Origin of the sequence: Shimia gijangensis (assembly GCF_900142085.1) — a bacterium.
Lineage (GTDB): Bacteria > Pseudomonadota > Alphaproteobacteria > Rhodobacterales > Rhodobacteraceae > Shimia > Shimia gijangensis.
This window is the reverse complement of sequence record NZ_FQZQ01000010.1, coordinates 1-57,149: the sequence shown is the minus strand read 5'-3', so window position 1 is coordinate 57,149 and position 57,149 is coordinate 1. Positions and strand designations below refer to the sequence as shown.

At 56.1% G+C, this 57,149-nt stretch carries 56 protein-coding genes and 1 pseudogene (1 of these 57 running past the window's edge); 38 read left to right on the top strand and 19 right to left on the bottom strand.

All coding sequences use genetic code 11. From position 1 onward, the window contains the following. The 14 genes from BUC32_RS10185 to BUC32_RS10120 all read left to right on the top strand — a co-directional run. Positions 1-511: the 3' portion of a dihydrofolate reductase family protein gene (locus BUC32_RS10185; protein WP_175556921.1), read on the top strand. 26 nt of this gene lie to the left of the window's left edge; the window shows 511 of its 537 coding nt (coding positions 27-537); its start codon lies off the left edge, out of view; the stop codon is at positions 509-511. A 4-nt stretch (positions 512-515) separates the two neighbouring features. Continuing rightward, entirely contained in the window at positions 516-1,466 is a 951-nt protein-coding gene (locus BUC32_RS10180; RefSeq protein WP_073252224.1) for an MBL fold metallo-hydrolase, read from the top strand. Between the two features lie 153 nt (positions 1,467-1,619). After that, a complete protein-coding gene (locus BUC32_RS10175; RefSeq protein ID WP_073252222.1) occupies positions 1,620-3,230 on the top strand; it encodes an FAD-dependent oxidoreductase in 1,611 nt (536 codons plus the stop codon). 5 nt (positions 3,231-3,235) lie between these two features. After that, positions 3,236-3,439, top strand: a complete 204-nt coding sequence (locus BUC32_RS10170) for a DUF2783 domain-containing protein (RefSeq protein WP_073252220.1) — start codon at positions 3,236-3,238, stop codon at positions 3,437-3,439. A 5-nt stretch (positions 3,440-3,444) separates the two neighbouring features. Continuing rightward, on the top strand, positions 3,445-3,984 hold the full coding sequence (locus BUC32_RS10165) for a VOC family protein (RefSeq protein ID WP_073252218.1): 540 nt from the start codon (positions 3,445-3,447) through the stop codon (positions 3,982-3,984). Between the two features lie 80 nt (positions 3,985-4,064). Continuing rightward, positions 4,065-4,703 carry a maleylacetoacetate isomerase gene (gene maiA / locus BUC32_RS10160; protein ID WP_073252217.1) on the top strand — a complete coding sequence of 213 codons (639 nt, stop codon included), beginning with the start codon at positions 4,065-4,067 and terminating at the stop codon, positions 4,701-4,703. Between the two features lie 255 nt (positions 4,704-4,958). Further along, positions 4,959-6,161 carry a 3-oxoadipyl-CoA thiolase gene (gene pcaF / locus BUC32_RS10155; protein WP_073252215.1) on the top strand — a complete coding sequence of 401 codons (1,203 nt, stop codon included), beginning with the start codon at positions 4,959-4,961 and terminating at the stop codon, positions 6,159-6,161. Between the two features lie 16 nt (positions 6,162-6,177). After that, positions 6,178-7,170 (top strand): 1,2-phenylacetyl-CoA epoxidase subunit PaaA, encoded by a 993-nt coding sequence (gene paaA, locus BUC32_RS10150; RefSeq protein WP_073252213.1) that lies wholly within the window; start codon positions 6,178-6,180, stop codon positions 7,168-7,170. A gap of 23 nt (positions 7,171-7,193) precedes the next feature. Next, positions 7,194-7,478, top strand: a complete 285-nt coding sequence (paaB, locus tag BUC32_RS10145) for a 1,2-phenylacetyl-CoA epoxidase subunit PaaB (RefSeq protein WP_073252212.1) — start codon at positions 7,194-7,196, stop codon at positions 7,476-7,478. Beyond that, positions 7,478-8,242 (top strand): 1,2-phenylacetyl-CoA epoxidase subunit PaaC, encoded by a 765-nt coding sequence (gene paaC, locus BUC32_RS10140; protein ID WP_073252210.1) that lies wholly within the window; start codon positions 7,478-7,480, stop codon positions 8,240-8,242. Before paaB ends, paaC begins: the two co-directional genes overlap by 1 nt. Before the next feature lie 6 nt (positions 8,243-8,248). Continuing rightward, positions 8,249-8,710, top strand: coding sequence for a 1,2-phenylacetyl-CoA epoxidase subunit PaaD (gene paaD / locus BUC32_RS10135; protein ID WP_073252208.1), 462 nt, complete (start codon positions 8,249-8,251; stop codon positions 8,708-8,710). 22 nt (positions 8,711-8,732) lie between these two features. Then, positions 8,733-9,809 carry a 2Fe-2S iron-sulfur cluster-binding protein gene (locus tag BUC32_RS10130; RefSeq protein ID WP_073252207.1) on the top strand — a complete coding sequence of 359 codons (1,077 nt, stop codon included), beginning with the start codon at positions 8,733-8,735 and terminating at the stop codon, positions 9,807-9,809. Positions 9,810-9,821: 12 nt separating this feature from the next. Continuing rightward, positions 9,822-10,580, top strand: coding sequence for a Phenylacetic acid catabolic protein (locus BUC32_RS10125; protein ID WP_073252205.1), 759 nt, complete (start codon positions 9,822-9,824; stop codon positions 10,578-10,580). 404 nt (positions 10,581-10,984) lie between these two features. Continuing rightward, a complete protein-coding gene (locus BUC32_RS10120) occupies positions 10,985-11,608 on the top strand; it encodes a glycine zipper domain-containing protein (RefSeq protein ID WP_175556920.1) in 624 nt (207 codons plus the stop codon). 210 nt (positions 11,609-11,818) lie between these two features. On the opposite strand, the gene BUC32_RS10115 is transcribed toward BUC32_RS10120, so the two are convergent. After that, positions 11,819-12,349, bottom strand: a complete 531-nt coding sequence (locus BUC32_RS10115) for a MarR family winged helix-turn-helix transcriptional regulator (RefSeq protein WP_073252404.1) — start codon at positions 12,347-12,349, stop codon at positions 11,819-11,821. A 79-nt stretch (positions 12,350-12,428) separates the two neighbouring features. On the opposite strand from BUC32_RS10115, the gene BUC32_RS10110 reads away from it, so the two are divergent. After that, positions 12,429-12,866: a PACE efflux transporter gene (locus BUC32_RS10110; protein WP_073252201.1), complete on the top strand. Its 438-nt coding sequence runs from the start codon at positions 12,429-12,431 to the stop codon at positions 12,864-12,866. Between the two features lies 1 nt (position 12,867). Here BUC32_RS10110 and BUC32_RS10105 read toward each other — a convergent pair whose 3' ends face one another. From BUC32_RS10105 to paaG, 4 genes are read right to left on the bottom strand one after another with little or no spacing between them, the layout of a single operon-like run. Then, positions 12,868-13,464 carry a TetR/AcrR family transcriptional regulator gene (locus tag BUC32_RS10105; protein ID WP_073252199.1) on the bottom strand — a complete coding sequence of 199 codons (597 nt, stop codon included), beginning with the start codon at positions 13,462-13,464 and terminating at the stop codon, positions 12,868-12,870. A gap of 3 nt (positions 13,465-13,467) precedes the next feature. After that, entirely contained in the window at positions 13,468-14,778 is a 1,311-nt protein-coding gene (gene paaK / locus BUC32_RS10100) for a phenylacetate--CoA ligase PaaK (RefSeq protein ID WP_073252197.1), read from the bottom strand. 17 nt (positions 14,779-14,795) lie between these two features. Further along, positions 14,796-15,221 (bottom strand): hydroxyphenylacetyl-CoA thioesterase PaaI, encoded by a 426-nt coding sequence (paaI, locus tag BUC32_RS10095; RefSeq protein ID WP_073252195.1) that lies wholly within the window; start codon positions 15,219-15,221, stop codon positions 14,796-14,798. Between the two features lie 2 nt (positions 15,222-15,223). Continuing rightward, positions 15,224-16,009, bottom strand: coding sequence for a 2-(1,2-epoxy-1,2-dihydrophenyl)acetyl-CoA isomerase PaaG (paaG, locus tag BUC32_RS10090; RefSeq protein WP_073252193.1), 786 nt, complete (start codon positions 16,007-16,009; stop codon positions 15,224-15,226). Between the two features lie 104 nt (positions 16,010-16,113). Between paaG and BUC32_RS10085 the strand changes: the two genes are divergently transcribed. The 7 genes from BUC32_RS10085 to BUC32_RS10055 all read left to right on the top strand — a co-directional run bounded on the left by BUC32_RS10085 (position 16,114) and on the right by BUC32_RS10055 (position 25,415). After that, complete coding sequence (locus BUC32_RS10085; protein WP_073252191.1) at positions 16,114-18,147, top strand: FAD-dependent oxidoreductase; 2,034 nt, start codon at positions 16,114-16,116, stop codon at positions 18,145-18,147. A gap of 77 nt (positions 18,148-18,224) precedes the next feature. Further along, positions 18,225-19,247 (top strand): TRAP transporter substrate-binding protein, encoded by a 1,023-nt coding sequence (locus BUC32_RS10080; RefSeq protein ID WP_073252189.1) that lies wholly within the window; start codon positions 18,225-18,227, stop codon positions 19,245-19,247. Between the two features lie 88 nt (positions 19,248-19,335). After that, entirely contained in the window at positions 19,336-19,842 is a 507-nt protein-coding gene (locus tag BUC32_RS10075) for a TRAP transporter small permease (protein WP_073252187.1), read from the top strand. Continuing rightward, on the top strand, positions 19,839-21,191 hold the full coding sequence (locus tag BUC32_RS10070; protein WP_073252185.1) for a TRAP transporter large permease: 1,353 nt from the start codon (positions 19,839-19,841) through the stop codon (positions 21,189-21,191). Before BUC32_RS10075 ends, BUC32_RS10070 begins: the two co-directional genes overlap by 4 nt. Next, on the top strand, positions 21,143-22,378 hold the full coding sequence (locus tag BUC32_RS10065) for a cytochrome P450 (RefSeq protein WP_073252183.1): 1,236 nt from the start codon (positions 21,143-21,145) through the stop codon (positions 22,376-22,378). Before BUC32_RS10070 ends, BUC32_RS10065 begins: the two co-directional genes overlap by 49 nt. Positions 22,379-22,502: 124 nt before the next feature. Beyond that, a complete protein-coding gene (gene paaZ, locus BUC32_RS10060) occupies positions 22,503-24,533 on the top strand; it encodes a phenylacetic acid degradation bifunctional protein PaaZ (protein WP_073252402.1) in 2,031 nt (676 codons plus the stop codon). Between the two features lie 78 nt (positions 24,534-24,611). Beyond that, positions 24,612-25,415, top strand: coding sequence for a PaaX family transcriptional regulator C-terminal domain-containing protein (locus tag BUC32_RS10055; protein WP_073252182.1), 804 nt, complete (start codon positions 24,612-24,614; stop codon positions 25,413-25,415). A 13-nt stretch (positions 25,416-25,428) separates the two neighbouring features. On the opposite strand, the gene hpaR is transcribed toward BUC32_RS10055, so the two are convergent. After that, on the bottom strand, positions 25,429-25,869 hold the full coding sequence (gene hpaR / locus BUC32_RS10050) for a homoprotocatechuate degradation operon regulator HpaR (RefSeq protein ID WP_073252180.1): 441 nt from the start codon (positions 25,867-25,869) through the stop codon (positions 25,429-25,431). Positions 25,870-25,970: 101 nt separating this feature from the next. On the opposite strand from hpaR, the gene BUC32_RS10045 reads away from it, so the two are divergent. From BUC32_RS10045 to BUC32_RS21130, 5 genes are all read left to right on the top strand, one after another. Beyond that, entirely contained in the window at positions 25,971-27,383 is a 1,413-nt protein-coding gene (locus BUC32_RS10045) for a pyridoxal phosphate-dependent decarboxylase family protein (protein WP_073252400.1), read from the top strand. Between the two features lie 88 nt (positions 27,384-27,471). Beyond that, positions 27,472-28,644 carry an MFS transporter gene (locus BUC32_RS10040; RefSeq protein ID WP_073252399.1) on the top strand — a complete coding sequence of 391 codons (1,173 nt, stop codon included), beginning with the start codon at positions 27,472-27,474 and terminating at the stop codon, positions 28,642-28,644. A 7-nt stretch (positions 28,645-28,651) separates the two neighbouring features. Continuing rightward, positions 28,652-29,665, top strand: a complete 1,014-nt coding sequence (locus BUC32_RS10035; protein WP_073252178.1) for a glycosyltransferase family 4 protein — start codon at positions 28,652-28,654, stop codon at positions 29,663-29,665. 121 nt (positions 29,666-29,786) lie between these two features. Beyond that, entirely contained in the window at positions 29,787-30,809 is a 1,023-nt protein-coding gene (locus BUC32_RS10030; RefSeq protein ID WP_073252177.1) for an aspartate-semialdehyde dehydrogenase, read from the top strand. A 528-nt stretch (positions 30,810-31,337) separates the two neighbouring features. Further along, positions 31,338-31,472: a hypothetical protein gene (locus BUC32_RS21130; protein WP_281248974.1), complete on the top strand. Its 135-nt coding sequence runs from the start codon at positions 31,338-31,340 to the stop codon at positions 31,470-31,472. A 103-nt stretch (positions 31,473-31,575) separates the two neighbouring features. Here BUC32_RS21130 and BUC32_RS10025 read toward each other — a convergent pair whose 3' ends face one another. Then, on the bottom strand, positions 31,576-32,226 hold the full coding sequence (locus BUC32_RS10025; RefSeq protein ID WP_073252176.1) for a carbonic anhydrase: 651 nt from the start codon (positions 32,224-32,226) through the stop codon (positions 31,576-31,578). Between the two features lie 148 nt (positions 32,227-32,374). On the opposite strand from BUC32_RS10025, the gene BUC32_RS10020 reads away from it, so the two are divergent. The 4 genes from BUC32_RS10020 to speB all read left to right on the top strand — a co-directional run bounded on the left by BUC32_RS10020 (position 32,375) and on the right by speB (position 36,110). Then, positions 32,375-32,755, top strand: coding sequence for a hypothetical protein (locus BUC32_RS10020; RefSeq protein WP_073252174.1), 381 nt, complete (start codon positions 32,375-32,377; stop codon positions 32,753-32,755). Positions 32,756-32,932: 177 nt separating this feature from the next. Next, positions 32,933-34,315, top strand: a complete 1,383-nt coding sequence (locus BUC32_RS10015) for a leucyl aminopeptidase family protein (protein ID WP_073252172.1) — start codon at positions 32,933-32,935, stop codon at positions 34,313-34,315. Then, positions 34,315-35,151, top strand: a complete 837-nt coding sequence (locus BUC32_RS10010) for a C40 family peptidase (RefSeq protein ID WP_073252170.1) — start codon at positions 34,315-34,317, stop codon at positions 35,149-35,151. The genes BUC32_RS10015 and BUC32_RS10010 overlap by 1 nt, the downstream gene beginning before the upstream one ends. Continuing rightward, entirely contained in the window at positions 35,148-36,110 is a 963-nt protein-coding gene (gene speB / locus BUC32_RS10005; RefSeq protein ID WP_073252169.1) for an agmatinase, read from the top strand. The genes BUC32_RS10010 and speB overlap by 4 nt, the downstream gene beginning before the upstream one ends. 83 nt (positions 36,111-36,193) lie before the next feature. On the opposite strand, the gene BUC32_RS10000 is transcribed toward speB, so the two are convergent. Together BUC32_RS10000 and BUC32_RS09995 are read right to left on the bottom strand one after the other, a co-directional pair. Then, complete coding sequence (locus tag BUC32_RS10000) at positions 36,194-36,541, bottom strand: DUF2794 domain-containing protein (protein WP_073252397.1); 348 nt, start codon at positions 36,539-36,541, stop codon at positions 36,194-36,196. A gap of 218 nt (positions 36,542-36,759) precedes the next feature. Continuing rightward, positions 36,760-38,421: a Y-family DNA polymerase gene (locus BUC32_RS09995; RefSeq protein WP_073252167.1), complete on the bottom strand. Its 1,662-nt coding sequence runs from the start codon at positions 38,419-38,421 to the stop codon at positions 36,760-36,762. A 96-nt stretch (positions 38,422-38,517) separates the two neighbouring features. Here BUC32_RS09995 and BUC32_RS09990 point away from each other — a divergent pair, with 96 nt between their 5' ends. The 3 genes from BUC32_RS09990 to BUC32_RS09980 all read left to right on the top strand — a co-directional run bounded on the left by BUC32_RS09990 (position 38,518) and on the right by BUC32_RS09980 (position 42,181). Continuing rightward, positions 38,518-41,451, top strand: coding sequence for an error-prone DNA polymerase (locus tag BUC32_RS09990; RefSeq protein ID WP_073252166.1), 2,934 nt, complete (start codon positions 38,518-38,520; stop codon positions 41,449-41,451). A 27-nt stretch (positions 41,452-41,478) separates the two neighbouring features. After that, positions 41,479-41,781, top strand: coding sequence for a DUF1294 domain-containing protein (locus tag BUC32_RS09985; RefSeq protein ID WP_073252164.1), 303 nt, complete (start codon positions 41,479-41,481; stop codon positions 41,779-41,781). A 91-nt stretch (positions 41,782-41,872) separates the two neighbouring features. Next, positions 41,873-42,181: a DUF4389 domain-containing protein gene (locus BUC32_RS09980; protein ID WP_073252163.1), complete on the top strand. Its 309-nt coding sequence runs from the start codon at positions 41,873-41,875 to the stop codon at positions 42,179-42,181. Positions 42,182-42,448: 267 nt separating this feature from the next. Here BUC32_RS09980 and BUC32_RS09975 read toward each other — a convergent pair whose 3' ends face one another. Further along, positions 42,449-43,981: a tetratricopeptide repeat protein gene (locus BUC32_RS09975; RefSeq protein WP_139280694.1), complete on the bottom strand. Its 1,533-nt coding sequence runs from the start codon at positions 43,979-43,981 to the stop codon at positions 42,449-42,451. Between BUC32_RS09975 and BUC32_RS09970 the strand changes: the two genes are divergently transcribed. The 4 genes from BUC32_RS09970 (at position 43,971) to BUC32_RS09955 (ending at position 47,611) form a co-directional block, all read left to right on the top strand. Next, on the top strand, positions 43,971-44,198 hold the full coding sequence (locus BUC32_RS09970; protein WP_139280693.1) for a hypothetical protein: 228 nt from the start codon (positions 43,971-43,973) through the stop codon (positions 44,196-44,198). The genes BUC32_RS09975 and BUC32_RS09970 overlap by 11 nt on opposite strands. 106 nt (positions 44,199-44,304) lie before the next feature. Then, positions 44,305-45,999: a sulfatase-like hydrolase/transferase gene (locus tag BUC32_RS09965; protein ID WP_073252157.1), complete on the top strand. Its 1,695-nt coding sequence runs from the start codon at positions 44,305-44,307 to the stop codon at positions 45,997-45,999. Between the two features lie 40 nt (positions 46,000-46,039). Further along, positions 46,040-46,879, top strand: a complete 840-nt coding sequence (locus BUC32_RS09960; RefSeq protein WP_083599299.1) for a hypothetical protein — start codon at positions 46,040-46,042, stop codon at positions 46,877-46,879. 237 nt (positions 46,880-47,116) lie between these two features. Further along, the gene (locus BUC32_RS09955; protein ID WP_073252155.1) at positions 47,117-47,611 is read left to right on the top strand and encodes a DUF992 domain-containing protein; all 495 of its coding nucleotides are present in this window, start codon (positions 47,117-47,119) and stop codon (positions 47,609-47,611) included. A gap of 128 nt (positions 47,612-47,739) precedes the next feature. On the opposite strand, the pseudogene BUC32_RS09950 reads toward BUC32_RS09955, so the two are convergent. From BUC32_RS09950 to BUC32_RS09905, 9 genes and pseudogenes are all read right to left on the bottom strand, one after another. Continuing rightward, positions 47,740-48,409: pseudogene (locus tag BUC32_RS09950) on the bottom strand (IS6 family transposase). Between the two features lie 490 nt (positions 48,410-48,899). Continuing rightward, a complete protein-coding gene (locus tag BUC32_RS09940) occupies positions 48,900-49,694 on the bottom strand; it encodes an FAD binding domain-containing protein (RefSeq protein WP_073252151.1) in 795 nt (264 codons plus the stop codon). 12 nt (positions 49,695-49,706) lie between these two features. Continuing rightward, positions 49,707-52,067 (bottom strand): xanthine dehydrogenase family protein molybdopterin-binding subunit, encoded by a 2,361-nt coding sequence (locus tag BUC32_RS09935; protein WP_073252149.1) that lies wholly within the window; start codon positions 52,065-52,067, stop codon positions 49,707-49,709. 22 nt (positions 52,068-52,089) lie between these two features. Next, positions 52,090-52,560, bottom strand: coding sequence for a (2Fe-2S)-binding protein (locus BUC32_RS09930; protein ID WP_073252147.1), 471 nt, complete (start codon positions 52,558-52,560; stop codon positions 52,090-52,092). Between the two features lie 60 nt (positions 52,561-52,620). Beyond that, positions 52,621-53,076 (bottom strand): SRPBCC family protein, encoded by a 456-nt coding sequence (locus BUC32_RS09925; RefSeq protein WP_073252145.1) that lies wholly within the window; start codon positions 53,074-53,076, stop codon positions 52,621-52,623. A 66-nt stretch (positions 53,077-53,142) separates the two neighbouring features. Further along, positions 53,143-54,393 (bottom strand): vWA domain-containing protein, encoded by a 1,251-nt coding sequence (locus tag BUC32_RS09920; protein WP_073252143.1) that lies wholly within the window; start codon positions 54,391-54,393, stop codon positions 53,143-53,145. After that, entirely contained in the window at positions 54,393-55,307 is a 915-nt protein-coding gene (locus tag BUC32_RS09915) for an AAA family ATPase (protein ID WP_073252141.1), read from the bottom strand. The genes BUC32_RS09920 and BUC32_RS09915 overlap by 1 nt, the downstream gene beginning before the upstream one ends. A gap of 640 nt (positions 55,308-55,947) precedes the next feature. After that, positions 55,948-56,148 (bottom strand): 30S ribosomal protein S21, encoded by a 201-nt coding sequence (gene rpsU, locus BUC32_RS09910; protein WP_040700433.1) that lies wholly within the window; start codon positions 56,146-56,148, stop codon positions 55,948-55,950. 138 nt (positions 56,149-56,286) lie between these two features. Continuing rightward, positions 56,287-56,889, bottom strand: a complete 603-nt coding sequence (locus BUC32_RS09905) for a class I SAM-dependent methyltransferase (protein WP_073252139.1) — start codon at positions 56,887-56,889, stop codon at positions 56,287-56,289. Positions 56,890-57,149 lie beyond the last annotated feature (260 nt).

Sequence of the window (57,149 nt, the reverse complement as noted above, 5' to 3'; positions counted from 1 at the left end):
CTATATCGCCATGAGCCTTGATGGGTTCATTGCCGATGCCAATGGCAGCGTTGAATGGCTTGATCCGTTCAATGCCGCCCTTGGTGAGGCTGGCGATGACGGCGGCTATGGCGATTTCATCGGCCCGATCGATGCACTTGTCATGGGGCGGGCCACTTACGAACAGGTTATGGGGTGGGGTTGGCCCTATGAGGCCCGCGCGGGCTATGTGCTGACTCGTCAAATGGATTTTACCGGCGACAACGTGACTGCTGCCGGTGACATCACCGCCCTTCGCACAGCGATTGAGGCAAACGGGCATCGCCACATCTGGATCATGGGTGGCGGCGAAACCCAACGCGCGGCGCTGGACAACGGTATGTTCGACAACCTGCAAGTGTTTGTCATGCCCACATTGCTTGGTGACGGGCTGCCTTGCTTCGCCCCCGGCAAACAACACAACCTCTCTCTCACCGCCAGTACAGAAATGCCTGGCGGCATTATGAAACTCGACTACGCGATCAAGGAATAAACACATGGCAAAAGCATTTGCGTCCCAAGGGGACATGTCTGAAAAGAAAATCACGTTCGACGAAATCGGCGAAGGTCTCTATGCCTTTACCGCCGAGGGCGACCCGAACTCGGGCGTCATCATTGGCGACGACAGTGTAATGATCATCGAGGCGCAAGCCACACCACGGCTGGCCAACAAAGTCATCGAATGTGTTCGCACAGTCACCGACAAGCCGATCAGCCACGTGGTTCTGACCCACTATCACGCCGTGCGCGTGCTGGGGGCCTCGGCCTTTGGCGCCAGCCAGATCATCATGGGCGATACTGCGCGCTCGATGGTTGTGGAGCGCGGTCAGGAAGACTGGGACAGTGAATTCCAACGCTTCCCACGTCTGTTCGAAGGCCATGAGTCGATCCCCGGCCTGACTTGGCCCACCACCACCTTCAGCGACGACATGACAGTCTATCTGGGCAACCGTCGCGTTGACCTGATGCATCTGGGCCGCGCCCACACTGCCGGTGACATCGTCATCCACGTGCCGGACCAGAACGTCATGTTCACCGGTGACATCGTCGAAGACCACTCGGCCTGCTATTGTGGCGACGGCCACTTTGGTGACTGGGGTAACACGCTCGACAACATCGCCGCCTTTGACGTCGACGCCATCGCGCCCGGACGTGGCGGCGCACTGGTTGGTAAAGACGCCGTGGAACGCGCCATCGAAAGCACCCGCGATTTCGTGGAAAGCACCTATCTGCCCGCCGCCAAAGTGGCCGCGCGCGGTGGGTCTTTGAAAGAAGCATGGGACGCCGTCCGCGAAAGCTGTGATCCTAAGTTCAAAGATTACGCCATCTACGAACACTGCCTGCCGTTCAACGTTGCCCGCGCCTATGACGAAGCGCGTGGCATCGACACCCCCCGCATCTGGACCGCGCAACGCGATCTGGACATGTGGGCGGCTTTGCAGGGCTAAACACCACTCCCGTCGGCGGGGGCTAGGGAAGCTTCATCGTTCCCAAATACGCCCGCCGGAGGCACCCGCAAGAAGACACCCGCGCACCGCCCTTGTTCGGCGCGCGGACAGGAAAGATACGCGCAAAAAACTTTTCATTCGGGAGGAGACCCAATGAACAAAATTTTCGAAATCCCGCTATATGCTTACGAGCGTAGCCCGGATCAGGACGCCGACACACCCGTCCGCCGCAAGGTGGTCGTGGTGGGCGCTGGCCCGATTGGCCTTGGGGCCGCCATCGACTTTGCCCAGCAGGGCATCGAAGTTGTCATTCTTGACGACAACGACAAAGTCAGCTTTGGCAGCCGCGCCGTGTGCTACGCCAAGCGCCCGTTGGAAATTCTGGATCGTCTGGGCTGTGGCAAACCCATGGTCGATAAGGGCGTTGAATGGAACATCGGCAAGGTATTCTTTGACGAACGTCAGGTTTATCAGTTCGATCTGCTGCCCGAGGGCGGCCACGAATTCCCCGCCTTTATCAACCTGCAGCAATACTATTTCGAAGAGTACATGGTGAACCGTGTCCGCGAGTTGCAAGCTGAAGGCGCGCCAATCGAAATCCGCGGTCGCAACAAGGTTCTGAAGGTCGAAGAGCACGGTGATCATGCCAGCGTTCTGGTCGACACGCCTGAAGGCCAATACACGCTGGAAGCCGACTGGCTGGTAGCCTGTGATGGCGCGACCTCGCCGATCCGCGCGATGATGGGGCTCGACTTTGTTGGTCGTATCTTTGAGGACAACTTCCTGATTGCTGATGTGATCATGGACGCAGAATTCCCAACCGAACGTTGGTTCTGGTTCGATCCGCCCTTTAACAAAGGCCAGTCGGCATTGCTGCACAAACAGCCCGACGGCGTTTGGCGCATCGACCTGCAACTGGGTTGGGACATCGACAAAGAAGAAGAAAAGAAACCCGAAAATGTCATCCCGCGCCTCAAGGCGATGCTGGGCGACGATGTTCAGTTCGAACTGGAATGGGTTTCGATCTACACCTTCCAATGCCGCCGCATGGAAACCTTCCGCCAAGGCCGCGTGATCTTTGCCGGCGACGCAGCCCACCAGGTCTCTCCGTTTGGTGCACGTGGGGCAAACTCGGGTCTGCAAGATACCGACAACCTGTGCTGGAAACTGAAACTGATCATGGATGGCACAGCGCCGGAATCGCTGTTGGACAGCTATGACTACGAACGTATCCACGGCGCGGATGAGAACATCATGAACTCGTCGCGCTCGACCGACTTCATCACGCCAAAATCCGAGATGAGCCGGGTGCTGCGCGATGCGGTTCTGGACCTTAGCGAAGTACATGCATTTGCCCGTCCTTTGGTGAATTCTGGCCGTTTGTCAGTACCTTGCACCTATGATGGCTCTCCACTGAACTCGGCTGATGCATTGGATGGGCCGGCGCGTACACGGCCCGGATCGCCTTGTCCGGACGTGCCTCTTGGTGACGATTTCTTGCTGCCCAAGCTGGGTGACAAGTTCACGTTGCTGACCATCGATGCAGATGCGCCTGACGAAATCGAGGAGAGCGGCATCACCGTGACCCGGTTGGCTTTGTCGACCAAAAACGATCCGTCGCAAATGCTGAAAGAGCGGTTCCTTGGGGGCGCCGAAGCCGGTGTTTATCTGATCCGTCCTGACCAGCACGTGGCGGCACGTCGCCCGAGCTATGACGACAATCTCATCCGCGCAGCGATCCGCCGCGCCATTGGTAAGGAGTGATCCAGATGTCTGATCAACTAACCCTGACCCCAAACATCGCTGGCGCAGATGATTTCTACGCTGAACTGCTGACCGCCCACGAAGGTCTGTCCAAAGCCGACAGTGACGCGCTAAACGCGCGCCTTGTTCTGGTGTTGGCAAATCACATTGGGGATCGCGTGATCCTGTCTCAGGCGCTGGCAGCTGCCGCGTTGAAATCCGAGGAGTAAGACCCATGAAAATCGAACAAATTCACCACGTCGCTTATCGCTGTAAAGACGCCAAAGAGACCGTTGAATGGTACAACAAGATGCTGAACATGGACTTTGTTCTGGCCATCGCAGAAGATCACGTGCCTTCAACCCACGAGCCGGATCCCTACATGCATATCTTTATGGATGCGGGTAACGGCAACGTTCTGGCGTTCTTTGAACTGCCTACAAAAGCTGAAATGGGTCGTGATCCAAACACCCCAATCTGGGTGCAACATATTGCTTTCAAAGTAAAAGATCGCGACACACTGATCGAATTCCGTGATCATCTGGTTGCCAATGGCGTTGACGTTCTTGGTGTCACAGACCACTCGATCTTCCACTCGATTTACTTCTTTGATCCCAATGGTCACCGCGTGGAACTGGCCTGTCCGGACCCCGAGGAAGAAGCCATGTTGAAGCGCATGGACTCGGTTAAGTGGGACATGCTGGAAGAATGGTCACAGACCAAGAAAGCCCCCAAGCACGCTGATTGGCTGCACGCCAAAGAGTTGAAGAAATAAGTTAACTTCGCAACTAAATTGCGATAAGATCAAGCAACCGGCCTTTCGGGGCCGGTTGTTTTGTAAGGCAGGGTAAGCTGATGACTGACACGATCCTTTATGACTATTGGCGCTCGTCGGCGAGCTATCGTTTGCGCATCGCGATGAACCTTGCCGGGATCGAATATCAGGCCATTTCGGTGGATCTTGTCAAAGGTGATCACAGGTCGGCAGAGCATCTGGCGCGCAATCCGCAAGGGTTGGTACCGGTTCTTGAAATCGACGGCCACAGCTTTACGCAATCTCTGGCCATTCTGGATTACCTGAATGAAACCAGAGGATTAGGCCTTTCTCCCAAGGATCCCGCCGAGGCCACCAAAGTCAAAGCGCTGGCCCATTCTGTCGCCGTAGACGTGCATCCGGTGTGCAATCTGGGCGTCGTTGGCCATGTCTCGCGGCTGTTGCCTGAGGTCCCCGAGGCCAAGGTCGACTGGATGAAGCATTTCATCCCAACCGGGCTGCGGGCTTTTGAAACTCTGTTGGCGGAATTTGAGCAAACGCCGTTCTGCTGCGGGGATACACCGTCGCTGGCAGATGTCTGTTTGATGCCGCAACTGTATAATGCCCATCGCTGGGGTGTGGATTTCTCGGATTGCCCGCGCATTCAGAAAGTCGAGGCCGCTTGTGGTGAACATCCGGCCTTTGCCGCAGCCTATCCGGACGCCGTCAAACCGGCCTAAACATCAAGTTTGTTTCAAATTGTAATGAACTGCGCCAAGGGTGCGGTTTGTCCGTTTTGTACAAATTTTTTTGGCAGACTCTCCGGTTTGCACAAAACCCCAAAAGTGATTTTTTACGCCATTGAGTTACCAGTTTTTCAGATTTAGTGAATTTGTGTAACATTTTTCTTGCAACGAATCGCAATCCACCCTATCCCGACCATGCGGTCGGCTAATTTTGCCGATGAACAGGATACTAACCAAAGGCAGACACCCATGGATGCATTCATCTGCGACGCAACCCGGACCCCGATTGGGCGATACGGCGGCGCGCTTTCTTCGATCCGAACTGACGACCTCGCCGCGCTTCCTATTGCGGCCCTGATCGAGCGTAATCCGCAGGTGGATTGGGCCAGCATTGATGATGTGATCTACGGCGACGCCAACCAAGCAGGCGAAAGCAATCGTAACGTCGCACGTATGGCAGCGTTGCTCGCCGGTCTGCCAGTGGACGTTCCGGGCACAACCGTAAACCGACTGTGCGCCAGCGGTATGGATGCTGTCGGCATGGCGTCACGCGGGATCAAGGCGGGTGACTATGACATGGCCATCGCGGGCGGTGTCGAAAGCATGAGCCGCGCGCCGTTTGTGATGCCCAAAGCCACCAGCGCCTTTACCCGCGCGAATGCGGTCTATGACACCACCATCGGCTGGCGCTTTACCAACAAAAAGATGCACGAGATGTACGGCACGGATTCGATGCCGCAGACGGCTGACAATGTCGCCGAGGATTACAACATCAATCGTGCCGATCAGGACGCCTTTGCCGCCACCAGCCAAGCCCGTTGGGCGGCTGCGCATGAGGCGGGTGTCTTTAAGGATGAGATCACGCCTGTTTCTGTTGCACAGCGTAAGGGTGATCCTGTGATTGTGGATACAGATGAACATCCCCGCCCCGGCACTTCGGCTGAAAAGCTATCTGGTTTGAAGGGCGTAAACGGCGCTGACAAGACCGTGACGGCAGGCAACGCGTCTGGCGTGAATGACGGTGCCGCGGCGATCTTGCTGGCCAACGAGGCCGCGGCTGCCAAAAACGGTCTGAAACCAATGGCGCGGATTGTTGGCATGTCGACAGCGGGCGTGGAGCCGCGCATTATGGGCATCGGCCCGGTGCCAGCCAGCCGCAAGGTTCTGGCGCGCGCCGGTCTCAGCATCGATCAGATGGATGTGATAGAACTGAACGAAGCGTTTGCGTCTCAGGGTCTGGCGACCTTGCGCGAGCTTGGCGTTGCGGACAACGCACCCCATGTAAATCCTAATGGTGGCGCGATTGCCATCGGTCACCCGCTGGGCATGTCCGGCGCGCGGCTGGTGCTGACGGCCGCTTATCAATTGCAACGCACCGGTGGGCGCTATGCGCTGTGCACCATGTGCGTCGGTGTCGGCCAGGGTGCCGCCATCATTATCGAACGCGTTTAAGGGAGGAGACCTGCTAATGTATGCACAGCTCATCAAAACGGCCCGCTCTGGCATCAAATCTCGTGAAGAGATGTCGGAACAGGAACGTGAGTTTCAGGACAAAATCGACAATGACATCAAGATCGAACCTCGGGATTGGATGCCGGATGATTATCGCCGCACGCTGATCCGCCAAATGGGTCAGCATGCGCACTCTGAGGTCGTCGGCCAACTGCCAGAGGGCAACTGGATCACCCGTGCGCCCACGCTTGAGCGCAAAGCGATCCTGCTGGCCAAAGTGCAGGACGAGGCAGGCCACGGTCTGTATCTCTATTCCGCCGCCGAAACGCTGGGCGAGAGCCGCGACGAGTTGGTGCGTTTGCTGCACGAAGGGCGGATGAAATACTCGTCGATCTTTAACTACCCCACACTGAACTGGGCCGATATTGGTGCCGTTGGGTGGCTGGTGGATGGCGCGGCCATTGTGAACCAGGTCGCCCTGCAACGGACATCTTACGGCCCCTACAGCCGCGCGATGATCCGCATCTGTAAAGAAGAAAGCTTTCACGCCCGACAGGGGTATCACGCGATCATGAACATGGCCTTTGGCACGCCCGAACAGAAACGTCAGGCGCAAAGCGCTGTGGATCGTTTGTGGTTCCCTGCAATCATGATGTTTGGCCCCACGGACGCGGATTCGACCAACTCGGATCAGTCGATGGCCTGGAAGATCAAAGTCAAATCGAACGACGAGTTGCGTCAGCAATTTGTCGACCAGACCGTGCCTCAAATTGAATATCTGGGTCTCGATCTGCCAGACGCAGGCATCAAGTGGAACGAAGAGCGTGGCCACTATGATTTCTCGGATCCCGATTGGTCAGAATTCTTTGACGTCATCAAGGGCAATGGCCCTTGCAACGTTGATCGTCTGAAAGACCGCGTCGCGGCTTGGGACGATGGTGAATGGGTGCGCGATGGTCTGATGGCCCACGCACAGAAAAAAGCCGCTGCCAAAGTTGCAGCTGAATAAAAATCTCGAGGAGGAATGAGATTATGAAAAACGAATGGCCCCTCTGGGAAATCTTCATCCGCGGTCAGCATGGCATGAGCCACCGTCACGTCGGTTCGCTGCACGCCCCTGACGCCGAAATGGCTGTCAAAAATGCGCGCGATGTTTACACCCGCCGCAACGAAGGCGTGTCGATCTGGGTGGTGGAAGCCAAACACATTTCGGCAACCGCACCGGGCGACAAAGGCCCACTGTTCGAACCATCGGAATCAAAGATCTACCGTCACCCAACGTTCTTTGACATCCCAGAAGAAGTGGGAAGCATGTAATGTCTGTCGATAAACAACACTTGTTGCAGTTCCTGCTGCGTCAGGGGGATAACACCCTGGTGCTGGGACACCGCGTATCGGAATGGTGCGGTCACTCGCCCATTCTGGAAGAGGATATCGCGCTCGCCAACACGGCGCTGGACCTGATTGGCCAGACACAAATGTGGCTGGGTTACGCCGCAGAAGTGCAGGGCGAAGGCAAGAGCGCCGACGATCTGGCCTTTCTGCGCGACGCCTGGGATTTCCGCAATGTGCTGCTGACCGAATTGCCGAACGGCGACTTTGGCCGCACATTGCTGCGCCAGTTCCTGTTTGATGCGTTCCAGTCGGTTCTGATGGGCCGCTTGATGCAGTCGTCTGACGAAACCGTGGCCGCGATTGCTGCCAAGGCTTCCAAAGAAGTGGCCTATCATGTGGAACGCTCGGCTGACACGGTTGTGGGTCTGGGTGATGGCACCGAGGAAAGCCACCGCCGCATGCAAGAAGCGCTTGAGTATCTCTGGCCATATGTGGGCGAGATGTTTGCCAGCGACGAAACGGATGCGGCCATGGCTGCAGCGGGTATTGCCCCTGATCCGGCGAGTTTGCGCGAAGAATATGACGCGCTGATCAGCAAGGTGTTGACCGACGCCACGCTGGACATTCCAGCGGCGACCTATGCCCACAAGGGTGGTCGCACAGGCTATATGCATACTGAACATCTGGGGCATTTGCTGACCTCGATGCAGTGGTTGCAGCGCGCCTATCCGGGCTGTGAGTGGTAAAGACCCATGAGCAATCCTTCGGTGGAACAGGTCTGGGAATGGCTGGAAACCATTCCTGACCCCGAGATCCCGGTGATTAGCCTCATCGATCTTGGCATCATCCGGAATGTGGAATGGCAGGGCGACACTTGCGTCGTTGCTGTCACGCCCACCTATTCCGGCTGTCCGGCAACCTCGATGATCAACATGGACATTGAGACCAAGCTGCGTGACTGCGGGCTCGAGAAAATCGAACTCAAGCAACAGCTTAGCCCGGCGTGGACCACTGACTGGATGTCTGACAAAGCCCGCGACGCTTTGGAGAAATACGGGATCGCCCCACCGCAAGCGGCGGGCGGGCCCAAACGCTGCCCCCGATGCGGTGGCGACCACCTAGAAAAACTGAGCCAGTTCGGCTCGACCCCGTGCAAGGCACAATGGCGCTGCCAGGACTGTCTTGAACCCTTTGAATACTTCAAGTGCATCTGACGCGCTTAAGGGAGGAACCACTATGGCACGCTTTCACGATCTGGAAGTTACCGATATCCACAAGACCATTCGCGACGCCGTTGTCGTGACCCTCAAGCCCGTCAATGGCGCGGCTGAGGAATTTGACTTTACCCAAGGCCAATACCTGACCTTCCGCCAGGATTTTGACGGAGACGAATTGCGCCGGTCCTATTCGATCTGTGCTGGCAAGGACGAAGGCATTCTGCAAGTTGGCATCAAACGTGTCGACGGCGGTGCGTTCTCAACCTGGGCCAATGAAGACCTGAACGTCGGAGACACGCTGCAAGCGATGCCGCCGATGGGTGGCTTTTTCACAGCGCTCGATGCAGGCAACGAAAAGAACTACCTCGGCTTTGCCGGTGGGTCAGGCATCACGCCGGTTCTGTCGATCCTGAAAACCACGCTGGCGACCGAGCCAGACAGCACATTCACCTTGGTTTACGCCAACAAGGGCGTGAACACGATCATGTTCCGCGAAGAGCTGGAAGACCTCAAGAACATCTATATGGGCCGCTTTAATGTGATCCATGTTCTGGAAACCGACGCACAGGAGATTGACCTGTTCACAGGTCTGGTCACGGAAGAAAAATGTGCGCAACTGTTTGCCACGGGCTGGATCGACATCACATCCGTCGACACCGCGTTCATCTGTGGCCCCGAACCAATGATGCTGGGCATTGCAGCCGCCCTGCGCACAGGTGGATTGGACGACAGCCAGATCAAGTTTGAACTGTTTGCATCGTCACAACCGGGCCGCGCCAAGAAACGCGCTGTGTCGACCGATGCGGCATCTGCCGCCAATCAGGCGACTGCGGTGATCACGTTGGATGGGTCAACCCAGACAATTGAAACACCCAAGGACATCAGCATTCTGGACGCCGCCATTGGCAACAAAATGGACGCGCCCTATGCCTGTAAGGCGGGTGTGTGTTCGACCTGTCGCTGCCGCGTGATCGAAGGCGAAGTTGATATGGTCGCCAACCACGCGCTTGAGGATTACGAGGTCGAAAAGGGCTATGTCCTGTCGTGCCAGTCCTATCCCGTCACAGACAACGTTGTTGTCGACTTTGACCAGTAAGGAGACCTGATCATGGCTGAAGATATGAGCATTGAAAGCTATCTCGCCCAGGGCGGCGTGCTGACAAATCCGACCAACGTGCCGCCACGCTATCGCGCCGAGTTGATGAAGCTGATGACCACATTTGTGGACAGTGAGCTGGCAGGCGCGGCAGGCTTTGCCGACGTCATCAACGCAGGCCCCGGCATCAAGGAGCGCATCGCGGCGGCGAAAATTGTTCTGGAAAAGACTGATAATGCCGACCGTGTGTTGAAGATCATGGGCGAATTTGGTGTGGACGGCGATCGCTATGCCAGCCACCACCCATGGACCGCACGTTTGGGACGTGACGCCGACATTGGCGCGTCACGCACCGAGCACGACATGCGTCTGGCGGTGTTCAACTATCCGCTGGAAGGCTGGAGCGATGCGGTGGTGATGAACCTGTTGATGGGTCGCGCTGTGGCAGTACAGATGGCCGAGTTCTCAATGGTGTCTTATCAACCGTTGGCCGAAGCGTTCCGCGCGGTGGCCCCGGTCGAAGCGCGCCACGCGGAGTTGGCCGCAGAAGGTGTGACCAAACTGGCCGAAAGTGGCGACACCGCCGCCCTTCAGGCGAGCGTTGACTACTGGTGGCCGCGCGTAGCGGCATCCTTTGGGGCAGCGGATTCGACCAAAGCGGATAGCCTAAAGGCGATGGGTTTGCGCAAGTCGACCAATGCCGAATTGAAAACCCGCTGGGAAGCAGAAACCAAATCAGTGCTGGATGGGTTGGGCCTTAAGGCTGCCTGATCTGATCGCTTAGCTGCAAAGCCAAAGCGCCCTCCAGAAATGGGGGGCGTTTTTCTTTGCAAGACGTGACAAGTAGGGTGAAGTCCCCCACCGCACATGTTGTCAGTGGCCGCTTTGCGAGACAAAGCGTCCATTGTTTCTGCAGCACGTCTTATCCGGTCATGTACGCACTGAGTTCGCTCCAAACTTATACGAGCGCATGGCCTTCGACACGGCCTTCAAAAGCAAGCTGAGTGGCAGTGATATTGAATAACACTCGCGGGAAAAGCTAGATTACACACAAGTTAAAGCCAGGCGACCGGTCAGCAAGGCAATACGTTGGCTTTGCGAAACAGGGAATATGGCGGCAGTCAGAAAACGCCATGGCTAAATTGCCGCGACTTGAAGAACAAAGGATTAAGACCATGAAAATTTTGGCAACGGCAGCGGCAGCGGCTCTGATTGCATCTCAGACATTTGCAGGTACGTACGAAGTCAGATGCGAGACAACGGCAGTACCCTATCAGGAAACCGTCAAAGGCGGAGAACCCGAAAAGGTTATCGGTGGAGCGGTCATAGGCGGCGTGATCGGAAAAGTCGTAACTGACGATAATGCCGGCGCTGCTGTCGGCGCGGTCATTGGCGGGGTTGTCGGCCATGAAAACAGCAAAACAACCGTCACCAAATACAAAGACGTCGAAACCTGCAAGAATGTGTTTATTCCTGATCGTGTCACCGATGCGGAAACGCTTGAACAGGTCTTGCAGAATTTAAACGATGGCCAGTCCGTCAGTAAAGAAATGATCATGGACGTGCAGTACACGATTGGCGTCGCCTATGACGGTAAATGGGGGCCAATGTCTCGACGGGCTGCAGAGGAATATCTGGCAAACCTCGAGCCTGGCGCACAGCCCGAAGCGCCGTTGTATTCACTGGTCGTCAATGATGTGGTCATCGTCAGTTCAGCCGATGCAAATGCGATCGATGAGATCAAGAAGGCGCTGTTTGAAGCAGGCGTCGACTCGCAAATCTTCGTTGATTTGCAGTGAGGCGCCGGGAGGTGATTGCCAACTTGTGCGTGCGTTAGGGGCTGATCAGGTGTCCAGCCCCGTTTTTGTGGGCCACTTCCGTACAGAGGTACAGGGACAGGCAGTCGCCCTTTGTGCCGAAACTTGCGATTTTCTCGGTCAGACGCCATGCGCCTCAGGCTGTGACTTTGCAAGAGTGCAAGGCCAGATCCTCAGGCTTTCGAGCTTGGGTCAATTTGACCCGCTTTTTTCGCCCCTCTCTTCGTGCTTTTCCAGCTTGTCCACGGTACGCATCAATACTTTCGACAGCTGAGTGATCTGTTGTTCGTTCAAAGCCTGTTCCAGTAAGTCTTTGTCATGGGTCGCCAAAGCCTGCATCGACGCCTCGGCGCGGGTTTTGCCTTTGGGGGTGAGACGCACAAAGCGGCTGCGTTGATCGTCGGGGTTGTCGATGCGTTGAATCAGACCGTCCTGTTCAAGTTGCCCCAGAACTTTGGTCAACCCCCCCGAGGTGATCAGGATGGCCTGCAACAGGGCTGTGGGGGTCATTTGCCACGGCTCAGGCTGGCCGCGCAATGTCATCAGCGCCTCAAAGGCTGCCATGGTCAGGCCAAATTCGGCAATCAAGGCTTTGCTGCTTTCAAACACCAGATCGTTGAGCCGGATCACCCCCAGCATCACTCGGGTTTCGGGACGATCAAAGTCGGGCCAGTTTTGCTGATAATCCTGTAAGATTTTTGCCAGAGGCTGTTTACTGGTCATCGGTTTCCCTTCACTTTTGGCTTGCCAGAAAGTTGCATGAACTGTAAGAAATGTGAATACCTTTCTAGAAAGATAAACCATGCGCACCGTCAGAGACCGCATTCGCCATACGCTGATGTTTGAAGCCATCGCACTGTTTTTTGTCGCAACAGTGGGCGCTTGGGTGACGGGGCATTCGATGGCCGCCCTCGGGACATTGGGCGTGTTGTTCAGCCTGCTCGCGATGGCTTGGAACTTTGTCTTTAACTGGCTGTTTGATCTGTGGGATCGCAAGTATCGCGGCATGGCCCCGCGTGGGGCTGGCATTCGCGTTGTTCACGCGGTGTTGTTTGAAGCGTTCCTGATCATCGTCGGAATTTTTGTCACCGCATGGTGGCTGAGCATTTCGTATCTTGATGCGCTCTTGCTGGATTTGGGATTTTCGGCGTTCTTTTTGGTCTACGCCTATGTGTTTAACTGGAGCTACGACATCGTCTTTCCGGTGCCACGCGGCGACAGGGGCGAAGTGGCGCCGTGAGTTAAAGCGTCTTAACGCCGCCGAGGATCAGATTGCTGACCAGCTCTGCATAGTCTTCGCGGGCGTCTGATCCGGCGCCGGAATTCCACATGTAATACCAGTTCAGCATGCCAAATACGGACATGGTCGCCGAGCGCAACTTGTTGGAATCAGGGGCAAACGTATCCGGATCCAGCGCCGCAACAATGTCACTCACAAAGACCACCATGTCGCGCTGATAGCCGCGCAACAGCTTCTGCTGATCCTCGGGCAAGGCTGACATGGAGCCGATCTGAACCTGATGTTCGTGATCGGCGCCCTGATAGGCCTGCAGGGTCACCGCCACCACGCCCCGCAACCTGTCATCTGGGCCCAGCCCATCAAGGCTGAGGCCACAGATGGCGTCGCGCAATTCGCGCAGATAGGTCTCTAAGATATCAAACAGCAAGGCGTCCTTGCTGTCGTAATAGTGGTAGATATTGGCCTTGGAGATCCCGCACTCGCGCGCAAGCATGGACATGGATGCGCGATCATAACCTTCTGTGGCGAACACCTTGGCGGCATTCTTGAGAATCTGGTCGCGCTTCTGGTCGTGGTCTTTTGCGATTGTGCGGGCCAAAACTTACTCCTTGTCGCGGTTGTCGATAACACGAACCGCTTTGCCTTGGGAACGGGCGACATCGCCGGGATCACCGACAACGACCTCGGTTGAAACACCGATCATGTCTTTGATATGTTTGGTCAACATCCGCGCGGCGGCGGTTTTGGACAGGTTGTCGGCAGCTTCAGGCGTGACCTCAACAAACACCCGCATCGCATCCATGCGGCCGGCTTTGTACAGTTCGATCTGGAAGTGCGGTGACAGACCGCCTGTGGCCATAACCTGTTCTTCGACCTGGGTCGGGAACACGTTAACACCGCGCAGGATAATCATGTCATCGGACCGGCCGGTGATCTTGGCCATGCGACGCATAGAGCGCGCAGTGCCCGGCAGCAATGTCGTCAGGTCGCGGGTGCGATAGCGGATCATTGGCATGCCTTCTTTGGTGAGCGTGGTGAAGACCAGCTCGCCTTCTTCGCCATCCTCAACCACTTCGCCCGTCGCGGGGTTGATGATCTCGGGGTAATAGTGGTCTTCCCAGACGTGCAAGCCGTCTTTGGTTTCCACACATTCATTGGCGACACCGGGGCCCATGATTTCAGAAAGTCCATAGATATCAACCGCATGCATATCGAACGCGGCCTCAACCTCAAGCCGCATGGCGTTGGTCCATGGCTCGGCCCCAAAGATACCGACCGACAGCGAGCAGCTGCGGGGGTCGATCCCGGCTTTGCGGAAGCCTTCGAGGATGTTGAGCATATAAGACGGGGTCACCATGATGCCGTCGGGTTTGAAGTCGGTGATCAGGCCAACCTGTTTCTCGGTCTGCCCGCCGCTCATTGGAACAACGGTCGCGCCAAGGCGTTCGATGCCGTAATGCGCGCCAAGACCCCCGGTGAACAGGCCATAGCCATAGGCGTTGTGAACCATGTCGCCTTTGCGAAGGCCAGAGGCCCGCAAAGACCGCGCGACGGTGTCGGCCCAGACATCGATGTCGTTTTGGGTGTAGCCGACAACCGTCGCCTTGCCAGTGGTGCCGGAAGAGGCGTGAATGCGGATGATCTCTTCGCGCGGAACCGCAAACAGGCCAAACGGATAGTTGTCGCGCAGGTCATTTTTATAAGTAAACGGGAACTTCGCCAGATCGCTGAGGGTTTTCAGATCGTCCGGGTGCACGCCAGCGTCGTCAAAGCGTTTCTTGTACATCGGCACATTGTCATAGGCGTGGCGCACCGACCATTTCAGGCGCTCAAGCTGCAGGCTGCGGATTTCGTCGACCGAGGCAATTTCAATTGGATCAAGATCGGATTTCTTGGGGGTAAGGTCTTTCATCGCGTCCTCCTCGACACTTATTCTTCGAAAAGCTGGCCCTTGATTGCGCGGGAAAAGCCCCGAAACTCTGCAATCTTGGTACCGTCCTGTTTGGTCACTGTCACGTCATAGATGCCGCTGCGTCCGGTCAGGCTGACCTCAGACGCGGTGGCGGTGAGTACATCGCCAACCCGGCCGGGGGCGAGATAGCTGATCATATTGTGCTGGGCCACAGTCGACTGATTGCGACTGTTGCAGGCAAAAGCAAAGGCGCTGTCGGCCAGGGAAAAGGTGATGCCACCGTGGCAGATGGCGTGGCCGTTGGCGTGGCTTTCCTGCACGGTCATTTGCAACACGGCGCGGCCTTCGTCCATTTCGACAATCGACATGCCCAAGGTCTGGCTGGCGCGGTCACCGGCCCACATGGCAGCGGCAGAGCGGTCTGCGCGTTCCTTTGGTGTCATGGTCAGCTTCCTTTGAACGCAGGCGCGCGTTTTTCGAGGAATGCCGAAACACCTTCGGCGTAATCGGCACTTTCGCCACAGGTTTTCATCGCGTCCGCTTCCAGTTCAAGGTGATCTTGCAACGTATCAACCGCTGCGGCCTGAATGCATTGTTTGGTCAGGCCCAGACCCAAGGTCGGACCATTGGCAAATTGATCTGCCATTTTGCGGGCCTCATCCATCAGGTCGGCGTCTGGCACAGCTTTCCAGATCAGGCCCCAGTCTTCGGCTTGCTGCGCCTTCAAAGGTTGGGCGGTAAAGGCGAGCCCCTTGGCGCGGGCTTCGCCCAAAAGACGCGGCAAGTGCCAGCTGCCGCCCGTATCCGGGATCAGGCCAACTTTGGAAAACGACTGAATGAACTTGGCGCTCTCAGCCGCCAGCACCATGTCACAGGCCAGCGCAAGGTTCGCCCCTGCCCCGGCGGCGACGCCGTTCACGGCACAGATCACCGGGAAGTTCAGAGACCGGATCAGATTGACCAGAGGCGCATAAAACGTGCGCACGGTGTTACCTAGATCAGGCGGGCCATCCATTTTGGAAGGGTCACGATCGCCCAGATCCTGACCGGCGCAAAAGCCGCGACCAGACCCGGTCAGAAGAATCGCCCGAGCGCCATTGTCGCGCGCCTTTTCGATTTCTCCACGCAATGCGTAGTGCATCTCGTCATTAAAGGAATTCAGTCGATCAGGGCGGTTCAGGGTGATCTCCACCCAGTTTCCGTGATCTTGCGCAAGAATCGTATCGCTCATAGCGGCCTCAAAGTTCGAAAATTACGAGGTTGTTCTTGCATAAACCGAACGGTTGGTCAATAAAGCTCCGCAAGTTTGATTCTCAACGTGCGGAATATTTGAATATGACGGATCAGTCCCCTGTCTTGGTGACCTTTGATGGCGATGTGGCCCGGGTCGAGATCAACAATCCTCCGGTCAATGCGACCTCGACGGCTGTGCGCCAGGGGTTGGCCGATGCGGTGGCCGCGGTGCAAGGTGCACGTGTGGCGGTGCTGACCTGTGCAGGCCGCACATTTGTGGCCGGTGGCGACATGTCAGAATTTGACGCCCCCCCGGCCGAGCCGCATTTGCCCGACGTCGTGCAATTGATCGAAGACAGCCAAGTGCCTTTTTTGGCCGCGATGCATGGCAATGTGCTGGGCGGCGGGCTCGAGATTGCTATGGGCTGTGCGTGGCGAATTGCCGCCAAGGGCACGGGCTTTGGTCTGCCGGAAGTGAATGTTGGGTTGATCCCCGGCGCGGGCGGCACACAACGCCTGCCCCGACTGATCGGCATGAAAGCTGCAATTGATGTGGCCTGTTCGGGTAAAATCCTGAAGGCCGAGGAAATGCACAGCCTTGGTGCGGTTGATGCAGTGGTGGACAACCTCGAGGTGGCGATTGCGGACTTTGTCCAGAACCTGCCCGAGCGGCCCGTTGCTGTGCGTCAACGCCAAGTGCCCGCCTTTGACGCCGAATTGATCGAAGCGGCGCGGGCCACCTTGGTCAAACGCGCCAAGGGGCAGACGTCACCGTTGGAAAACCTCGAGGCGCTGCAGTGGGCCACAGAGGCTTTTGAGATCGGCCAGCCCAAAGAACGCGCGCGCCATCTGAAGCTGCGCCATTCGCCCGAGAGCCGTGCTTTGCGGCATGCGTTTTTTGCCGAACGGATGGTGGCCAAGCCGGATGCAATTAGAGGCGCAACACCGCGTGAGATCAACCATATTGCCGTGGTTGGCGGTGGGTTGATGGGGGCTGGTATTGCCACATCTGCGTTGAACGCCGGCCTGTCTGTGACGCTCATCGAGCGTGATGCCGAAGCGGCCGCGATGGCCGAGACCCGTGTGCATGGCCTTTTGGAAGGTGCGGTAAAGCGGGGCAAGATGGCGCCAGAAACTTTTAAGGCGCGCAAGGCGGCGTTTCGGGCGGTATGGGATTACGCAGAGGCCGCGAACATTCCGCTGGCGATTGAGGCGGTGTTTGAAAACGTCGACGTCAAACGCGATGTGTTCCGCCAGCTTGCAGCTGTGATGGCGCCGGATGCCATTCTGGCGACCAACACATCCTACCTTGATCCGATGGAGATATTCGAGGGTGTTGCGCACCAAAACCGCTGTCTGGGTCTGCATTTTTTCAGCCCAGCCCACATCATGAAGCTGTTGGAGATCGTCAAGACACCGCACACGGACGCAAGCGTTCTGGCCACGGGATTTGCCTTGGGCAAACGGATGCGCAAGGTCTCCGTCCTTTCGGGCATTTGTGATGGGTTCATTGGAAACCGGATGCTGGCGGCCTATCGCCGGGCGGCAGATTACCTGTTGGCCGATGGCGCGCTGCCCTATCAGGTGGATGCAGCGATGCGCGAAATGGGCCTGCCGATGGGGCCTTATGAGATGCAGGATCTGACCGGATTGCAGATTGCATGGGCCAATCGTCAGCGTCAGGCCGAAACCCGTGACCCCGCCGAACGTTATGTAACTATCGGCGATCAATTGTGCCAAATGGACCGTCTGGGCCAGCGCAGTGGCAAGGGTTGGTACGCCTATGAAGAAGGTAATCGCACCCCGCAGCGCGACCCATTGGTCGAAGCGATGATTGAGGAATACTCTGCAAAACAAGGGATTTCCCGCCGCGCGTTCACCAACGAAGAGATCGCCGGACGCCTGTTGGCCGTATTGGCGAATGAAGGCGCGCGAATCGTGGAAGAGGGCATTGCCGAGCGTGACGCCGACGTAGACATTGTAAAAATTCACGGCTACGGTTTTCCACGATGGCGTGGCGGACCCATGCAGTATGCAACCGAAATCGGTTGGGGAAAAACAAAAGAATTCATGCAGTTGGTGGACGCAGAAAGCCCCAACTCGTGGACCATCGCGTCGAACCCCGATGCGGTTTGAAATATGAACCGAAAGTGTTGATAGTTACAAAATTAACAATTAACACATTCATCAATTGCCTATTTTGGGAGGACCTCATGGCTAAATTTTCGAAACTCACTTCGCTTCTGGCAGGTGCCACATTGGCTCTGTCGGGTGCCGCTGCATTCGCGGCTGACCACACACTGACAATCTCGAGCTGGGCTCCGCCCACGCATGGCATCAACGCAAAAATGTGGCCCAAATTCGTTGAGATGGTTGAAGCAGCCACCGACGGTAAAGTCACCGCCGAGCTGAAACTGGGCATCGCCCCACCCCCAGCCCAAATGGATCTGGTCATGGATGGTGCGGCTGACGCATCGATCATCTTCCACGGCTACCAGGCTGGTCGTTTCGTGATGACAAAAATGATCGAACTGCCCGGTTACGAAGGTTCAGCTGAAGCCGCATCAGTTGCTTACTGGCGCGCCTATGAGGCCCACCTTGCAGCAGCTAACGAGCACCGCGGCGTGAAAGTCATCGCATTGCACACACACGGTCCTGCGCAGCTGCACTCGAACAAAGCTGTGACATCGATGGATCAGGTCGCTGGCATGAAAATCCGCATCCCCGGTGGTGTGGGTGGTGATGTTGGTGCCGCGCTTGGTGCCACAGGCATCGCGGTTCCAGCCCCTAAGGTGTATGAAACTCTGGCGTCGAACGCTGCTGACGGTGTGGTCATGCCGTTTGAAGGCCGCAAAGGTTTCAAGCTGACCGAAGTTGCAACCAACGTTTATGAAATGCCCGGTGGTCTGTACCGTGGATCGTTCGCCTTCATCATGAACGAAGACACATTTGCTGATCTGCCTGCAGACCTGCAGGCGGCGCTGGACGAGCAAGTCTTTGGTGAGCCTCTGAGCCGTGAAATCGGTAAGATCTGGGACGAGATCGACACTATTGGTCGTGACGCCACAACATCGACCGAAGGCAACGCCATCAACGCAGCCACTGCTGCCGATCTGGAAGCTTTCAACGCAATTGCGTCGGACGTACGTGCCAAAGTGATCGCCGAAGTGACTGCTGGTGGTGTTGACGGCCAAGCCGCATACGACCTGATCGTCAAGGAAATGGCTGCTAACTAAGCCTATCCTCTGAGCCAATCCAAAGTCCCCGGCAGGTTGACTTGCCGGGGTCACCCCCACCTTCTTAAGCCACGAAAGGGTTGCCCTGATGGCCTCGCTCCTTCACGCAATCCGCCGCCTTAGCAGCATTCCTGTCTATGTTGCCTGCGCGGCGCTTTTCATTCTCATGGTCATGACCTTTTGCGACGTCATTCTGCGCTCGATTTTCAATGCCCCAATCGAAGCCGCCACCGAACTGACCCGCATCCTGATGGCCATTCTGGTTTTTGCCGTTTTGCCCGTCATGTCGTCCCGCGCCGATCATATCGCGGTTGATTTGACTGACGGCTTTTTCGCACGTCTGCGCCTCACCCGCATACGCGATGGCCTGGTATTTCTGTTTTCCGGCATCATGCTGTTCTGGCCGATCAAGCGCGTCTGGGTGCTGGCGGAACGCGCCCGCGACTATGGCGATGTCACAGAATATCTGCACATCCCGCAATTCTATATCGGCTGGTTCATTGCGGTCTTCACCGCAATTGCCGCCGTTGCAATGATCGTTGTCGGTCTGTTGCATTTCCTTGCCCCCCATCTTTTGACGGAGCGACGCGCATGACTGCCGCACTTATTGGGTTCGCCCTTGTTCTTGTTCTGGTGCTTGTGCGCCTGCCGATCGTGTTTGCCATGGGCCTTGTCGGCACCTTGGGCTACGCCTATGAGCGCGGCGGATCAATCTTTGACGAGCGCGGCATCAAGGCCGCCATGTCGATGGTGGGTCGCCAGATCACCGACACCGCACAGGATTATGGCTTGTCAGTTGTCCCGCTGTTCATCCTCATGGGTCTGTTCGTAAACAAAGGCGGCATGGCCAAAGAGCTGTACGCCGTCTCAAACGCCTTTCTGGGGCACATGCGGGGCGGGATCGCCATGGCAACCGTGGCCGCCTGTGGTGGCTTTTCTGCGATCTGTGGATCGTCGCTGGCCACAGCCGCAACCATGTCCAAAGTCGCCATGCCCGAGATGCGCCGCTATGGCTATTCGGATGAGTTGTCGACAGCGTCGATCGCAGCCGGTGGCACATTGGGCATTCTCATTCCGCCCTCTGTCATTCTGGTGATCTACGGCCTGCTGACCGAAACCTCAATTGGCAAGCTGTTCATGGCGGGTATTCTGCCAGGCACCCTGGGCATCCTGTTTTACCTCGGCGCAGTGCGTTGGACCGTGTGGCGCAACCCCGACTCGGGTCCTGCAGGCGAGCGCGCAGGCTGGGGTCAGCGGTTGCTGGCGTTGAAATCGGTCTGGGCCGTGTTGCTGTTGTTCTTCCTTGTGATTGGCGGGCTTTACGGCGCGTTTGATTTTGAGCCTTTGAACCTGACATTCTCGCCCACTGAAGCCGCCGGCATGGGTGCGATGGGCGCGTTTCTGATCGCCTTGTTCCGGGGGGGTTTGACAGTAAAATCGACATTCGAAGTGTTGAAAGAAACGTCCTTTACCGCCGCTGCGTTGTTCTCGGTTCTGATCGGCGCGCAGATTTTCTCGAACTTCATCAACCTTGCGGGCCTGCCCGAAGCGTTGATCGCCATGGTCACAGCCTATGATGTGCCAAACTTTATGGTCATCCTGATGATCCTTGGCATCTACATCATTCTGGGTTGTGTGTTTGAATCCCTGTCGATGCTGTTGCTGACCGTTCCGATCTTTTTCCCACTGGTCGTCAGCCTTGGCTATGACCCTATCTGGTTTGGTATCGTCGTTGTGGTGGTGACCGAGATTTCGCTGATTACGCCACCTGTTGGGTTGAACGTGTTCATCCTAAAAGGTGTTGTGGGCGACGTGTCGACCGCAACGATTTTCCGGGGTGTGACACCGTTCTGGATCGCTGACATCTTCCGTCTGGCGCTGATCGTGTTGGTGCCATGGATCGTACTGGTGCTGCCGGAACAAATGGGCGCGATTGGACACTGATGTTTGTTTTGACGGACCTTCCTGACGGGTTTCACGACGACCCCTATCCGCACTACAGGCGGCTGCGTGAAGACGCGCCCGCCTGTGTTCAACCCGACGGCAGCGTGATCGTGTCACGGTATGAAGATCTGGACCGGATTTACCGCGACACCACGACGTTCATCTCGGACAAAAAGGCGGTGTTTGGCCCCAAGTATGGTGTCGACTCACCGCTTTATGAGCATCACACCAACTCATTGGTGTTTAACGACCCGCCCCTGCACACCCGCGTGCGCAAGGTGATGGTGGGGGCGATGAACCCGCGTGCGCTGGCCCAGATGGAACCGGGGCTGGAGCTGTTGATTGCGAGCCTTCTGGACAAGATGGAAGGCCAGAGAGACGTTGAGCTGATGGAAGCCTTTGCAGGCGCCATCCCGATTGAGGTGATCGGCAACATGTTGGGCATTCCACGCGACCAACGCGATCCTTTGCGGGACTGGTCGCTGTCTATTCTGGGCGCGCTTGAGCCACAACTGACACCGGAACAAGAGGCACATGGCAATCAGTCGGTGCGTGACTTTAAGGTCTTTCTGCGCGGTATCATTGAAGATCGCAAAGCCAATCCGGGCGATCCCGAAGTTGATGTGCTGACACGGCTGATCCACACCGAAGGCGACCATCTGACCGAAGTTGAGCTGTATCAGAACTGTATCTTCATTCTGAACGCCGGGCATGAGACCACCACCAACCTGATTGGCAATTCGATTGAGTTGCTGGACCGTTTCCCCGACAAACGCGCCGAGCTGATCGCCAACCCCAAGTTGATCACCACCGCCGTGGATGAGTTTCTGCGCATGGAAAGCCCCAACCAGTTTGGCAACCGGCTGACCACGTCTGAGATTGAGATGCACGGCGTCACCATCCCCAAGGGGACCGACATTCATCTGTGCATGGGGGGTGCCAATCGTGATCCCGCGCAGTTTCCAAACCCAGACGAGATGAAGCTGGACCGCCGCCCTAACAAACACATCGCCTTTGCCGGTGGCGTGCATACCTGTGTTGGCCTGACGCTGGCGCGGATGGAGGGCCGTATTGCGGTGGGGCGTTTCCTGGAGCGGTTCCCGAAGTTTGAGATTACCGACGGTATGGAACGTGGTGGACGCTTGCGGTTCCGTGGATTTTCCAAACTGCCAGCACGGTTGGACTAGCAGGTTTATGACGTCGAGGTGTTTTGCTGCAAGCTTATTGACCGACCGTTCGGTCATGTAATAGATTGCCGGTAACAATCGGATTCGAATGACGGGCGCAGGTGTGCCCGATGAGGAGATTAAGATGACCATCCAACAGATTTCCAGCTTTGCCGCAGGCGAATGGCTTGCCCCTGGCGCCGGAGCCCGCAACATTGCCAGCGCCATCACCGGCGACGTGATTGCCAGCGCGGGCAACAATGACCTCGATGTACAGGCGATGCTGGACTACGGTCGCAAAGTGGGTGGCGCAAACCTGCGCAAGATGACGTTCCATGACCGCGCACGCATGCTCAAGGCGGTTGCCCTTCATCTGCAGAAAAATCGTCAGGCGATGTATGATCTGTCGTTTGACACCGGAGCCATCCAGTCAGATCACCTGATCGACATCGATGGCGGCATTGGCACGATGTTGGTGTTTGCCTCGAAAGGCCGTCGCGAGATGCCGGACGGGCATGTCTATCTGGACGGCGAAGTGGAACAGCTGTCGCGCAATGGCACATTCCTTGGTCAGCACATTTGCACGTCGCTCCAAGGCGTGGCCGTGCATATCAACGCGTTCAACTTCCCGGTTTGGGGCATGTTGGAAAAGGTTGCCCCGACCCTGTTGGCGGGTGTGCCCTGTATTGTGAAACCGGCGACAAATTCGTGCTACGTGACCGAATTGTGCGTACGCCTGATGCTGGACAGCGGGTTGTTGCCCGAAGGGGCACTGCAACTGGTCTCGGGCGGTCTGGGCGACATGCTGGACCGCTTGACCATGCAGGATGTGGTGAGCTTTACCGGCTCGGCTGATACGGCAATGAAGTTGCGTTCAAACCCTGTGATCCTTGAGAACTCGGTGCGGTTTGTCGCTGAGCAGGACAGTCTCAATGCCTCGATCCTTGGACCGGATGCAGAGCCCGGCACGCCTGAGTTTGATCTGTTCGTTAAGGAAGTGCAGCGCGAGATGACCACCAAGGCGGGGCAGAAATGTACGGCTATTCGCCGGATATTCGCGCCGGAAAACACGGTGCAGGCCGTGATCGAAGCCCTGTCAGCGCGTCTTGCAAAAACGGTGATCGGCGATCCACGTCTGGAAACCACTCGCATGGGGGCGCTGGTCTCGAACGGCCAAAAACGTGACGTTCTGGAAAAGGCCGCCATTATCGGCCAGGAAGCTGAGCGCGTTTATGGCGACCCCGAAAACTTTACCGTAGATGGCGCGGACGCCGAGAGAGGCGCTTTTGTGCCGCCGATGCTGTTCCATTGCGCCGACCCGGACAATGCCCAGCGCGTGCATGACACCGAGGCCTTTGGCCCAGTGTCGACGGTCATGGGCTACCGCGATGTCGATCACGCCGTTGAGCTGGTCAACAAGGGCATGGGGTCGCTGGTGGCCTCGGTCATCACTCATGACTCGGACGTGGCGCGTCAGGTTGCGATGGGCGCGGGTGCGTATCATGGGCGGATTTACTTCAACAACCGCGACTCGATGAAGGAATCGACCGGCCACGGATCTCCCCTGCCCCATATGGTGCACGGTGGACCGGGTCGCGCAGGTGGCGGCGAAGAGCTGGGCGGCATTCGCGGCGTAAAGCATTACATGCAGCGCACCGCCATTCAGGGCTCGCCTGATATCCTGTCGGCGATTGGTGGCACTTGGGTGCCCGGTGCGGCCGAGATCAAAGGCCCGGCGCATCCGTTTACCCGGACATTCCACGAGGTGTCGATTGGCGAGACGATGTACACCGAGCCGCGCATTGTCACCATGGAAGACATCGAACACTTTGCCAATTTCACTGGCGACACCTTCTATGCGCACATGGATCAAGACGCCGCCGAGCGGAACCCGTTTTTCCCGGGTCGTGTGGCGCATGGCTATCTCTTGCTGTCCTTCGCCGCCGGACTGTTTGTGGAGCCGAACGAAGGTCCGGTTCTGGCCAACACAGGGCTGGATAATCTGCGCTTTATGAAGCCTGTGTCGGCGGGCGACAGCATCAAGGTGCGCCTGACCGTCAAGAAAAAGACCCCGCGCAACGAAGAGTATGGCGAAGTGCGCTGGCACGTGACGCTGACCAATCAGGATAACGAAATGGTTGCGGAATACGAACTGCTGACCATGAACGCCTACTGAAGCAACGACGCATCACCGGCCCTGACAATTGGGGCCGGTGGGATGGTCAATCCCGCCCTGTCACAGTATTGAACGGACATGGCAAGTGACACAAATTCCTGGTTCGAAGACAGTATTCAGACCCTGACCTACAACCGCAATCAACGGGTGTGGTCGATCATCGTATCCTTGTTTGGCGATCTTGCCCGCGCGCCCGGCGACCGGATCAGCGGCAGTCAGTTGTCCCGCATCACCGAGCCGATGGCGATCAAACCCGAGGCGGTGCGCGTCGCGCTGCATCGTTTGCGCAACGACGGCTGGATCGCCAGCGAAAAGTCCGGGCGGTCTAGCTTTTACCACCTGACCCAAAGCGGCCTTGTTCAAAGTGAGGCGGCCAGCCCAAGGATTTACACCCGTGATGTGATCTATCCTGACGTCTGGCATCTGTGCATTCCCGAACCTTTGCGCAAATCAGAACGCGATGAACAGGCCCGGATAATGCGCCGCGAGGGGTATGTCTCGGTGGCTCAGGGGGTCTATCTGGGGCCTGAGGTTGCGCCCAAGCGGGACGATTGCCTGACAATCAGTGGCGATTTGGGGGTTTTGCCCAGATGGCTGAAGCAACAGATTTCCCCGCCACAATCGGTCAAAGCCTATGAGGATCTGGAACAAGCGTTGGATCGGTTTGCACAGATCCTGGAAAACGCCCCGACCCCGACCCCGTTAGAGGTGGCAACATTGCGCACGATCATTGTGCATGTCTGGCGCCGCGCGCTATTCAGCCATCCGGACCTGCCCGATGCGTTTTTTCCCGAAGGTTGGCGTGGCACGGCCTGCCGACACAAGGTGATGGATGCCCTTGATCGTCTGGGATTGCCAGGTCTGGACAGTTTAAGCGCCTAAAAGGGGCGTGAAGTCAGTCTTCGAGTTCGGTCAGGTCGACCAAAAGCGCTATCAACTGATCATGACGCTCTTCACCCAGATCTTCGCGCAGCTTGCTCAGGATGCTGCGGCTGGTGTCCATGTTGGCCGCAATGATACCGCGGCCTTCGGCGGTGGCCGTGATGATCTGACGGCGACGATCTGTGGTGTCGCGTTTGCGGGTAATCAACCCTTTGCTCTCAAGCTTGTGCAGAATGCGCGTCAGACTGGGCAAAAGCAGAACGGCCCGCTCGGCGATAGATGTCGGGTCCATCGGACCTTCTTCGTCCAGCACGCGCAACACGCGCCATTGTTGTTCGGTGACACCGGCATTGGCCAGCATGTCCCGGATCGGCCACATCACGCGTTCACGTGCCCGCAACAGAGCAATTGGAAGGGATTTTGTGGTGGACGGGTTTTTGATCTTTGACGCCATAGTCCATTCATGCACTTTGATCGGCAAAAGGGCAATATCACTGGCTTGTCTACAAAGTCGCACTTTGTTAACGTGTTAATCAAATGCTTTGGGAGGGTTTTATGGACTGGGATGAATTTGCGAAATGGGGTGCGCGTATTTCGGATTGGGCACGCGGATATCACGAAACCCTACGCGACCGTCCGGTACGGGCACAGGTGGCACCGGGGGATATCCTGAACCAGTTGCCCGTCGCAGCCCCCCAAAGTGGCGATGACATGGAAACCGTGTTTGCCGATTTTGAGAAGGTTGTGATGCCCGGCATCACCCATTGGCAACACCCCCGGTTCTTTGCTTATTTCCCGGCCAACGCCACGCCACCTTCGATGCTGGCGGACTATCTGGCCACGGTGATCGCGCCGCAATGCATGTTGTGGCAGACCTCACCCGCAGCCACCGAGATGGAAACCCGTATGCTGCAATGGCTGCGCGGGTCTTTGGGGCTGGCAGACCACTTTGAGGGCGTCATTCAGGACAGTGCGTCAACCGCCACCTTGGCGGCCGTATTGACGATGCGCGAAAGGGCGCTGGGATGGGCTGGTAATGAAGAAGGTCTGAGCGGCCTGGACACTCTGCGCATCTATTGTTCAAACGAAGTGCATACCTCGGTAGATCGGGCGATCTGGATTTCCGGCATTGGCCAAAAGAACCTGCGCCGCATTCCCACTCATGGACCTTTGCGCGCGATGCAGCCCGAAGCGTTGGAAGCCGCCATTAAGGAAGACATTGCCAAAGGTCTGAAACCTGCGGGCATTGTGGCTTGTGTGGGAGGCACGGGGACAGGGGGCTGTGATGATATCTCGGCGGTCTGCGACATCGCGGCAAAATACGACCTTTATGTCCATGTCGATGCAGCATGGGCCGGGGCGGCAATGATCTGTCCCGAGTTTCGCCACCTGTGGGAAGGCGTCGACAAAGCGGATTCCGTGGTGTTCAACCCGCATAAATGGCTGGGCATGCAGTTCGATTGTTCGGCGCATTTTGTAAAGAACCCAGACGATCTGGTGCGCACGCTGGCCATCAAGCCGGAATACCTTAAGACCCATGGCCACGATGGCATTATCAATTATTCGGAATGGTCCGTGCCTTTGGGGCGGCGGTTCCGGGCGCTGAAAATCTGGTTTGTGCTGCGCGTCTATGGTGTTGAGGGCCTGCAAGAGATGATCCGCAATCATGTTGCATGGGCCAAAGACCTGCACGATCTGTTTGCCGCCGAGCAGGATTATGAAATTGTCACCGCCCCGGTTCTGTCGCTATTTACGTTTCGATATGCCCCCGGCGGACACAGTGATCTTGATGGGTTGAACCAACGTCTGGTGGATGCGGTGAATGATGACGGCCGCATTTACATCACACAAACCCGGACCAACGATCAGCTGGTGATCCGGTTTCAGGCGGGGCAGGTCAACGCCACGCAAGAGGATGTATTGCTGGCGTTTGATGTGACCCGCGAAATCGCAGGGACTTTGACCTGATCAGCACCCCAAAACGCCCAAGGAACAACCGTATTGTACTTGCGTTTCTGAGGTCCGTCGGATCATGTCACCTGACGAGGAGACACGCATGCGCCCTGATTTGATCCTGCTTTGCTTTGCCTATGTGCTGAGCCAGTTTTTCCGCGCCTTTCTGGCGGTTCTGACCAAAGTGTTGGACAGCGACATCGGGGCCACGTCCGAAGACCTGGCGTTCGCATCCGGTGTCTGGTTTCTGGTGTTCGCAGCGATGCAAATCCCTGTGGGGGCAGCGTTGGACCGAATTGGCCCGCGCCTGACATCGTCTGTTTTGCTATTCATTGGTGGAGGCGGTGGGGCCTTGTTGTTTTCCTATGCAACGACCCCTGCTCATATCACCCTGGCAATGGGGTTGATCGGCATCGGCTGTTCGCCCGTGTTGATGGCCAGCTATTACATCTTTGCGCGCAGCTATCCTGCGGCGAAATTTGCGACCCTGGCGGCCTTGATGCTTGGGGTCGGATCTGTGGGCAACCTTGTGGCGTCCTATCCAACGGCCTGGGCGGCTGAAGTGATCGGCTGGCGCATGACCCTTGTGGCTCTGGCAATTTTTAGCGCGGCAACAGCCGTTGGTCTTGGGCTCATGGTCAAAGACCCTCCCAAAGCGGAAACCACGGAAAAGGGTTCGGTTCTGGACCTTTTGAAAATGCCCGCTCTGTGGCTCATGTTCCCGCTGATGTTTGTAAACTACATCCCGGCTGCGGGTATCCGGGGTCTTTGGATTGGCCCTTACCTGAGTGATGTGTTTGATGTGTCAACCTCGGGCATCGGCACGGCATCGTTGATGATGGGCGTCGCCATGATTGCCGGGACATTGTCTTATGGCCCTGCGGATCGGATATTTGGGACGCGCAAATGGGTTGTGGTCATGGGCAATACATTGGTCGGATTGGCATGCTTTGCGCTGGCCGTGTGGATCAGCACAGGCGTGGTTTTGTCGATCGCGATTATGGCCTTGATCGGGTTTTGTGGCGCGTCTTTCCCTGTGATCATCGCACATGCCCGCAGCTTTATCCCACCGCATCTGACAGGGCGTGGCGTGACGTTGTTGAACCTGTTTGGAATTGGTGGCGTCGGCGTGATGCAATCGGTGTCAGGAAAATTGCACGGACAAATGGCCGAAACCTCGCCGATTTTGGCCTATCAAACGCTGTTTGCCTTTTTTGGTGTGCTTTCGCTGCTCGGGGTTCTGATCTATCTATTCAGTCAGGACAGAACGGACTGAGGCGACCATGCCCAACGACGACATTGATGTGATTGCGCCCAACCTGAACCGCCGATTGTCTGGCGTGACGGCCACTGTGATCTCGCTGGTCCCATTGCAGGCGCGCAAGGTTGGAATCACGGCCACAGGCGTCGCCTTGCCAGATGGCTTGCCGTTCACCCCACTATGGAAGCTGCCGTTTCTGAAGCGCCGTCTGCGGGTCTGGCACGCAAGGCGCAACAACGAGATGCTCTTGGGTATTTTATTGCGCAGTCTGGGCCTGATGCGGTTGAAACTGGTGTTCACGTCCTCATCACCGCGCAAACGCGGGGGGCTGACCAATTGGATGACGTCAAAGATGGACGCCATTGTCGCCACCACGCCCGTGAATGCCACTGTGATGCCCGGCACACCTGTTTTGATCCCGCATGGCGTGAATACCGAAGTGTTTGCCCCGGCACCGTCGGATATCTTTGGAACCGGCGATCAAAAACTGATCGGCTGTTTTGGCCGGGTGCGCCACATGAAGGGGGCCCATCATTTTGTCGACGCGATGTGTGAGCTGTTGCCGGATCATCCAGACTATACCGCCATTATCATGGGTCGCATCACGCCGGACAATGCGGCCTATGCAGAAGAGTTGAAACAACGCATTGCGACCGCGGACCTGACGGATCGCATCCTTTTCAAGGACGAGCTGCCGCTGACCGAGATGCCACGGGCCTATAATGCACTGTCTTTATATGTGGCCCCTTCATTGCTGGAAGGGTTTGGCCTCACGCCGCTTGAGGCCCTGTCCTGCGCTGTACCCGTGGTGGCCACCGATGTCGGTGCGTTTCGCGACTTTGTCAGTCAGGATTGCGGTGAGATTGTCCCCAAGGACGACGGTGGTGCTTTGGCGGCATCGATCAGGACAATGCTGGCGCGAGACCTGCCTGCGATGGGGACGGCCGGGCGCACACGTGTTCAGGCCGAGTTTGGGTTAGAGCGTGAAGCGGACGCGCTGGTGGCGTTGTACCGGCACTTGTTGGGCCAAACCTGAGCCCAATACGGGCGACCATCGCACTTCGAAATGTCCCACTTCAAGAAAAACCGGGTCCAGCCCCTTTTGTCTTATGGGAATCGGCGCTAATAGGACGCGTCTGAAACATTGGAGACCTATCATGGGTTATCGTGTCGTTGTCGTTGGAGCCACAGGTAACGTGGGCCGCGAAATGCTAAACATTCTGGACGAGCGCCAGTTCCCGATCGATGAGATCGCCGTTCTTGCAAGCCGCCGTAGCTTGGGAACAGAAGTTAGCTTTGGCGACAAGACCCTGAAGACGCAGGATCTTGATACCTTTGATTTCACCGGCTGGGACATGGCGTTGTTCGCCGTGGGATCAGACGCCACCAAAGTCTATGCGCCCAAGTCTGCGGCTGCAGGCTGTGTGGTGATCGATAACTCGTCGCTTTACCGCTATGACCCTGACGTGCCGCTGATCGTTCCGGAAGTGAACGCTGACGCTGTGCACGGCTATTCTAAGAAGAACATCATCGCCAACCCCAACTGCTCAACTGCACAGATGGTTGTGGCGCTGAAGCCGCTGCATGACCGCGCCAAGATCAAGCGCGTCGTGGTGTCGACCTATCAGTCTGTGTCCGGGGCTGGCAAAGAAGGTATCGACGAGTTGTGGGATCAGACCAAGTCTATCTACAACCCGACCGACGACAAGCCGCCTAAGAAATTCACCAAACAGATCGCCTTTAACGTCATTCCGCACATCGACGTTTTCATGGAAGACGGATCGACCAAAGAAGAATGGAAGATGGTCGCTGAGACCAAAAAGATCGTCGACACGTCGATCAAGGTCACCGCGACCTGCGTACGTGTGCCGGTCTTTGTTGGCCACTCAGAAGCGATCAACATCGAGTTTGAAGATTTCCTCGACGAAGACGAAGCCCGCGACATCCTGCGCGAAGCACCGGGCGTCATGGTGATCGATAAGCGCGAAGATGGTGGCTATGTCTCGCCTGCGGAATGTGTGGGTGACTATGCCACCTTCATCAGCCGCATCCGTCAGGATTCGACCATCGACAATGGTATCAACCTGTGGTGCGTCAGCGACAACCTGCGCAAGGGTGCTGCGTTGAACGCCGTACAGATTGCTGAAACGCTGGGTCGGGAAGTTCTGAAAAAGGGCTAAGATAAGACGGCACTAAATTTAGGGGCGCCACGTCATTGGGATGTGGCGCCCTAATTATTTCTGCGGGGTTTCGATGGCGAGCCCCGCAGGCACCAACTGCCCAACAGTTATGTCAACCTCAAGCGCGAGCATTTCAGCGGCCCGCGCATCGGGTCAGACAATTTCAAATGCACATTTTGTCTTTTCATTTGGACACCGTCGCAAAATCTTGGTTACCGGTGGGTTAATCACACATTCATTTTTTTGCTCCTTGGGCCCAAAGCCAGTCCGAGCTGCCCCATTTCTGACACCTCAAACACAGTGTTTCCCCAAACAGCGAAAACTATTGCCCAATTTCCTTGTCACAAGAGAGGTCAAGGTTTACGAACGCGTTAACCATATGAAAATGTTGCCAAAAACAGCACAGACTGTTTCCAATCCGATGGGTCTAAAGCCCCATTTCGGACGCATTCTGCACGAATTTGGCCACAGTTCACCTCCATACTGAATTCATCAACACAGTGGGCAAAACGCTAAGGAGACTGAACCATGCGCAAAGAATTTTACACCCCCCGGATCGAAACAGCTGGCCAACCTGGTGGCTCTCTTCTGGACAAAGCCCGTCAGCGCCGCCTTCGTGCACTGCTGGTATGCGAAGAGTCCGAAGAAAACCTGTTCCTTTAAGACACGACAGGATTTCCGACCTCAAAGTTGTTTGTTTCCTAGTAAAGAAAACGGTCCGGCCAGTTTGGTCAGGACCGTTTTCTTTTGTGAAAACAACACGGTTTCAGAGTGGGTCAAACTCTTCGGTTTCGGGGTTAAAGCATTCCAGCCCGCCCTCGCCGATATTGTGCCACAGGCCATGCAGACTTAGATCCCCGGCTTCGACACGCTCTTGGACAAATGGGAATGTCAGCAGGTTTTCCAGTGACACCAAAACCGCTTGTTTTTCAAAGCTGCGCGCCTTGTCCTCGGCGTTTTCGATGCCAGCCACTTTTTCATAGCGGGGTTTCAACATGCTCATCCACCGACCGACAAAGCTGTCTTTGGCCTCAAGATGCGGAGCCTGACCTTCGCACATGTCGATGCATCCCTGCACACCGCCGCATTGTGAATGGCCCAAAACAATCAAATGGGCCACTTTCAAAGCACCAACCGCATATTCCACAGCAGCACTGGTCCCGTGATAATCGCCATCTGGGGCAAACGGCGGCACCAGATTCGCAATATTTCGGTGAATAAAAAATTCGCCCTGATCTGCTCCAAAAATGGCAGTCACATGCACGCGACTGTCACAGCACGAGATAATCATGGCGCGCGGATGCTGTCCCTGCGCCCCAAGATGCCGATACCACGGCTGATTCTGTTCATACGTTGTGGCTTTCCACCCCTGGTAACGCTGTACCAGATATGACGGCAAAGGTTTGGCGTGTTCCATCGTCTCTCCTTGCGGCAAGTTTTGAACGAGATAGTCATAAATTGCACAGATTTCGAGGGAAAATCACGAAAGACTATAACTTTTTGGGAACTTCTGGCAGCCAATATCAGAACCAGCCGTGGGGGCATTATTAATTGAGGGTGAGAGAGTGGAACAGGTTTCTGTCCTGAGACTGAACGAACGGGCGCTGCTGAACCGGGATCGGATTGTGCAGCTAAAACGACAATTGGGCGAACCGACGGCGCAGGATGTTCTGTGCCGCGCGGTCGAAGAAATTGCCGCGCGGCTTGAATACGTGAGCGTGCGTTTTGGCCTTCAAGAGTTGCCGGAAATGCGCAAATCAACCCGGTCTTTGCTGGCCATTGCTGATCAGGTGGGGCTGGACACGCTGACTATGGTGGCCGACGACGTTCTGGATTGCATTGACAACGGCGACCTGGTGGCTCTGTCTGCCACGCATGATCGGTTGCTACGTGTTGGTCAAAACTCTCTCACAGAGATTTGGGACATGCAGGACATTCGTGTCTGACCCTCTTGCAGGGACGCAAACACAAGCGAAAGCGTTTCGGGATTGAGCGGGTTCAAAATTTGATCTCGAAACGCCCACAACAATATTTGGGCGCGCGCATTTCGCTTCATTATTGCGTTTCAACAATAGGTCAAAACACTTTAGGCTGAGGGTAACATCAAAAGGATGAGCCCCTAAATGTCGCTGAGTTTTGCACCCGAATCTGACACCGTTGTTCCGCTTTACCTCGTTGAGGCAGAGGAACTGGACACATGGCTCGACAGCCTGCCCGACCATGAAAGCAACTGGATCAGGGCGGCAGGCTTCCGCGCCAGCATCGGATCCCATGTTCTGATGCCTGACGACAAGGGATCGGTGTCCAAGGCGATTGCAGGATTTGGCAAGGCAAAGACGCGGGCAAGGGGCCGATTTCCCTTGGCGGCGGCGGCCAAATCCCTGCCTGAAGGTATCTATCGTCTGGCCACGGACCTGCCTGCCGGGGACCTTGAGACCGAGGCGCTTGGCTGGCTTCTTTCCGGGTATGCCTTTGACCGCTATCACAAAAACCAAGGTGCCAAAGCTCGGCTGGTTTGCCCGACAGGGGTTGATGCCGCAAAGGTCGAAGCGATTGCCAACGCCGAGGCACTGACCCGCGATCTGATCAACACGCCTGCCTCGGACATGGGGCCCGAGGCCTTGGAGGCAGCGGCCCGTGAGGTGGTAAAAGATTTTGGCGGCAAGATCGATGTCATCGCAGGTGACGCTTTGCTGGATCAGGGTTTTCCCATGATCCACGCTGTTGGTCGTGCGTCCGATCAGGCACCGCGTCTGATTGATATGCACTGGGGGCAAGACGGACCCAAGCTGACTTTGGTTGGCAAAGGCGTGTGTTTTGACACAGGGGGTCTGAACCTCAAACCCGGTGGGTCAATGGGGCTGATGAAAAAGGACATGGGCGGGGCGGCCACTGTTTTGGGGTTGGCGCATATGATTATGGCACTCAAACTGCCCATTCAGCTACGCGTGCTGATCCCGGCGGTGGAAAACGCCGTATCAGGCAATGCCTTTCGTCCCGGTGACATTTTGAATTCGCGCAAAGGGTTCACGGTTGAGATCAACAACACCGATGCCGAAGGGCGTCTGGTGCTGGCCGATGCTTTGACGCTGGCAGATGAAGAGAACCCTGACCTTGTTATCTCAATGGCCACGTTAACCGGTGCCGCCCGCGTGGCCGTTGGTCCGGATTTGTCGCCCTATTACACCGATGACGATGGGATTTCCGCAGCCCTCACCAAAGCTGGCACCGAGGTGTCTGACCCTGTCTGGCGCATGCCGTTCTGGGAGCCCTATGAAAAGATGATCGAACCCGGCATTGCCGACCTCGATAACGCCCCCAAGGGTGGATTTGCAGGCTCGATCACGGCAGCCTTGTTCCTGCGCCGGTTTGTTGAAAACCCGCGCTATACGCATTTTGACATCTATGGATGGAACCCGGCAAATGCGCCCGCCCGCCCCAAAGGTGGCGTCGGCATGGGCGCGCGCGCATTGTTGCAGGCCCTGCCCGACATGTTGGATTTTTGATGGACCGACGCACGACCCCCTGCAACGGAGAGGTTGCCGCCGCCGAGTGGCAAGGCAAGGTCGAGGCACAGCGTTTCGTGCAGGGCCAGTTTGCCCGGGTGTCTGCCCCGGTGATCGATTTGCGTTGCGATCCAGACGCCAAACCTCTTGACCGGCAATTGCTGCGTGGGGATCGGTTTCGGGTTCTGGATCGAAAAGAAGGGCGTGCCTTTGGTCAGGCGGATCGGGGGGGCTATGTTGGCTATGTTGACGAAGCCTCGCTTGAGGACTGGCAGGAGCCGACCCATTGGATCAGCGCACGCGCCAGTTTCGCTTTTTCCAAGCCCGATTTCAAAGCCCCGAACCCTCAGGTGCTCAGCCATGGCGGCCGTGAAAAGGTGGTTGGAGAGCACGGACGTTTTAGCGAATTGGCGACCGGTCAGTTCGTGCCCAGCGCGCATCTGTGTCCGATAGCTGCTCTGGCCATTGATCCTGTGATTGAGGCCGATAAATACCTTGGCACACCGTATCTCTGGGGCGGAAATTCAATTCTGGGCATTGATTGCTCGGGTCTTATTCAGGGCGCGCTGATGGTCTGCGGCATCCCCTGCCCCGGCGACAGCGATCTGCAGGAACAGGCCTTTCCAGATGCCACTGGAGGATATCAGTGCGGTGATCTGGTGTTCTGGAAAGGCCATGTTGCCATAGTGGTTGACAGTGAACGGCTGATCCATGCCAATGCTTTTCATATGGCGGTGGCCTATGAGCCCATCACCGATGCAATCACGCGAATTATGGATCAGGGCGACGGTCCTGTGACCTCTCACAAACGACCGGCCTTGAAAGGATCAACATGAGCGATGCATTCTTCCACCCTGTATCCGGCATGGAATTGCCCCGGTTTGCAGGGGTTCCGAGCTTCATGCGGCTGCCACAGGTGCCGCTCGATGATCCACGCTGTGACGCCGTTCAGGTTGGTATTATCGGCGTGCCATGGGACAGCGGCACCACCAACCGTCCGGGCCCCCGGCATGGCCCCCGGCAGCTGCGCGATATGTCGACAATGATCCGGGCTGAAAATGGCGCCACAGGTGTGCGCCCGTTTGAGATGGTCAATTGCGCTGATCTTGGGGATGTAGGGCCAAACCCGGCCGATATCATCGACAGCATGAGCAGGATCACTGCCTTTTTCGAACAAGTCATCGCCAAAGACATCATGCCGTTAACAGCCGGCGGCGATCATCTGTCTTCGCTGCCGATCCTGCGCGCGCTAGGGGCCAAGGCGCCCCTCGGCATGATCCATTTCGACAGCCACACAGACCTGTTTCACAGCTACTTTGGCGGCACCATGTACACCCACGGCACGCCGTTTCGCCGCGCCGTGGAAGAAGGCCTTCTTGACCCCAAACGCATCGTGCAAATCGGCATTCGCGGCACGGCCTATGACAGCGAAGACATCGACTTTGCCAAAAGCACCGGCATTCGCATCATTCGGATTGAGGAATTTTTTGATCGGGGTGTGGCGGATGTGATGGCCGAGGCCCGCGAGATCGTGGGAGACGGAGACACTTATGTTTCTTACGACATTGATTTTGTCGACCCGACCTTTGCGCCCGGCACCGGCACGCCAGAAGTTGGCGGCCCAAACTCTTTTCAGGCCTTGCAGGTCGTGCGCGAACTTGAGGGTGTGAATATCATCGGGGCTGATCTGGTCGAGGTATCCCCACCGTTCGACGCCTCCGGCGGAACCGCCTTTCTTGGGGTCTCTATCATGTTTGAGCTGTTGTGCGTGATGGCCCGGCGCATTGCCACATAATCCCAAGGACGCCAAACAAAGGTTGGGGACGAGATATCCTGCGCAGCCGAAAGGCTGCTCAATCTGGTGACGCCAATCAATGGTTATTCAACCGCGCGGATCAGCTTGCGTTCCAGCACACGCAACACAGTCTTGAGGTCATGGCCACGTTTCAGAACCTGACCGTCCACTCCGATCACCGCATAAAGCCCCTGGCGATTGCGCAGCTTTGGGCGTTTCTCGATTCGGTAAAGCGGATTTTCTGCGGTGCGTTTAAACACCGAAAACACTGCGACATCCCTCAGGCAGGATATACCATAGTCTCTCCATTCCCCGGCAGCGACCATACGGCCATATAGAGACATGATTGCTCCAAGCTCTGTGCGATGAAACGCCACCTGCGTTGGGGTTTGCAAAGGTCCGTTGAACGGAATGGGGGGCTGTGCATTCATCTGTTCAGAGTTGCGCCAGTTTGCCAAAAAATCAACCCCGCCCCGATTTTGCCCCAAACTAATCGGCAAATGGCCTTTTGCTTTCCCTCTTGTCGCCCCAAGCGACCTGCATATTCACTCCATAGCGAAACAAACGCTACCTCCGGCGACGCGGCGTTCTTGCCCCCACCCAGTCTGCGTCGTCGGAGGGCATTTCCCCCCAACATACCATAAATGCATCAGGCAAAGCTGCCCTGACAGAACCAGCCTGCGGACATCGCACCGCCATGGGCGTAATACATGTGCAGGCAATCCCCTTCGCGGCAGGTCACACGCCAGTAATCGCGCACGCCGCTGCGCCATTCAGGATCATCCAGCCACCATTCCGGCGTGATCCGTTCTGGTCCGGTGGCCATGGCCAGATGCAAATCACGCCCCCGCCAGCGAAACTGGCCCGGCGGATAGGCGCTGTCCGGGGCGGTCACTGGCTCGGGACGCCAGATCAATGTGGGGCGTGGGGTTGCGGGCGCAGGCCAATCCTGTCCATACGGCGCGGCCCAGGCCGCCGCCATCACTTTGGCCGTCTTTTCCGGCAGATGGCTGTCGGCGGGATGCAACCGCGTGATCCGCTCCAAACCCACACGGGCCCCCACCCGCCCAATCAGATCATCCAGCGCTTCTGAGCCGTTCAACCGCTTGGCCACGGATTGTTCTGCATCGAAGCGTCCGGCCATGGGACGTTGAAGCGCGGCTTCGACCTGCACCGCTTCAAGCCGCAGCATGTCGATGCCAAAGCCTGCATCAATTTCATCCAGCTTCATCGACAGAAGCGGGCGGATGCGATCCACCACAGACGACGCACGTGCCAATCCCACCTCAATCCATTCGCTGCCTTGATCGACACGAAATGCCTGAAGCCGAACCTGCCGAGCGACCTTGCCGCGTTCCTCAAGCATCACGCAAAGCCGATCAAGCAAGCGCACCATCCCGGCCTCAATATCGTCGCGCAGACCAATCGGTTCCGGCAGGGTCATCCGCACCGCAAAATTCTGGACTTCCCTGGCCGGAGCGATCGGCTCTGGCACTGAGCCCAACGCCTGATCCAGACGCAATATCAATCCCTTACCAAATCGACGCGCCACTGTGGCGCGGGGCTGATTGGCAAGATCTGCGATTTTTCGCAGCCCAAGACGTGCCAGATGGGCCTGTGTCTCGGCATCAATGCGCAGGCCCGCCACGGGAATATCTGCCAGCGCCGTTCGGGTCTGACCCACAGGGGCAATTGTGCTGGCTGGCTGTCCTGTGACCCCGATCTGAGGCGCGGCCCCGCCCTTGGTCCAGTGTCGTCGCCGCGCCGCGCGCACCCGTGTGGCCGGGGCCTCTTGGTCGATCGCATCCCCACTGCGGTGCATCAGCATATCTCCGCGCCCGGAAAATCGCGCCAGCGCCCAGGCTGCTCCGGCCGTGTCCGCCACACCCGCCAACACTGTCAGTCCCAGCCTTTCACACCCTTCCTGCACGGTCTCGATCACCCCCTGCTCCCCACCAAACAGATGCGCACACCCCGTAATGTCGAGCATCAAAGAAGCCGGGGCCTCTTCGGCCACCCATGGCGAAAACTGCACCGCCCAGCGCCGCAGCGTTCCCAAAAACGCCGCCTCAGCCTGACGGTTCTGCAACCGGGTGAGCAGCCCCGGACACATGGCTTGGGCATCCCGGTGTGGCTGATCCACATGCACACCTTCACGGCTCGCCGCTTGCGAGACCGACGCCACCACCTGCATCTGCCCTGTGTCGCGCAACACAGCAAACGGCCGCCCCCACAGGTCCGGCTCGGACCGGATCAGGCGTTCGGCCCCCAGACGCGGGAACCACAAGGACAGGACACGACGATTTACCATCAGGAATTTGACATTTGGGCAGCAATTTGTTCTCTTTTTGTTCTTCTTATTTATCGTGATTCGATAGACACTGTCGAGAGCAGGACCTCTGAAGCCATGGTTGCCGAGTTGTGCATCACTTCGAATTTCACCTTCCTCACCGGGGCGTCCCACCCCGAGGAGTACATGCGCCGTGCCGCCTTGGATGGATACGAGGCGATTGCCGTCACAGATGACAACACGGTGGCGGGCATTGTGCGCGCCCACACCGAAGCCCGCGAGATTGCCCGGCAGGTGAAAGAGCGGCAGCAGTTTGATGCCAGCCATGGTCTGATCGGCCCGCCTGCCCCCAAAGGCTGTCCTTCTGCCCCTTCTGCCGCGATCCTGAACATTCCGCGTCTGCTGCCCGCCGCGCGGCTGATCTTTTCAGACGCCCCGCCGATGACGGCCTTTGCCGCCACACGGCAAGGCTGGGCCAGTCTCTGCCGCCTGCTGTCCAAAGGGCGACTTCGGGCCGAAAAAGGCGCATGCATTCTGAGCCTTACAGACATTTTCGACCACTCCGAGGGGCTGGATCTGATCCTGCATCCCGATCCACAAACGCTTCACCTGCCGCGCGGCGCGGGGGGATGGTCTCAGCACATGAAACGGCTGACGCGCCGCTTTGCCGGGCGGATGTATCTGCTGCTCTCTCCTCGATATGATGGGCTGGACGATGCGCATTTTCGCGCGATTTCAGACACTGCAGATCACCTCGGTCTGCCCCTGATCGCCAGCGCCTCACCCCGGATGCATCACGGACGCCGCCGACGACTGGCCGATGTGCTGAGCGCCATTCGCACCGGCAAACGGGTTGATGCCTTGGGGCGCGATGCGCTGGCCAATGGCGAACAACGCCTGCGCAATATCCCGGAAATGCAACGCCTGTTCCGCGGCTATGAAGGGGCGCTGGACAACACCGCCAAACTGGCCGCGAAGATCACCTTTTCGCTCGACAGTCTGCGCTATGAATACCCCAGCGAAGTGGCCCAGGGTGAGACCGCCGCCCAGCGCCTGTCACGACTGGCGCACGAAGGGTTGCGCTGGCGGTATCCTTATGGCGCACCGGAACGGGTGAAGGGCATGCTTGCTCATGAACTCGACCTGATTTCGCGACTGAAATACGAACCCTACTTCCTCACAGTACGTGACATTGTGCATTTTGCGCGGGGCCGGGACATCCTGTGTCAGGGCCGGGGAAGTGCTGCGAATTCAGTGGCTTGCTATTGTCTTGGCGTGACCAGTGTCAGTCCCGAAGTGGGCACAATGGTGTTCGAACGTTTTGTCTCTGAGGCCCGCGACGAGCCGCCCGATATTGACGTTGATTTTGAACATGAACGCCGCGAAGAGGTGATCCAGCACATCTATGAACGCTATGGCCGTCACCGGGCGGGCTTGTGTGCCACGGTGATCCATTATCGCGGCAAACGCGCCATTCGCGAGGTGGGCCGCGCCATGGGGCTGAGTGACGACACGATCTCGGCGCTGAGTTCACAGCTTTGGGGGTTCTTTTCCACCGATGCCGTGCAAGACGAACGCATGCGCGAAATCGGGCTGGACCCCAACGACCGCCGCCTGAAACAGACCATGGAACTGGTGCATGAGATCATCGGATTTCCCCGTCACCTGTCGCAACATGTCGGCGGGTTTATCATCACCGAGGGTCGTCTGGACGAGCTGGTCCCAATTGAAAATGCCACCATGGAGGACCGCACGGTCATCTGTTGGGACAAAGATGATATCGACAGCCTTGGCATCCTCAAAGTGGATGTACTGAGCCTTGGGATGCTGACTTGTATCCGCAAGGCGTTTGATCTGATGGCGCGCCATTACGGCGAGCAATACACGCTGGCCAACCTGCCCCAGGAAGACCCGAAAGTGTACGACATGCTGTGCAAAGCCGACAGCATCGGGGTGTTTCAGGTGGAAAGCCGGGCGCAGATGAATTTCCTGCCCCGCATGAAGCCGCGCAATTTTTACGATCTGGTGATCGAGGTCGCCATCATTCGGCCGGGGCCCATTCAGGGCGATATGGTGCACCCTTTTATTCGGCGACGGAATGGTGAGGAAAAAGTGTCGTTTCCCTCGGATGCTTTGGGCGAAGTGCTGGGCAAAACCCTTGGCGTGCCGCTGTTTCAGGAACAGGCCATGCAGATCGCCATCATCGGTGCGGGGTTCTCGGCGGAAGAGGCAGATCGCCTGCGACGGTCCCTCGCGACCTTCAAAAAACACGGCAATGTCAGCGAATTTCACGATCGGTTCATGCGCGGGATGAAGAAAAACGGCTATGACGAAGACTTTGCCGCACGCTGTTTCAGCCAGATCGAAGGCTTTGGTTCATACGGGTTTCCCGAAAGCCACGCGGCGTCTTTTGCCCTGTTGGTCTATGCCAGCGCGTGGATCAAATGCCACCATCCGGGCCTGTTTGCCTGCGCCCTGCTGAACTCACAGCCCATGGGGTTTTATGCCCCGGCACAGATCGTGCGGGATGCGCGCGAACACGGCGTTGAAGTGCGCCCGGTTTGCGTCAACGAGAGTTACTGGGACAATGTGATGGAACCGGATGGCCGCGGCGGCTGGGCGCTGCGGCTGGGGTTCCGCCAGATCAAAGGCCTGCGCGAAGAGGATGCGGCGTGGATCACTGCGGCGCGCGGCAACGGGTATCTGTCGGTCGAAGATGTCTGGCGCCGCGCGGGCACTGCCCCGCCGGTTCTGTTGCGCCTGGCCGAAGCTGACACATTCCTGGGTCTGCGTATGTCACGACGAGAGGCCCTGTGGCAGGCCCGCGCCATCCATTCGGAAAAGCCATTGCCGTTGTTTGCCGGTGACATGGACGGCGAAGGCATTGTGGAACCTGCCGCCATGCTGCCCGAGATGAGCGAAGGCGAACAGGTGGTCGAAGACTACGTCGCCATGCGCCTGACGTTGCGCAGCCATCCGGTGGCGCTGTTGCGGCATGTGCTGACGCCCGAACCTGAAAACACAGTGGCAGGTGCGACGCGCGGGCGTTAAACACGCAACAAAGAAAAAAGGGCAGACATGCTGGGCAATGAAACAACACTGATCCTGATGTGGCTGGCTGCGTTCAACGCGCTCAGCTTTCTGGCGTTCGGGTGGGACAAGCTATGTGCCCGTGCCAAATGGCGGCGTATTCCGGAATCCACGTTGTTGATGATCGCCCTGTTGGGGGGCAGCATTGGTGCGCGCCTTGGACAGCGCGTATTTCACCACAAAACCCGCAAACAACCCTTTGCGCGCAAACTCAGCACCATTCTGATCCTGCACGGGATCGCCTTTATTCTGATAAGTGTCGCCGCGCTGGTGGGGATCATTCCGACCTAAGGCCTCCCTTGAGGGCACTGATGCAAGCACGTCTGTTACCCTGCGAAAAATCTGTGCTAGGCTTTGTCTGACGACAGGATGCGAGGCAGAAATGGCAGAATCAGACGACGACAAATTCCAAGGCCGCCTGCACGGCGAACAAATCGAACCCGAGAGTGAGGGCAACATGCTGGGACGACTGATTTACATGATCCTGATCGCTTTGATGATCAATCTCGCCCAGACCATTCTGGTCGTGGTGACAGTCATTCAGTTTGTCATCATGCTGATCAACGCCAAACAGCCCAACGAGCGGCTGGCCGATTTTGGCACCGATCTTGGCATCTGGATCGCCAAAGCCGCCCGTTTTCAAACCGCCGCCAGTGATGTCAAACCCTGGCCGTGGACCGAGCTGGATTAGAATAGAAGCGAGTCACGTGTTTGCCTGGCAACGGCAGCAAGCAGCCCATACTGCCATTTTCTGCACCAAGCCATATTGAAGAATCGGCGGGAAGCGGACTTTCGCTGTGAGATGTGCCGATGTCATCCGAGCGGATTCGTTTTCCGTCACGATTTTTGAACAGGCGCACGCTTCTTTTGCGGCGCCGCCCTTGTGCCGATTCCCGGTAAGCTTCTGCGATGCCTGAATTCGCCCGGCGACCTACTTGTTAGTGGGCGGTTTGGAAGCTTATGGTTCGCCTTGCTGCCATCCAGCTGCCAGAAGCTTGTCGGTCACACCTTTCACCTGATCCGGGTTTGAGTAAATCCGGCCAAACACGACGGATGGATTGAACTCAGGCCAGTTTTCCATGAGCTCAAACGCATATTTCCTAGCCTTGTCGACCTCTCCAAGCCCTTGGTAGGAGGCCGACAGATAAGCATAGTTGGGCGCTGAAATCGGAGAACCGGATAGGCTGGCCGCGATCAGCGTGTCGATGGCGTCCTGATACAACCCAAGGTGAAAACTCGCGGCCCCATACAAGCTTTGATCTGCGTGGCGACCCACCGCTGATGTCCGTTCGCGGTCTGGATCTGCGGCTTCTCGGGCGGCGTCGAATTCGCCCGTAAGAAGCATCACTACGGCGTAGAAATCCAGAACGTTCCCGTCCTTTGGAGCAAGGTCGAGCGCGAGTTCGGCGTGTTCTCTTGCCTCGGAGTCGCGTCCCTCGACAAGAAGTGTCCAGGACAGCGCAGATTGAGACCAGGAGTTTGTCGGCGATTGCTCGATGGCGCGATCGACCATTTTGCGGGACTCGGCCAGAAGGCCGCTCCGATCCGGACCATCGGACAAGAACAGTGCCATTGCGGCAAGACACTGCGCGGCGCCGGCATATCCGCCGAAGTAGGTGTCATCCTTTCGGATCGCCTGCCGAAACATGGCCAACGACAGTTTCAACTGCTCTCTCTCGAACATTGGAAAGATCAGGTTCCGCGCATGATCCGAGAGTGTCACGGCCTGCAGGCTGGAGGGTGATTTGCTCATCCTGGCGCGGCGTTCGGCCTCGAGTTTCGGGTCGCCCGAAGTTGGTGTGATTGCGGCTTCAGGGGCGTCGGGGTGCCCGCGCAAAGACGTGATGGTCCCGAGCAAGAAACCGCAGCCCAACGCGACCAGAACAGCGCCCACAATGACCATCGAACCCTGGCTGCGCCGAAGGCCGGCATCGGCGACTTTCGGCGTCGCATCACGGGGCGACGTCTCCGTGGATCTGACCTCAAAACGGGGCACATAGGCTCCGGGGTCGACATGAATCAAGAGCGGCTCGTTCTGACCTGGGCCAACATAATACTCAGCCAAACGGCGCCTCAGTCGTCCGGCATCGACCCGAACAATATTGTGGCTGTCGGTATCCTGATCGAGCGCTCGATCGTAGAGATCTTCGGCAATGATCTTGGCGAGAATTTTGCGTTCTGGGTCGGCGAGATGCTTGGTCACGATGTAATCGAGCAGATCCACCAGCCGGCTTGCCCCCGCAAACGACTCGTCCGACTTGATCCGCTCCAACGCCTCCAGAATCTCTGTTCGCGACGCAAGGGCGGCGTAATGAGTGTTCAAATCAGAGTGGTTCTCAGCGCTTCCCATGTCATCCTTACTACCTACAAATGTCAGGCTTTCAAAGGGTTTCACCCCCTTTAACACCGTGTGACACTCGCGCTGAAAGCGTGTTGATGCAAACTGATCCCCGAAAATGACCAGACGAACGGGACGCCAGATGCACATCATGGAGGAGAGCTTTCCGGAGCATGCCGTTTCACTTCGCCATGGCCGTGGGGTGGACTCGGTACTGGACGAGATCTGCCGAGACTACGAAACGCTTTCGATCGATCTGCAGGAGGCTGAACGCTCCGAGGGTCGGTTGGACCGCGGCTATCAGGTGAAATTGCGCGACAGCCTCAAAGGTCTTCGAGAGGAGATCCTCGCCAGGCTGCGCATGCTTTGAACGACGTTCAACCGACTGACCCAACGACCAGATGCAGCGGCGCCAATTCGTGCAACGGGGCCGCTGAATGAAGACGCACAACCAAACAAGAATATGGGGAGACATCATGACTATCAGAACCTCGCTCCTGACGGCCACTTGCGCCGTCACGGTGCTGGCGACGGCGCCATTCGCCGTGGCCCAGGAAAAACCCATCATCCGCGATGCGGAGTACCGGATTCTCGAACGTCAACACGGAGACCGCTGGACCGCCGAAGACACGGAGATCGATGCCAAGCTCGCGGAGCTTCGTGAGAACAACGGCGGAAAGCCACCAAATATTCTCTACATCTTGCTGGATGACATCGGATTTGGTGAATTTGGAATGCCAGACCTGGATGTTATTCGCGGATACTCAACTCCTGAGATATCGAAATTTGCCGAACAGGGCATGTCGATGATGCGCATGTATTCTGAACCAAGTTGCACGCCAACACGTGTTGCTATGATTACGGGTCGACACCCAGTTAGAACCGGTTTCGACGAGGCCAAAGCCGTTCCCGAGGGCGAGGGGCTTGCAGCCGGCGAGGTGACGATTGCCGAAATCCTAAGTGATGTAGGCTATGCCACAGCCCACATCGGAAAATGGCATATGGGAGATATCGAACAAAGCTATGCGATCAATCAGGGCTTTGATTATGCCGAGCATCCGATTCACCAGCAGGCGCAGCTGGCCCTGATGAACACAACCGCGCTGAACGAAGGTCATATCTCGGGAGTAGACATGCGGCTGCGTTCCGACGAACTGATGCTGGACGACACGTTTCGCATAGATCCCTTCGCCATGGTCTACAACATTGTCGGCGAAAAAGGAGGCAAACCGCGCGAAGTTGGCATGGAACCTGGTCAGAAGTTCTCACAGGATGACTACCTGGCGATGGGCCAGCGCTACCAGGACAAGACGCTGGAGCAGCTGGAGCAAATGGCAGCTGGGGACAAGCCGTTCTTCCTGCAATACTGGCCGCTGATTCCGATCAGCTTTACCCGGACCGATATAGAACAGGCCCAGACGCTGAATGGCGGGCCGATCGCCGAAGCCATTGTCAACATCGACACCTATGTTGGTGAAATATTGGACCGTGTGGACGAACTTGGAATTGCGGAAAATACCGTCGTAGTAATCATGGGTGACAACGGCCCGTTCATGGAGTTTGTTGACCGCAGCGGTCAGTCGGATCGTATTTATCGTGGCGGTAAGACCGAGCATCTTGAAGGCGGTGTTCGCGTGAATGCCTTTGTCCGTTGGCCCGAGGTTATCGAGGCCGGTTCGCGCGTCAAGGACATCACCCATGTGTCCGACTTGTTCACAACCTTTGCACGGCTCGGTGACGCCGAGGCGGGCATCCCGCGCGACCGCATCATCGATGGCGTGGACCAGCTGCCCTTGTGGCTCAAGGGCGAAACCTATGGTCGGCGGGACTACGTTTTCATCTACGAGGGGTTCGTGCTGAAGTCGTTGGTCAAGCAGCAGTTCAAGATGCACCTGCCGCCTCCGGGTGGAAACCCGATCCTTGCGTCGATGTATGATCTCTACAAGAACCCTCGCGAAGACAGGCCGCAGGATTCCATCCAGGTCGGCGTTGGTTTTGGAGCCAATTTCAGCCTCATGGCGCAAAGACATCTGGGAATGAAGAAACAATACCCTGATCAGGCACCAGGACATGGTGAGCTATATGGTGGCATTGAGAACCTTCGACCAGAAACCAAAGCACTCGTCGAAAACATCATGTTTGGCCAGAGCCTAACTGCCGGGTCTGAATAAATCTCTATGAAAGTAAATTTGGGCCGGGGGAACTCGGCCCATGAAGCAACTATTCTTCGGGGAAATTGGCATGGAAAACTTCAGTTTTAAGAGCACAAAAAAATCTTGCCTGATCGCGATTGCGCTGTTCGGATTCATTTCAACTTCCGCACACGCCGAGCAGGCGGCCTTCACTTTTTCTGATGATTGGACGTTTGATCTTTCAGTCTATGCTTTTTTGCCTGGGTCCCTGTCAGGATCTTCGACAATAGCAGGACAAAAAGTTCCTTTGGATCTTGACCTCAGTGATGCACTTGATCTCTTGAATTTTGCCTTTGCTGGCCGCTTTGAAGCTTGGAATGGGGATTTGGGGTTCATTGCTGACTTGAATTATCTGGCGCTTGAGATCAACGCTCAACCGGCCCCGCCTATCACGGCAGATGTGGACGTTGAACAAGCTTGGCTTGGGTTGCTTGGTGGGTATCGTGTTGCATCAGGAACCAATGGCCGCGGCAATGCCTATTCGATTGATCTTCAAGGTGGCGCCAGGTACAATAGTTTGAAGCAAACTGTGGCAATCACAGGTGGTCCAGGAGCCGGGACAACGTTGGGTGGTACCGAAACTTGGTGGGAACCAGTCATTGGCGCACGGGCCTTGTGGCAGATCAACGATCGCTGGAACGGATTTGCAGCAGCCGATGCTGGCGGTTTTGGTGCTGGGGAAAATGACCTGGCGTGGAGCGCCACCTTAGGACTGGGGTATGAGGTCGGTAAACACGGGGCCCTCAAGTTTGGGCTCCGGTACTACAGTATCGATTACTCCACCGTCAGATCAGATGGTGTTTTTGCCTACAAGGTTCAGCAAATCGGGCCATTCGTCGGATATACCTACACCTTCTAACAAGACAGTTAAAACGCTCCCAAAATGCTTCGAATGACACCGTGTAATACTTACACTTTGAGAGGGCTTCGGCAAACTAAAGTTAAAGGGCCGCGAATGATGCTGCGAAACACGAGGAACACCCTGATATCCTAATCTTTTTGCCAAAGTCCCCGGTAAAGGAAAATTCTGAGCACCAAAGGCTATTTCTCTCTGTTCCTATCAAACAAAACCGAGCAACCAACAGAAAGTAAGAAAATGAAACATCAAACAAAACTTGGAAAATTTGTAATCGCAAGCGTCGCTGCGGTTAGCATGTTTGCCTCGGCACAAGTGGCCCAAGCGGCTGACGATGACGTTCAAAAAGGTGTACTAAAATGCACGGTCGCCGGGGGAGCTGGTCTCATTCTGGGGTCAAAAAAGAAGTTGGACTGTGTCTTTGAAAAATCCAATGGTGCCGAGGAAAACTACTCTGGCCGCATTCTCAAAGTTGGATTGGACATCGGTGTCACAAAGGAATCCCACATCACATGGGCCGTCTTTGCTCCTTCTGAACTAAATGCCGTAGGCGCATTGACTGGGAACTACGCCGGCCTTTCCGCTGAAGCTACGGTTGTTGGAGGCGTCGGCGCAAATGTTTTAGTCGGAGGTGGACAAGACTCGGTTACATTGCAGCCACTGAGCGTGCAGACTCAAACCGGCCTAAACATCGCCGGCGGCATTGGATCGATCAAATTGGAATTTGAAGAGTAAATTTTTGAATGCCCGGCGTCGGCTTCGTCCTTAATGACGAAAGAAACGTCAAATGGTGCGAGAACGCCGGGCAAGCTCAAGCAAGGGTGCTGTCAGACAAATTCGAACGAGTCTCTACTAGGCCAAGATCACTGTCCTTTATACGGCGCAAAGACCGCGCCCTCAGAGAGAACAGCGATGCAGTTTATCTTGAAATGTTCTCTTTGGGAAAGGCTGCGTTCCTGATTGAAGTGATTGTAAACGGAGGCATGGACGGAGACGAATTTCTGCAAACTTTGCATCCGACAAATGCGGTGCATCGCGCGCTCTTTTCGTCGAAACGGTAGGTGTGAATTCTCGGCTCGATTGTTCTTCCAATGGCCGGTCTCTTGTTTTGCCGCACTTCCGTTTTTTTCCTCGCGGCACCATAAGAACGGAAATTTTCGGTGACGACGACCTCCGGTTGGCCGTACCGCTTCATAAACTTCTTCATAAATTTAGGGGCCGCAGCCTTATCTCGGCGCTTGGTGACAAAACTATCCAGCACCTTACCTTCGTGGTCTACAGCCCGCCAAAGGTAATGCCGCTCACCGTTGATCTTTACGAAAACCTCATCAAGATGCCATCGCCAATTCGAGTAGCACCGCATCCGGCCGATCAGTTTTGGACGGATTTCAGATGCAAACAACGGGCCAAATCTATTCCACAAAACCGGATAGTTTCGTGGCTCACGTCAATGCCGCATTCATGCAGCAAGTCTTCCACGTTCCTGAGGGAGAGAGGAAACCTGACATACATCATCACCGCAAGGCGGATGATCTCAGGACTGGTCTTGAAGTAGCGGAAAAGGGGAGCGTTTTGTGATCTGGCAAAGCTACGGAACGGCCCTGCCCTTCACATCTAGGTTTCCTTTGACATCACCAATGTCTGGATTGCGCCCATATTGTCGAATGCTGCAATTGGCACGAACTGGAAGTAAGGCGGATTCCAGCTTTTCGCTGTGATCGCCAACCAGCCACGCCGAGAAGCTGGAAGCTGACATTCGATCGGCGCAAGTTCCGGCTTCCACTCTGCACCGCCGCAAGTCGGCCCAGAGCCCCATCTACCGGGTACCGTACTAGGACATTTCCCAGATGCGGCACTTGGGTAAAGCACAGCATTGGCCGAGCCAGAAACTCTAGGTTTGGTTAGCCAATGACCGGTTTCAACTTATCACGCCGCTTACTGGCAATTCGCTTTTACTTAGAACAAAAAGAACATCCCGCCAAAGTCACTTTCTTGGCGGGATGTTCAATTCGATTTCACCCTATTACAGTGACAGTACGGCTCTTTTCGCCATAACCGAGATCAGGTGGGCACGATAATCCGAAGCGCCGTGTATATCGGATATCAAGTTGCCGTCCGAGATATCAACGGCGTCGATCGAAGCATCGCCCATCGAACCAGTGAGCGCGGCTTCTAGTCCGGCATGACGAAACACACCGTCTTCTCCGGCACCGGTTACAGCGACACGTACTCCTGAGCCACTGTCAGCCACAAACACGCCGACCAGAGCAAACAAAGATGCCGGTTGGGCGAATTTTGCATAGGCCGCCTTGGACGGGGCGGGCACACGGACCGCGGTGATGATTTCTCCTTCGTCCAGCGCGGTTGCGAAAAGACCTTCGAAAAAGTCGTCCGCTGAGATTTCACGAGTGTTGGTCACAATGGTTGCATTCAACGCCAGCAATCCTGCGGGATAGTCCGCTGCTGGGTCATTGTTGGCGATTGATCCGCCAATCGTGCCCATGTTGCGAACTGCGGTATCACCGATACCCGAGGCAAGATCCGCCAACGCCGGGCAAAGACGCCTAACATCTACGTTTCCAGCAACTTCTGCATGGGTTGTTGTTGCTCCTATGGTCAGCTCGTTTCCGTTTGCTGAAATACCCGAGAGACCGGCGATCCCGCGGATATCCACCAGATCGCTGGGGGCGGCCAAATGTTGCTTCATGGTTGCCAGCAAAGTCTGGCCGCCGGAAAGCAGCATCGCTTCGTCTCCACCGTTCAGAGCGGCGACAGCATCGGCGATGGACGCTGGTTTATGATATTTAGTCGGATACATAATGGTCCTCCTTTACTCTGCTGCGACGGATTTAGCGCCGGCTTGAATGGCGCGCCAAACGGCTTGTGGAGTCGCTGGCATAGCCAGGTCATTCGTGCCGATCGCATCCGTGATTGCGTTGATCACCGCCGGAGGTGAGCCGATTGCCCCGGCCTCTCCACACCCTTTCACACCCAGTGGATTGTTTGGGCTTGGGGTTTCATGGTGTTGCACATGGAAAGACGGAACATCTGCCGCGCGGGGCATGGTGTAATCCATGTAAGACCCATTCAGCAGTTGGCCATCTTCGTCATAGACAACCTGTTCAAGCAGTGCCTGACCAATGCCTTGTGTCACGCCGCCGTGCACCTGACCCTCAACAATCATCGGATTAATAATTGTCCCAAAGTCATCAGCAGATGTGAACTGCACAATCTCAGTCGTACCCGTATCTGGGTCGACCTCGACTTCACAGATGAACGCTCCGGACGGGAACGAGAAGTTGACCGGATCAAAGAACGCAGATTCTTTCAGGCCGGGCTCCATCCCTTCTGGAAGGTTGTGCGCGATATAGGCTGCAAGACCCACTTCATGCCACGCCATGGATTTGTCGGTTCCGGCAACTTTGACTTCGCCGCCTTCGATGACAATGTCGTCTTCGCTGGCTTCCAGCGCATGGGCAGCAATTTTTCTGACCTTCGCCTCGACCTTATCCAAAGCCTTTGCGACGGCAGACATGCCAACCGGACCGGAACGTGATCCATATGTGCCCATGCCAAACTGAACCTTGTCCGTATCACCATGCACGATTTGTACATTTTCAATCGGCACACCGAACCTGTCAGCCACCACCTGAGCAAAGGTTGTTTCATGGCCCTGACCGTGGCTGTGGCTCCCGGTAAGGATCTCGATCGACCCGACCGGGTTCACACGGACCTCGGCGGATTCCCAAAGCCCGACGCCAGCCCCAAGAGATCCCGCCGCCTTTGAAGGTGCCAAACCACAGGCCTCAATGAAGGTTGAATAGCCAATCCCACGGAGTTTCCCACGCGCTTCAGCCTCAGCTCTACGAGCCGGGAAACCGGCAACATCGGCTGTCTCCTGTGCCATTTCCAAAATCTTCGGAAAATCGCCAGCATCATATTGCATGAGCACTGGTGTCTGATGCGGGAACTCTTGAATAAAGTTCCGACGCCTGAGCTCAGCAGGGTCCATCCCCATTTCACGTGCAGCGGTTTCCATCATCCGTTCCACGAGATAAGTCGCCTCAGGCCGTCCGGCGCCACGGTAAGCATCAACTGGAACTGTGTTGGTGTAGTATGTGCGCACGTTGCAATGGATGTTCTGAATATTGTATTGGCCGGACAAAAGTGGCGCATACAGATAGGTCGGAACCGAGCTTGAAAACAGCGACATGTAAGCGCCGATATTGGCAATTGTATCGACTTTGAAACCGACGATTTTTCCCGCGTCATCAAAGCCCATTTTCGCCGATGTCACGTGGTCGCGACCATGTGCGTCCGTTATAAATGCTTCTGAACGATCGGAAGTCCATTTCACAGAACGGTTGGTTTTCATCGACGCCCAAAGGCAGGTGATCTCTTCGGGGTAGATGTAGATTTTGGCTCCAAAGCCACCCCCCACATCCGGCGCAATCACGCGAAGCTTGTGCTCGGGGGCGACGTTGTAAAACGCCGACAAAACCAAGCGCGCAACATGTGGATTTTGACTGGTGGTGTAGAGTGTGTAGTGGTCCTCGGCGTCGTCATATTTGGCGACAGCAGACCGTGGTTCCATCGGATTGGGAGACAAGCGGTTGTTGGTCAGATCCAGCGAGGTGATGTGCGTCGCACTTGCCAGCCCAGCATCGGCGGCGGCCTCGTCACCCAATTCCCAATCGTAAATCTGGTTGCCGGGGGCGTTTTCGTGAATTTGCGGTGCGCCATCTTTCATCGATGTCAAAACCGAAGCCGCCACTGGAAGCTCTTCATAATCCACATCCACGGCTTCAGCTGCGATCCGGGCAAGGGCCTGTGTTTCTGCGATAACAACAGCAACCGCATCGCCGACATACCGTACCTTTTCGGTCGCCAGTGCGGACCAAGCGCCCATGTTCATCGGGCTTCCGTCTTTTGACGTGATGGCCCAACCACAAATGATGTTGCCGATGCCATCCCCGGTTAGTTGCTGACCATTTAGCACGTCAATGACGCCATCCATCGCCATTGCGGCAGATGTGTCTATGCCTTTCACGCGCGCATGTGCATGTGGGCTGCGAACGAAAGCCGCATACGCCTGATTGTCATTGCGAACGTCGTCTGTATATTTTCCTTTGCCGGTCGTGAAACGCTTGTCTTCCTTGCGTTTGACGCTGGCGCCAATTCCTGAGCTCATGTCATTTCCTCCCTTGCGCCAATCACATCTTCGCCGCGGCGTCTTCGATGGATTTCACGATATTATGGTAGCCGGTACAGCGGCAGATATTGCCTTCTAGCTCGGCGCGGATTGCATCAGATGTCAGATCTTTGCCCTCTGCTTTGTACCGTTTGACCATATCGACGCCCGACATAATCATGCCCGGCGTGCAAAAGCCGCATTGCAGACCATGGTTATCGTTGAAAGCAACCTGCATTGGGTGCAGGTCCCCGTTGGCCAGGCCTTCAATCGTGGTGACTTCGGCACCTTCCAGTGAAACAGCTAAGGTAGAACACGATTTCACGGCTTTGCCGTCAATGTGCACGACACAGGCACCGCATTGGCTTGTGTCACAGCCAATGTGAGTCCCGGTCAGACGCAGATGTTCTCGTAAAAACTCGGACAGGAGCGTCTCGTCGGGGACGTCCCCGCTGACCGCCTTTCCGTTCACATTCATGTTTATTGATGTCATTTGGTCCTCCCTGATGAGCAGGTCTTTGCGCCCGCTCTTTATTAATGGACCGCTGGATCTCTAATCTGGCGGTACCTCGTCATTGAATTGTGCGTGAAAACTGTCGAAAAACTTGTTGGCGAGTTTTTTGGCCGTTGAATTGATCAACCGACTACCGATCTGTGCCAACTTGCCCCCCACTTTGGCGTGAGAGGAAAATGCAAGAATGGTCTCCTCGCCGTCCTCTGTCAAAAGGACGTCTGCAGACCCTTTGGCGAATCCTGCAACACCCCCGTTGCCTTCGCCCTGAATTGTATAGCTTTGAGGTGCTTCAATATCCTGAAGCTCAACTGCGCCACTAAACTTTGCTTTTACCGGGCCGATCTTAAGCGCAACTTTTGCTTCCATCGTCGTGTCCGACGTCTTCACAAGTTCGGTGCACCCCGGAATACAGGCCTTGAGGACTTCGGCGTCGTTCAGTGCAGCCCAGACGACCTCGCGCGGAGCGGCAATACGATATTCACCGGTCAAATCCATTTAAGTACCTTTGGTATGAAAACCCGAACCTCGATCATACGTAGGCAAAGAGTCATTGCAACAGTTTTAGATCGTTTGGTCAGTTTTCATCAGCCGCATCATGCGCGGTTTATCGCCCGCCCCACTTAAGGCCATGCTGAGATCTGTAAGCGAACCAAGGGAATGGCAGGCATGAAAGCTGTCTGCAAAAGGCAAAATGGTGCGAATTCCTGCCGCTTTGGGTGAGAATTCGTTCCATCTTAGCAGCGGATTAAGCCAAACAAGCTTTCGGCAAGAAAGTGCGAGGCGTTCAATTTCATTGCGCAATATTTCGGTGCTGCCGGTTTCCAATCCGTCGGTAATCAGCAAAACCACTGCACCTTGTCCCAATACCCGGCGCGACCAATCCTTGTTAAACCTCTGAATGGCCTCACCGATGCGGGTGCCGCCCTCCCAGTCGGGAGCGTCTTTTCCGGCGGCTTCCAGAGCCAGATCCACATCCTTTAGATGCAAAGCGCGGCTTACGTTGGTCAGCTGCGTGCCAAAGGTAAATCCGTGAACCCGTCCCCAGCCGGCATTTGGTGACCAAACCAGTGAATGCAGAAAGTGCATCAGCATTCTTGAATAGACGGACATCGATCCAGAGATATCACAAAGCGCCACCAAATTTGGCGGCCGAACGCGCGGGGCTTTCATTGGCAAGCGGTCCAGTTCACCACCCTTGCGTAAAGATCGACGTAATAACGCGCTTGTGTCGGGAACTTGCCCCGACGGTCTGGCAATGTATCGCCGCGTTTTCATCGGGGCAACCTGCAACGACAGATTTCGGATGGCTCGTTTTGCTTCCGCAATTTCAGCGGCCCCCATTTGTTCAAAGTCTTTTGACTGCAGTATTTCGTTTTCCGACCAGCTTAACTGCGCGTCGATCTCAACTTCTTCGCTTTCCGGCCGCGGTGATGCATCTGGCGGATTGTCACCCAAAGCCTCAGCAGCGCGGCGCTCAGCTGCTTTGGGAGCGTCTTCTTCTTCCGCTGCCAAAGATTGCACCAACGGCAACATCATTTTCATCATACGTTCTAGGTATTCTGGATCGCGCCAGAACAGGTGAAACACTTGGTGGTAAGTTTCAAGATACTCTGGCCGGGTGATCAAAGTCGCCCTGAGCGTGTAGTAGAAATCTTGTCGCTTGGTAAAACCTGCGCGGCGCACAGCCTCAACCGCAGTGTGGATTTGGGCAGTTCCCACGTTGACACCAGCTTTGCGCAACGCTCGCGCAAAATGAACGACGTTTTCTGCCAAATGGCCTTCGGGAATGGATGCTGCAGATGCCACGTCCATCAGGGCGCTTTGGCAAGGTCTGCGCGCGCGTCATCGAGAATACGCGAGGCTTCAGAGCCGGCGATTTTGGAGATGTCGTCTTGATACTTCAAAACGGCCCCTAATGTGTCCGAGATCATTTCGGGCGACAAAGACACGGCATCGAGTGCGACCAGACATCGGGCCCAATCAACAGTTTCAGCAACACCTGGATTCTTGAACAAATCCTCTCCACGCAAACGTTGCACGAAGGCAACCACTTCCGACGAAAGAACGGCTGCACATTCCGGCACCTTCTTCATCAGAATTTCAAGTTCACGATCATAAGTCGGATAGTCGACCCAGTGATATAAACAACGCCGCTTCAATGCATCATGCACTTCGCGGGTCCGGTTCGATGTTAAAATAACAATGGGTGGCTCTTGGGCCTTGATTGCCCCCAGTTCAGGGATTGTTACCTGAAAATCCGATAGTGCTTCTAACAAGAATGCCTCGAAAGGCTCGTCCGTCCTGTCTATTTCGTCGATCAAAAGAACGGGTGGGCCTTCTTCATGTGGTTCCATCGCTTCCAGCAATGGGCGGCGTATGAGGAACTCCTCTGAGAACAGTTCTTTTTGCAAAACGGATCTATCTGCGCTTCCCGAAGCCTCAGCGGTGCGGATCGCAATCATCTGAGCGGCAAAATTCCATTCATAGATCGCTGAAGCCGCGTCTAAGCCTTCATAGCACTGAAGCCGTATCAAACGACGCCCCAAGGCTTTGGAGATCGCTTTGGCAATTTCGGTTTTGCCAACTCCGGCTTCCCCTTCAAGAAAAAGAGGTTTCCCAAGCGTGAGCGACAAGTAAGCAACTGTACCAAGATCTCTACCGCAAATGTAATCATTTGCAGAGAGGTACTCTAATGTCGCATCAATGCTGTTTGGAAGCTTCCGCATACCACCCCATTCATTTTTTGGCCTTACGCAAGACATAGCTTTGCATAAGAGCGAAGTCTACTTTGGGTGGGATTAGCTTCTATGGTTACTTTATTCGAGCAAGGTGGAGAATTAGCTTACCCGCAGCAATACATTCCCCTTTTCGATGTTACAAAGCTGACCCCGAGATCATCCGGCCTGCACCAAAATTCCGGTTTACGCCCTTCCTACCATATGCTGCACCAGCAAATTTAATAACCATGCACAAACAGCGAAAGCACCCGGCGGAACGATCTTTCGCTGGCTTGAATTCAAGCTAACGCAGCGAATGTCCGGAATGATGGGCCGCAGCGAAGCGACGGATACCTACAGTCAACGGCAGCCTAGGGCCAAAGCTGCCGCGATGGGAGAAAGGAGTGGTCCAATTGCTGCACCACTCACATATCGTCACTAAGGGCGGCAACCGGTCCCACGCTGCGACTTGTGCCGATGTCATCTCAGCGGGGCATTGGAGCCGTTCGCTGCAGTCATGGCAAAGCCCGCTTTCGGCGGTTCTTAAATTTGGGCGGTCCATGCATAAAATGCCATTCTGGCACGGAAAACCCCCGCAGCCATCGGACAACGGGGGTTCTGTTTATTCAACATCAAGAGTTGAATTACATCATCCTTCGCGTTCCAGCTTCTTGCGTGCAAGCTTGCGGGCACGACGGATCGCTTCTGCTTTCTGACGCGCGTTTTTCTCGGAAGGCTTCTCGAAATGTTGCTTGAGCTTCATTTCACGGAATACGCCCTCCTTTTGGAGCTTTTTCTTTAGAACTCGGAGGGCCTGATCGACATTGTTGTCGCGAACACTAACCTGCATGTGGTTTACACAAACTTTCTTGTTTGGGGTTGCGGTAATCTGAATCTACTGGTCAGATAGCAACCCTAGGCTATTTTGTACAGCAAGGGCGGCTATGCGGATGAAACTACCATTTTCTGCAATTGCGTCGAGGTTCGCTTAACTTATCATAAAAACATCATATCGCGTTGTTTTACCGATAATTTGGTGAGTGCACTTCTTAACGCCCTCAATAGGAGCAGCCTTGGCGGGCCACTTTAGAACTACTCGTTTACGCGCATGTTTGATCGCCAATCTTACGAGATCAGCAGCGTCATCGTCGGAGCCGACGATCTCGCGGACTTGACGTAGGTCCTGCTTCACCAGTGCCGAATTTTTCCGTTCAGGATGCATTGGATCAATCAGAATTGCTTCGCCAGCCAATTCTGGGATCACATCCAGCGCGTCTCCCTTCAGAAGGGTCATGCGTCCAATAATTTCGCGAATCTGACCACCCTCTCTTGCTGCGCGTTTCATACCTTGAACTAACAAAGCATGCATTTTCTCTGAGCGCTCGATTAATGTGACTTGCGCACCTAAAGACGCTAAAAGAAATGAGTCTCGGCCCAATCCAGCAGTCGCATCAACGATCATGGGAGTTTTACCCGCCCGCAGCCCCATGGCCTTGGCTAAATCTTGACCACGACCACCACCGAACCGAAGACGGTGGGCGACTGAACCTTCGACAAAATCAATGCGTAGTTCTCCTGCAACCTGCTTCAAACTTTATTCATTTTCTATCCCCGAAGAGCATTAATGCTCGTGCGCTTCGATCTGTAGCGCATTTCTATATTTCCCACAGCCCCAAAAAACGGCCATTGGTCCCGTGCGCAGCATTTGACACAATGGTCTCCTTCCTGCATTAGCCGCACTGTGCACCAAAGTCGGCTAATGGGATGTACCGGCTGCTTCACCCAGCAGGTTAGGCTGAGCCTATTTCTGCAAATAGGAGAAGTAGCATGGCGAAGACTGAATTTGATGAA

Bases quoted from the DNA above. Each gene is read 5' to 3' on its own strand.
- BUC32_RS10180 (WP_073252224.1), top strand. From the start codon at position 516: ATGGCAAAAGCATTTGCGTCCCAAGGGGACATGTCTGAAAAGAAAATC.
- BUC32_RS10175 (WP_073252222.1), top strand. From the start codon at position 1,620: ATGAACAAAATTTTCGAAATCCCGCTATATGCTTACGAGCGTAGCCCG.
- BUC32_RS10170 (WP_073252220.1), top strand. From the start codon at position 3,236: ATGTCTGATCAACTAACCCTGACCCCAAACATCGCTGGCGCAGATGAT.
- BUC32_RS10165 (WP_073252218.1), top strand. From the start codon at position 3,445: ATGAAAATCGAACAAATTCACCACGTCGCTTATCGCTGTAAAGACGCC.
- maiA (WP_073252217.1), top strand. From the start codon at position 4,065: ATGACTGACACGATCCTTTATGACTATTGGCGCTCGTCGGCGAGCTAT.
- pcaF (WP_073252215.1), top strand. From the start codon at position 4,959: ATGGATGCATTCATCTGCGACGCAACCCGGACCCCGATTGGGCGATAC.
- paaA (WP_073252213.1), top strand. From the start codon at position 6,178: ATGTATGCACAGCTCATCAAAACGGCCCGCTCTGGCATCAAATCTCGT.
- paaB (WP_073252212.1), top strand. From the start codon at position 7,194: ATGAAAAACGAATGGCCCCTCTGGGAAATCTTCATCCGCGGTCAGCAT.
- paaC (WP_073252210.1), top strand. From the start codon at position 7,478: ATGTCTGTCGATAAACAACACTTGTTGCAGTTCCTGCTGCGTCAGGGG.
- paaD (WP_073252208.1), top strand. From the start codon at position 8,249: ATGAGCAATCCTTCGGTGGAACAGGTCTGGGAATGGCTGGAAACCATT.
- BUC32_RS10130 (WP_073252207.1), top strand. From the start codon at position 8,733: ATGGCACGCTTTCACGATCTGGAAGTTACCGATATCCACAAGACCATT.
- BUC32_RS10125 (WP_073252205.1), top strand. From the start codon at position 9,822: ATGGCTGAAGATATGAGCATTGAAAGCTATCTCGCCCAGGGCGGCGTG.
- BUC32_RS10120 (WP_175556920.1), top strand. From the start codon at position 10,985: ATGAAAATTTTGGCAACGGCAGCGGCAGCGGCTCTGATTGCATCTCAG.
- BUC32_RS10115 (WP_073252404.1), bottom strand. From the start codon at position 12,349: ATGACCAGTAAACAGCCTCTGGCAAAAATCTTACAGGATTATCAGCAA.
- BUC32_RS10110 (WP_073252201.1), top strand. From the start codon at position 12,429: ATGCGCACCGTCAGAGACCGCATTCGCCATACGCTGATGTTTGAAGCC.
- paaK (WP_073252197.1), bottom strand. From the start codon at position 14,778: ATGAAAGACCTTACCCCCAAGAAATCCGATCTTGATCCAATTGAAATT.
- paaI (WP_073252195.1), bottom strand. From the start codon at position 15,221: ATGACACCAAAGGAACGCGCAGACCGCTCTGCCGCTGCCATGTGGGCC.
- paaG (WP_073252193.1), bottom strand. From the start codon at position 16,009: ATGAGCGATACGATTCTTGCGCAAGATCACGGAAACTGGGTGGAGATC.
- BUC32_RS10085 (WP_073252191.1), top strand. From the start codon at position 16,114: ATGACGGATCAGTCCCCTGTCTTGGTGACCTTTGATGGCGATGTGGCC.
- BUC32_RS10080 (WP_073252189.1), top strand. From the start codon at position 18,225: ATGGCTAAATTTTCGAAACTCACTTCGCTTCTGGCAGGTGCCACATTG.
- BUC32_RS10075 (WP_073252187.1), top strand. From the start codon at position 19,336: ATGGCCTCGCTCCTTCACGCAATCCGCCGCCTTAGCAGCATTCCTGTC.
- BUC32_RS10070 (WP_073252185.1), top strand. From the start codon at position 19,839: ATGACTGCCGCACTTATTGGGTTCGCCCTTGTTCTTGTTCTGGTGCTT.
- BUC32_RS10065 (WP_073252183.1), top strand. From the start codon at position 21,143: ATGGATCGTACTGGTGCTGCCGGAACAAATGGGCGCGATTGGACACTG.
- paaZ (WP_073252402.1), top strand. From the start codon at position 22,503: ATGACCATCCAACAGATTTCCAGCTTTGCCGCAGGCGAATGGCTTGCC.
- BUC32_RS10055 (WP_073252182.1), top strand. From the start codon at position 24,612: ATGGCAAGTGACACAAATTCCTGGTTCGAAGACAGTATTCAGACCCTG.
- hpaR (WP_073252180.1), bottom strand. From the start codon at position 25,869: ATGGCGTCAAAGATCAAAAACCCGTCCACCACAAAATCCCTTCCAATT.
- BUC32_RS10045 (WP_073252400.1), top strand. From the start codon at position 25,971: ATGGACTGGGATGAATTTGCGAAATGGGGTGCGCGTATTTCGGATTGG.
- BUC32_RS10040 (WP_073252399.1), top strand. From the start codon at position 27,472: ATGCGCCCTGATTTGATCCTGCTTTGCTTTGCCTATGTGCTGAGCCAG.
- BUC32_RS10035 (WP_073252178.1), top strand. From the start codon at position 28,652: ATGCCCAACGACGACATTGATGTGATTGCGCCCAACCTGAACCGCCGA.
- BUC32_RS10030 (WP_073252177.1), top strand. From the start codon at position 29,787: ATGGGTTATCGTGTCGTTGTCGTTGGAGCCACAGGTAACGTGGGCCGC.
- BUC32_RS21130 (WP_281248974.1), top strand. From the start codon at position 31,338: ATGCGCAAAGAATTTTACACCCCCCGGATCGAAACAGCTGGCCAACCT.
- BUC32_RS10025 (WP_073252176.1), bottom strand. From the start codon at position 32,226: ATGGAACACGCCAAACCTTTGCCGTCATATCTGGTACAGCGTTACCAG.
- BUC32_RS10015 (WP_073252172.1), top strand. From the start codon at position 32,933: ATGTCGCTGAGTTTTGCACCCGAATCTGACACCGTTGTTCCGCTTTAC.
- BUC32_RS10010 (WP_073252170.1), top strand. From the start codon at position 34,315: ATGGACCGACGCACGACCCCCTGCAACGGAGAGGTTGCCGCCGCCGAG.
- speB (WP_073252169.1), top strand. From the start codon at position 35,148: ATGAGCGATGCATTCTTCCACCCTGTATCCGGCATGGAATTGCCCCGG.
- BUC32_RS10000 (WP_073252397.1), bottom strand. From the start codon at position 36,541: ATGAATGCACAGCCCCCCATTCCGTTCAACGGACCTTTGCAAACCCCA.
- BUC32_RS09995 (WP_073252167.1), bottom strand. From the start codon at position 38,421: ATGGTAAATCGTCGTGTCCTGTCCTTGTGGTTCCCGCGTCTGGGGGCC.
- BUC32_RS09990 (WP_073252166.1), top strand. From the start codon at position 38,518: ATGGTTGCCGAGTTGTGCATCACTTCGAATTTCACCTTCCTCACCGGG.
- BUC32_RS09985 (WP_073252164.1), top strand. From the start codon at position 41,479: ATGCTGGGCAATGAAACAACACTGATCCTGATGTGGCTGGCTGCGTTC.
- BUC32_RS09980 (WP_073252163.1), top strand. From the start codon at position 41,873: ATGGCAGAATCAGACGACGACAAATTCCAAGGCCGCCTGCACGGCGAA.
- BUC32_RS09970 (WP_139280693.1), top strand. From the start codon at position 43,971: ATGCACATCATGGAGGAGAGCTTTCCGGAGCATGCCGTTTCACTTCGC.
- BUC32_RS09975 (WP_139280694.1), bottom strand. From the start codon at position 43,981: ATGATGTGCATCTGGCGTCCCGTTCGTCTGGTCATTTTCGGGGATCAG.
- BUC32_RS09965 (WP_073252157.1), top strand. From the start codon at position 44,305: ATGACTATCAGAACCTCGCTCCTGACGGCCACTTGCGCCGTCACGGTG.
- BUC32_RS09960 (WP_083599299.1), top strand. From the start codon at position 46,040: ATGAAGCAACTATTCTTCGGGGAAATTGGCATGGAAAACTTCAGTTTT.
- BUC32_RS09955 (WP_073252155.1), top strand. From the start codon at position 47,117: ATGAAACATCAAACAAAACTTGGAAAATTTGTAATCGCAAGCGTCGCT.
- BUC32_RS09940 (WP_073252151.1), bottom strand. From the start codon at position 49,694: ATGTATCCGACTAAATATCATAAACCAGCGTCCATCGCCGATGCTGTC.
- BUC32_RS09935 (WP_073252149.1), bottom strand. From the start codon at position 52,067: ATGAGCTCAGGAATTGGCGCCAGCGTCAAACGCAAGGAAGACAAGCGT.
- BUC32_RS09930 (WP_073252147.1), bottom strand. From the start codon at position 52,560: ATGACATCAATAAACATGAATGTGAACGGAAAGGCGGTCAGCGGGGAC.
- BUC32_RS09925 (WP_073252145.1), bottom strand. From the start codon at position 53,076: ATGGATTTGACCGGTGAATATCGTATTGCCGCTCCGCGCGAGGTCGTC.
- BUC32_RS09920 (WP_073252143.1), bottom strand. From the start codon at position 54,393: ATGGACGTGGCATCTGCAGCATCCATTCCCGAAGGCCATTTGGCAGAA.
- BUC32_RS09915 (WP_073252141.1), bottom strand. From the start codon at position 55,307: ATGCGGAAGCTTCCAAACAGCATTGATGCGACATTAGAGTACCTCTCT.
- rpsU (WP_040700433.1), bottom strand. From the start codon at position 56,148: ATGCAGGTTAGTGTTCGCGACAACAATGTCGATCAGGCCCTCCGAGTT.